The organism is Streptomyces sp. NPDC088794, assembly GCF_044750545.1.
Taxonomy (GTDB): domain Bacteria; phylum Actinomycetota; class Actinomycetes; order Streptomycetales; family Streptomycetaceae; genus Streptomyces.
In genome coordinates this window covers 314371-369190 of the sequence record NZ_JBIVKB010000002.1, presented here as the reverse complement: position 1 = coordinate 369190, position 54820 = coordinate 314371, and the positions used below count along the sequence as shown (strand labels likewise).

Annotated in this window: 52 protein-coding genes (1 of these 52 cut by a window edge); 28 read left to right on the top strand and 24 right to left on the bottom strand. The window is 70.7% G+C overall.

Translation table 11 applies throughout. From position 1 onward, the window contains the following. Positions 1 to 66 precede the first annotated feature (66 nt). The gene (locus tag ACIP6U_RS06255) at positions 67 to 927 is read left to right on the top strand and encodes a biotin--[acetyl-CoA-carboxylase] ligase (protein ID WP_401713659.1); all 861 of its coding nucleotides are present in this window, start codon (positions 67 to 69) and stop codon (positions 925 to 927) included. A 118-nt stretch (positions 928 to 1045) separates the two neighbouring features. Continuing rightward, positions 1046 to 2188: an adenylate/guanylate cyclase domain-containing protein gene (locus ACIP6U_RS06250; RefSeq protein ID WP_401713658.1), complete on the top strand. Its 1143-nt coding sequence runs from the start codon at positions 1046 to 1048 to the stop codon at positions 2186 to 2188. A gap of 40 nt (positions 2189 to 2228) precedes the next feature. Here ACIP6U_RS06250 and ACIP6U_RS06245 read toward each other — a convergent pair whose 3' ends face one another. After that, entirely contained in the window at positions 2229 to 2927 is a 699-nt protein-coding gene (locus ACIP6U_RS06245; RefSeq protein ID WP_401713657.1) for a hypothetical protein, read from the bottom strand. Positions 2928 to 3176: 249 nt separating this feature from the next. Between ACIP6U_RS06245 and ACIP6U_RS06240 the strand changes: the two genes are divergently transcribed. The 3 genes from ACIP6U_RS06240 to hutH all read left to right on the top strand — a co-directional run bounded on the left by ACIP6U_RS06240 (position 3177) and on the right by hutH (position 6859). Then, complete coding sequence (locus ACIP6U_RS06240; protein WP_401713655.1) at positions 3177 to 3977, top strand: enoyl-CoA hydratase/isomerase family protein; 801 nt, start codon at positions 3177 to 3179, stop codon at positions 3975 to 3977. A gap of 76 nt (positions 3978 to 4053) precedes the next feature. After that, on the top strand, positions 4054 to 5202 hold the full coding sequence (locus ACIP6U_RS06235; protein WP_401713653.1) for a diguanylate cyclase domain-containing protein: 1149 nt from the start codon (positions 4054 to 4056) through the stop codon (positions 5200 to 5202). A gap of 118 nt (positions 5203 to 5320) precedes the next feature. After that, on the top strand, positions 5321 to 6859 hold the full coding sequence (gene hutH / locus ACIP6U_RS06230) for a histidine ammonia-lyase (protein WP_401714407.1): 1539 nt from the start codon (positions 5321 to 5323) through the stop codon (positions 6857 to 6859). Between the two features lie 58 nt (positions 6860 to 6917). On the opposite strand, the gene ACIP6U_RS06225 is transcribed toward hutH, so the two are convergent. Together ACIP6U_RS06225 and ACIP6U_RS06220 are read right to left on the bottom strand one after the other, a co-directional pair. Then, on the bottom strand, positions 6918 to 7730 hold the full coding sequence (locus ACIP6U_RS06225; RefSeq protein ID WP_401713651.1) for a hypothetical protein: 813 nt from the start codon (positions 7728 to 7730) through the stop codon (positions 6918 to 6920). A 41-nt stretch (positions 7731 to 7771) separates the two neighbouring features. Continuing rightward, on the bottom strand, positions 7772 to 8122 hold the full coding sequence (locus tag ACIP6U_RS06220) for a hypothetical protein (protein ID WP_401713650.1): 351 nt from the start codon (positions 8120 to 8122) through the stop codon (positions 7772 to 7774). A 109-nt stretch (positions 8123 to 8231) separates the two neighbouring features. Between ACIP6U_RS06220 and ACIP6U_RS06215 the strand changes: the two genes are divergently transcribed. The 5 genes from ACIP6U_RS06215 to ACIP6U_RS06195 all read left to right on the top strand — a co-directional run bounded on the left by ACIP6U_RS06215 (position 8232) and on the right by ACIP6U_RS06195 (position 16110). Next, positions 8232 to 8609 (top strand): hypothetical protein, encoded by a 378-nt coding sequence (locus ACIP6U_RS06215; RefSeq protein ID WP_401713648.1) that lies wholly within the window; start codon positions 8232 to 8234, stop codon positions 8607 to 8609. Between the two features lie 259 nt (positions 8610 to 8868). Then, positions 8869 to 10134, top strand: coding sequence for an Ig-like domain-containing protein (locus ACIP6U_RS06210; protein WP_401713646.1), 1266 nt, complete (start codon positions 8869 to 8871; stop codon positions 10132 to 10134). Between the two features lie 135 nt (positions 10135 to 10269). Next, the gene (locus tag ACIP6U_RS06205) at positions 10270 to 11739 is read left to right on the top strand and encodes an ABC transporter permease (protein WP_401713645.1); all 1470 of its coding nucleotides are present in this window, start codon (positions 10270 to 10272) and stop codon (positions 11737 to 11739) included. A gap of 149 nt (positions 11740 to 11888) precedes the next feature. Further along, positions 11889 to 12572 carry an ABC transporter ATP-binding protein gene (locus ACIP6U_RS06200; protein WP_401713643.1) on the top strand — a complete coding sequence of 228 codons (684 nt, stop codon included), beginning with the start codon at positions 11889 to 11891 and terminating at the stop codon, positions 12570 to 12572. 217 nt (positions 12573 to 12789) lie between these two features. Next, positions 12790 to 16110 carry a S8 family peptidase gene (locus ACIP6U_RS06195; RefSeq protein WP_401713641.1) on the top strand — a complete coding sequence of 1107 codons (3321 nt, stop codon included), beginning with the start codon at positions 12790 to 12792 and terminating at the stop codon, positions 16108 to 16110. A 77-nt stretch (positions 16111 to 16187) separates the two neighbouring features. Here ACIP6U_RS06195 and sigJ read toward each other — a convergent pair whose 3' ends face one another. Beyond that, entirely contained in the window at positions 16188 to 17072 is an 885-nt protein-coding gene (gene sigJ / locus ACIP6U_RS06190; protein ID WP_401714406.1) for an RNA polymerase sigma factor SigJ, read from the bottom strand. Positions 17073 to 17286: 214 nt separating this feature from the next. Here sigJ and ACIP6U_RS06185 point away from each other — a divergent pair, with 214 nt between their 5' ends. Both ACIP6U_RS06185 and ACIP6U_RS06180 read left to right on the top strand, forming a co-directional pair. Next, on the top strand, positions 17287 to 17838 hold the full coding sequence (locus tag ACIP6U_RS06185) for a YceI family protein (RefSeq protein WP_401713640.1): 552 nt from the start codon (positions 17287 to 17289) through the stop codon (positions 17836 to 17838). Positions 17839 to 17900: 62 nt separating this feature from the next. After that, positions 17901 to 18704: a group II truncated hemoglobin gene (locus ACIP6U_RS06180; RefSeq protein ID WP_401713638.1), complete on the top strand. Its 804-nt coding sequence runs from the start codon at positions 17901 to 17903 to the stop codon at positions 18702 to 18704. A 3-nt stretch (positions 18705 to 18707) separates the two neighbouring features. On the opposite strand, the gene ACIP6U_RS06175 is transcribed toward ACIP6U_RS06180, so the two are convergent. Next, entirely contained in the window at positions 18708 to 19625 is a 918-nt protein-coding gene (locus ACIP6U_RS06175) for a helix-turn-helix domain-containing protein (RefSeq protein WP_401713636.1), read from the bottom strand. A gap of 179 nt (positions 19626 to 19804) precedes the next feature. Between ACIP6U_RS06175 and ACIP6U_RS06170 the strand changes: the two genes are divergently transcribed. Then, positions 19805 to 20845 carry an NAD(P)-dependent alcohol dehydrogenase gene (locus tag ACIP6U_RS06170; RefSeq protein WP_401713634.1) on the top strand — a complete coding sequence of 347 codons (1041 nt, stop codon included), beginning with the start codon at positions 19805 to 19807 and terminating at the stop codon, positions 20843 to 20845. 65 nt (positions 20846 to 20910) lie between these two features. Here ACIP6U_RS06170 and ACIP6U_RS06165 read toward each other — a convergent pair whose 3' ends face one another. From ACIP6U_RS06165 to ACIP6U_RS06155, 3 genes are read right to left on the bottom strand one after another with little or no spacing between them, the layout of a single operon-like run. After that, on the bottom strand, positions 20911 to 21957 hold the full coding sequence (locus tag ACIP6U_RS06165) for a FecCD family ABC transporter permease (RefSeq protein WP_401713632.1): 1047 nt from the start codon (positions 21955 to 21957) through the stop codon (positions 20911 to 20913). 2 nt (positions 21958 to 21959) lie between these two features. After that, on the bottom strand, positions 21960 to 22949 hold the full coding sequence (locus ACIP6U_RS06160) for a FecCD family ABC transporter permease (RefSeq protein ID WP_401713630.1): 990 nt from the start codon (positions 22947 to 22949) through the stop codon (positions 21960 to 21962). Then, a complete protein-coding gene (locus tag ACIP6U_RS06155; protein ID WP_401713628.1) occupies positions 22946 to 23995 on the bottom strand; it encodes an ABC transporter substrate-binding protein in 1050 nt (349 codons plus the stop codon). Before ACIP6U_RS06155 ends, ACIP6U_RS06160 begins: the two co-directional genes overlap by 4 nt. A gap of 127 nt (positions 23996 to 24122) precedes the next feature. Here ACIP6U_RS06155 and ACIP6U_RS06150 point away from each other — a divergent pair, with 127 nt between their 5' ends. Together ACIP6U_RS06150 and ACIP6U_RS06145 are read left to right on the top strand one after the other, a co-directional pair. After that, positions 24123 to 24506, top strand: coding sequence for a VOC family protein (locus ACIP6U_RS06150; RefSeq protein ID WP_401713626.1), 384 nt, complete (start codon positions 24123 to 24125; stop codon positions 24504 to 24506). Between the two features lie 135 nt (positions 24507 to 24641). After that, positions 24642 to 25409 (top strand): SDR family oxidoreductase, encoded by a 768-nt coding sequence (locus tag ACIP6U_RS06145; RefSeq protein ID WP_401713625.1) that lies wholly within the window; start codon positions 24642 to 24644, stop codon positions 25407 to 25409. Positions 25410 to 25439: 30 nt separating this feature from the next. Here ACIP6U_RS06145 and ACIP6U_RS06140 read toward each other — a convergent pair whose 3' ends face one another. The 4 genes from ACIP6U_RS06140 to ACIP6U_RS06125 form a co-directional block, all read right to left on the bottom strand. Continuing rightward, positions 25440 to 26117, bottom strand: coding sequence for a hypothetical protein (locus ACIP6U_RS06140; RefSeq protein WP_401713623.1), 678 nt, complete (start codon positions 26115 to 26117; stop codon positions 25440 to 25442). After that, positions 26114 to 27241, bottom strand: coding sequence for a serine hydrolase domain-containing protein (locus ACIP6U_RS06135; protein WP_401713621.1), 1128 nt, complete (start codon positions 27239 to 27241; stop codon positions 26114 to 26116). The genes ACIP6U_RS06140 and ACIP6U_RS06135 overlap by 4 nt, the downstream gene beginning before the upstream one ends. Before the next feature lie 110 nt (positions 27242 to 27351). Further along, positions 27352 to 28086 (bottom strand): hypothetical protein, encoded by a 735-nt coding sequence (locus tag ACIP6U_RS06130; protein ID WP_401713619.1) that lies wholly within the window; start codon positions 28084 to 28086, stop codon positions 27352 to 27354. A gap of 185 nt (positions 28087 to 28271) precedes the next feature. Beyond that, a complete protein-coding gene (locus tag ACIP6U_RS06125; RefSeq protein WP_401714405.1) occupies positions 28272 to 29201 on the bottom strand; it encodes a DUF5829 family protein in 930 nt (309 codons plus the stop codon). 153 nt (positions 29202 to 29354) lie between these two features. On the opposite strand from ACIP6U_RS06125, the gene ACIP6U_RS06120 reads away from it, so the two are divergent. The 5 genes from ACIP6U_RS06120 to ACIP6U_RS06100 all read left to right on the top strand — a co-directional run bounded on the left by ACIP6U_RS06120 (position 29355) and on the right by ACIP6U_RS06100 (position 35280). Then, positions 29355 to 29930: a TetR/AcrR family transcriptional regulator gene (locus ACIP6U_RS06120; RefSeq protein ID WP_401713617.1), complete on the top strand. Its 576-nt coding sequence runs from the start codon at positions 29355 to 29357 to the stop codon at positions 29928 to 29930. Positions 29931 to 30149: 219 nt separating this feature from the next. Beyond that, positions 30150 to 30761 carry a (2Fe-2S)-binding protein gene (locus tag ACIP6U_RS06115; RefSeq protein WP_401713615.1) on the top strand — a complete coding sequence of 204 codons (612 nt, stop codon included), beginning with the start codon at positions 30150 to 30152 and terminating at the stop codon, positions 30759 to 30761. A 4-nt stretch (positions 30762 to 30765) separates the two neighbouring features. Beyond that, a complete protein-coding gene (locus ACIP6U_RS06110) occupies positions 30766 to 31740 on the top strand; it encodes an FAD binding domain-containing protein (protein ID WP_401713613.1) in 975 nt (324 codons plus the stop codon). Then, complete coding sequence (locus ACIP6U_RS06105) at positions 31740 to 33884, top strand: xanthine dehydrogenase family protein molybdopterin-binding subunit (RefSeq protein ID WP_401713612.1); 2145 nt, start codon at positions 31740 to 31742, stop codon at positions 33882 to 33884. The genes ACIP6U_RS06110 and ACIP6U_RS06105 overlap by 1 nt, the downstream gene beginning before the upstream one ends. A gap of 145 nt (positions 33885 to 34029) precedes the next feature. Next, positions 34030 to 35280, top strand: a complete 1251-nt coding sequence (locus ACIP6U_RS06100) for a hypothetical protein (protein WP_401713611.1) — start codon at positions 34030 to 34032, stop codon at positions 35278 to 35280. A gap of 71 nt (positions 35281 to 35351) precedes the next feature. Here the strand turns inward: ACIP6U_RS06100 and ACIP6U_RS06095 are convergent, their stop codons facing one another. Then, complete coding sequence (locus ACIP6U_RS06095) at positions 35352 to 36617, bottom strand: transcriptional regulator (RefSeq protein WP_401713610.1); 1266 nt, start codon at positions 36615 to 36617, stop codon at positions 35352 to 35354. A gap of 86 nt (positions 36618 to 36703) precedes the next feature. Beyond that, entirely contained in the window at positions 36704 to 37321 is a 618-nt protein-coding gene (locus ACIP6U_RS06090; RefSeq protein WP_401714404.1) for a hypothetical protein, read from the bottom strand. A 137-nt stretch (positions 37322 to 37458) separates the two neighbouring features. Between ACIP6U_RS06090 and ACIP6U_RS06085 the strand changes: the two genes are divergently transcribed. Beyond that, positions 37459 to 38085, top strand: coding sequence for a hypothetical protein (locus ACIP6U_RS06085; protein ID WP_401713608.1), 627 nt, complete (start codon positions 37459 to 37461; stop codon positions 38083 to 38085). A gap of 52 nt (positions 38086 to 38137) precedes the next feature. Here ACIP6U_RS06085 and ACIP6U_RS06080 read toward each other — a convergent pair whose 3' ends face one another. The 4 genes from ACIP6U_RS06080 to ACIP6U_RS06065 form a co-directional block, all read right to left on the bottom strand. After that, complete coding sequence (locus ACIP6U_RS06080) at positions 38138 to 38731, bottom strand: DUF4291 domain-containing protein (RefSeq protein ID WP_401713606.1); 594 nt, start codon at positions 38729 to 38731, stop codon at positions 38138 to 38140. Positions 38732 to 38951: 220 nt separating this feature from the next. Beyond that, positions 38952 to 39719: a hypothetical protein gene (locus ACIP6U_RS06075; RefSeq protein WP_401713605.1), complete on the bottom strand. Its 768-nt coding sequence runs from the start codon at positions 39717 to 39719 to the stop codon at positions 38952 to 38954. Between the two features lie 3 nt (positions 39720 to 39722). Continuing rightward, positions 39723 to 40397 (bottom strand): peptide-methionine (S)-S-oxide reductase MsrA, encoded by a 675-nt coding sequence (msrA, locus tag ACIP6U_RS06070; protein ID WP_401713603.1) that lies wholly within the window; start codon positions 40395 to 40397, stop codon positions 39723 to 39725. A gap of 93 nt (positions 40398 to 40490) precedes the next feature. Continuing rightward, positions 40491 to 41609, bottom strand: a complete 1119-nt coding sequence (locus ACIP6U_RS06065) for a hypothetical protein (RefSeq protein ID WP_401713602.1) — start codon at positions 41607 to 41609, stop codon at positions 40491 to 40493. Between the two features lie 229 nt (positions 41610 to 41838). On the opposite strand from ACIP6U_RS06065, the gene ACIP6U_RS06060 reads away from it, so the two are divergent. Then, positions 41839 to 42993 carry a cystathionine gamma-synthase gene (locus ACIP6U_RS06060; RefSeq protein WP_401713600.1) on the top strand — a complete coding sequence of 385 codons (1155 nt, stop codon included), beginning with the start codon at positions 41839 to 41841 and terminating at the stop codon, positions 42991 to 42993. A 54-nt stretch (positions 42994 to 43047) separates the two neighbouring features. On the opposite strand, the gene ACIP6U_RS06055 is transcribed toward ACIP6U_RS06060, so the two are convergent. From ACIP6U_RS06055 to ACIP6U_RS06045, 3 genes are all read right to left on the bottom strand, one after another. Next, positions 43048 to 43296: a hypothetical protein gene (locus tag ACIP6U_RS06055; protein WP_401713598.1), complete on the bottom strand. Its 249-nt coding sequence runs from the start codon at positions 43294 to 43296 to the stop codon at positions 43048 to 43050. 70 nt (positions 43297 to 43366) lie between these two features. Then, positions 43367 to 43870 carry a sigma factor-like helix-turn-helix DNA-binding protein gene (locus tag ACIP6U_RS06050; protein WP_401713596.1) on the bottom strand — a complete coding sequence of 168 codons (504 nt, stop codon included), beginning with the start codon at positions 43868 to 43870 and terminating at the stop codon, positions 43367 to 43369. Between the two features lie 173 nt (positions 43871 to 44043). Further along, complete coding sequence (locus tag ACIP6U_RS06045; RefSeq protein ID WP_401714403.1) at positions 44044 to 44550, bottom strand: MarR family winged helix-turn-helix transcriptional regulator; 507 nt, start codon at positions 44548 to 44550, stop codon at positions 44044 to 44046. A 163-nt stretch (positions 44551 to 44713) separates the two neighbouring features. Here ACIP6U_RS06045 and ilvA point away from each other — a divergent pair, with 163 nt between their 5' ends. The 3 genes from ilvA (at position 44714) to ACIP6U_RS06030 (ending at position 48015) form a co-directional block, all read left to right on the top strand. Beyond that, entirely contained in the window at positions 44714 to 45943 is a 1230-nt protein-coding gene (ilvA, locus tag ACIP6U_RS06040) for a threonine ammonia-lyase (protein WP_401713594.1), read from the top strand. A 171-nt stretch (positions 45944 to 46114) separates the two neighbouring features. Next, complete coding sequence (locus ACIP6U_RS06035; RefSeq protein ID WP_401713592.1) at positions 46115 to 47161, top strand: ATP-binding cassette domain-containing protein; 1047 nt, start codon at positions 46115 to 46117, stop codon at positions 47159 to 47161. Next, positions 47158 to 48015: an ABC transporter permease gene (locus ACIP6U_RS06030; RefSeq protein ID WP_401713590.1), complete on the top strand. Its 858-nt coding sequence runs from the start codon at positions 47158 to 47160 to the stop codon at positions 48013 to 48015. The genes ACIP6U_RS06035 and ACIP6U_RS06030 overlap by 4 nt, the downstream gene beginning before the upstream one ends. 66 nt (positions 48016 to 48081) lie before the next feature. Here ACIP6U_RS06030 and greA read toward each other — a convergent pair whose 3' ends face one another. Beyond that, positions 48082 to 48582 carry a transcription elongation factor GreA gene (gene greA / locus ACIP6U_RS06025; RefSeq protein ID WP_123998068.1) on the bottom strand — a complete coding sequence of 167 codons (501 nt, stop codon included), beginning with the start codon at positions 48580 to 48582 and terminating at the stop codon, positions 48082 to 48084. Between the two features lie 178 nt (positions 48583 to 48760). After that, positions 48761 to 49159 carry a DUF4307 domain-containing protein gene (locus ACIP6U_RS06020; RefSeq protein ID WP_401713587.1) on the bottom strand — a complete coding sequence of 133 codons (399 nt, stop codon included), beginning with the start codon at positions 49157 to 49159 and terminating at the stop codon, positions 48761 to 48763. Positions 49160 to 49287: 128 nt separating this feature from the next. Between ACIP6U_RS06020 and mca the strand changes: the two genes are divergently transcribed. After that, on the top strand, positions 49288 to 50148 hold the full coding sequence (gene mca / locus ACIP6U_RS06015; RefSeq protein ID WP_401714402.1) for a mycothiol conjugate amidase Mca: 861 nt from the start codon (positions 49288 to 49290) through the stop codon (positions 50146 to 50148). Continuing rightward, the gene (locus ACIP6U_RS06010) at positions 50141 to 50407 is read left to right on the top strand and encodes a hypothetical protein (protein ID WP_401713586.1); all 267 of its coding nucleotides are present in this window, start codon (positions 50141 to 50143) and stop codon (positions 50405 to 50407) included. The genes mca and ACIP6U_RS06010 overlap by 8 nt, the downstream gene beginning before the upstream one ends. Positions 50408 to 51356: 949 nt before the next feature. Here the strand turns inward: ACIP6U_RS06010 and ACIP6U_RS06005 are convergent. Further along, positions 51357 to 54557 (bottom strand): tetratricopeptide repeat protein, encoded by a 3201-nt coding sequence (locus tag ACIP6U_RS06005; protein WP_401713585.1) that lies wholly within the window; start codon positions 54555 to 54557, stop codon positions 51357 to 51359. A 191-nt stretch (positions 54558 to 54748) separates the two neighbouring features. Here ACIP6U_RS06005 and ACIP6U_RS06000 point away from each other — a divergent pair, with 191 nt between their 5' ends. Continuing rightward, positions 54749 to 54820: the beginning of a hypothetical protein gene (locus ACIP6U_RS06000; protein ID WP_401713583.1), read on the top strand. Its footprint extends 663 nt past the window's final position; the window shows 72 of its 735 coding nt (coding positions 1-72); it begins with the start codon at positions 54749 to 54751; the stop codon falls past the right edge of the window.

Below are 54820 nucleotides of genomic sequence, written 5' to 3'. Positions count from 1 at the left end.
ATCCGTAGCGTAGTGGTGTGCCTACCAATCGGCAGTGCGGCGTTTGCCACACCTAGGGTGGCTTGCATGACGCCGCGTGATGCCTCAGACGACAGCCGCTGGTCCGACCTCGAACGGCCGCCTCTCAACGCCGTCGCGCTGCGGCGCGGGCTGGTGCGGGAGGGCGGGCTGTGGCGCGATGTGACGGTGGTGCGCAGCACCGGCTCGACCAACTCCGACCTGGTCGCCCTGGCCGGGTCGGGCAAGGCGGACGAGGGCTCGGTCCTGGTCGCCGAGGAGCAGACCGCGGGCCGCGGCCGCCTCGACCGGCAGTGGACGGCACCGGCCCGCTCCGGCCTCTTCTTCTCCGTCCTGCTCCGGCCCGCCGAGGTCCCCGTGACCCGCTGGGGCTGGCTGCCCCTGCTCACCGGCGTCGCCGTGGCCACGGGCCTGTCCCGCTCCGCCGGCGTCGACACCGCCCTCAAGTGGCCCAACGACCTCCTGGTGACGATCGCCGGCGAGGAACGCAAGGCCGGCGGCATCCTCGCGGAGCGCGCGGGCGACGACGCGGTGGTCGTCGGCGTGGGCATCAACGTCACCCTGCGGGAGAACGAGCTGCCGGTCCCGCAGGCCGGTTCCCTGGCGCTGGCCGGAGCGGTGACCACGGACCGCGACCCGTTGCTGCGGGCCGTCCTGCGCTCCCTGGAGGAGTGGTACGGCCGCTGGCGCGCGGCCGGCGGCGACCCGACGGCGAGCGGTCTTCAGGAGACGTACGCGGCGGGCTGCGCCACGCTCGGCCGGGTCGTACGGGCCGAACTCCCCGGCGACCGGTCCGTCACCGGCGAGGCGGTCGCCATCGACGGCGACGGACGCCTGGTCCTCGCGACGGGGGAGGGAGTGCAGGAGCCGGTGGGGGCGGGGGACATCGTGCACCTGCGCCCGGCGTGAGGGTTTTGTCCTTCAGTGGTCGCACAACCCTCCGTTCCGCGGAGTGAGCTACGGCACAGCTGTCGTAGAGTTATGGCCGGTCGATACCTGACCGCGGCAGATCGGAAGGGCAGCAGGCGTGACCGTCGACGACACGGGCTCCGGCGCGGGCGCGGACGGCCGGGTTGACCCGCCCGACAACCCCGGCGACCCCACAGAGAATCCCGGTGAGGACCCGCTCGCACTGCGTCTCGAAGGGCTCATCCTCGGCGCGGAGCGGCGCTACACCCCCTTCCAGGCGGCGCGCAGCGCGGGCGTCTCCATGGAGCTGGCCTCGCGTTTCTGGCGGGCGATGGGCTTCGCGGACATCGGTCAGGCCAAGGCGCTCACCGAGGCGGACGTGCTGGCCCTGCGCCGGCTCGCCGGTCTGGTGGAGGCGGGCCTGCTCAGCGAGGCGATGGCGGTGCAGGTGGCCCGGTCCACCGGGCAGACCACCGCCCGGCTGGCCGAGTGGCAGATCGACAGTTTCCTGGAGGGCCTGACCGAGCCGCCCGAGCCGGGCATGACGCGCACCGAGGTGACGTACCCCCTCATCGAGCTGCTGCTGCCCGAGCTGGAGGAGTTCCTCGTCTACGTCTGGCGGCGCCAGCTCGCCGCCGCGACCGGCCGGGTCGTACAGGCGGCCGACGACGAGGAGATGGTGGACCGGCGGCTCGCGGTCGGGTTCGCCGACCTGGTCGGCTTCACGCGGCTGACCCGGCGGATGGAGGAGGAGGAGCTCGGCGAACTCGTCGAGGCCTTCGAGACGACCGCCGCCGACCTGGTGGCCGCGCACGGCGGACGGCTCATCAAGACGCTCGGCGACGAGGTGCTGTACTCGGCGGACGACGCCGGGATCGCCGCGGAGATCGCGCTGCGGCTGATCGAGACGATGGCGAACGACGAGACGATGCCCGAGCTGCGGGTCGGCATCGCCTTCGGCACGGTGACCACCCGTATGGGCGATGTGTTCGGTACGACGGTGAACCTGGCCTCGCGGCTGACGTCGATAGCTCCTCGGGACGCGGTGCTGGTCGACAGCGCCTTCGCGGAGGAGCTGATCCGCAGCGGCGAGTCGCCCGCCTCGGAGGCGGAGGCCGCCGAGGCCGCGGCCACCGCCGAGAAGGAGGGCGAGGAGCCGCCGACCTACCGGTTCGCGCTCCAGCCGATGTGGCAGCGCCCGGTGCGCGGCCTGGGCGTGGTCGAACCGTGGCTGCTGACACGGCGGGCCGGGACGGCGTAACCCCGTTTTTCGGTACCGGCCCTTTCCGTGGGCCGGCTGGTCAGTGATGCAGCAGGCCCACGCACACGCCGACGATCGGCACGCACAGGCCGGGGTCGCGCGTCGGCTGCGGGGCCGGCTGGGGCGCGGTCGTGTGGGACGGGGCCGGTGCCGGAGCCTGGGTCGCGGTCGGCGTCGGTTGCGGTGCGGGAGCGGTCGTCGCGGGCGCCGGGGCCCTGGGCGCGGTCGTCGACGCGTTGGGCGCCTCCGGGATCGTCGTGGGGCCCGGGGTGAGGCCTGCTCCCGGCAGGGCGGTCGGTGAGGTCGTGGCCGTCGGCACCGGGACGCCCGTGGGCGTGGCGCTCTCCTCGCCCATCACGGAGGTCGCCGACGGGACGGGGCTCGCCGCGAGCGTCGCGGCGGCGTTCGTCGCCCGGTCGGTCCCGATGTCGGGGAGCTGCTGTCCCGGCTCCGCCTCGGCCGCGCCGATCCCGCCGACGCCCGACTCGGGCGCGAGCCGGACCAGGCTCAGCACGCCGGCCGCGAGCGCGATGCCGCCCGCCGCGAAGAGCACCTTGCGGGGGCGTGGCCTGCGGTGCCGCCCGGTGGAGCCGAAGAGACGCGGACCGAGGGCGAGGCTGCCGCTCACCGTGTCCCCGCTGCCCGTCTCCCTGCCGCCGGTGACCCCGCTGCCCGTCTCCCTGCCGCCGGTGACCCCGCTGCCCGTCTCCCTGCCCGCCCTGACCTCGGTGTCCGTCATCGCGATCCCTCCCCGCTGCCCTCGCGCCCCCGGTGCGCCGTGGCGGACGCACGTTATGCGCTGCCGTGGGCGGTGCGACGGGAGTTGGGCGGCTTGTCACTCGAACGGGGAGTCGGCCCCGGAGCGCCCCGGAGCACGCCCGGGAGCCGGACGCGAACCGGCACGGGACGCTCGGCCTTCCCCCGCCCCCGCGCGCCTGCGATGATCGGGACCGGAGCTGTTGTTAACCCGCGTTAACCGGAGGGTGTCATGAGCGAGGAGCGGTTCGGGGAGTTCGTACTGGTACGGCGGCACGAGGACGGACATGTCGCCGAACTCGTCCTGGACCGGCCCAAGGCCATGAACGCCGTGTCGAGGGAGATGGCCCGCTCGATCGCCGCGGGCTGTGCCGCGCTCAGCGCCGACCGGGACGTACGCGCGGTCGTGGTGACCTCGACGCACGAGCGGGCGTTCTGCGTCGGCGCGGACCTCAAGGAGCGGAACTCCTTCACGGACGCCGACATGCTGCGTCAGCGCCCCGGCTCGCGGGCCGCCTACACGGGCGTACTGGACCTGCCCGTCCCGGCCGTCGCCGCCGTGCACGGCTTCGCGCTGGGCGGCGGGTTCGAGCTGGCCCTGTCGTGCGACCTGATCGTGGCCGACCGGACGGCGGTGGTGGGGCTGCCGGAGGTGTCGGTCGGGGTGATTCCGGGCGGGGGCGGTACGCAGTTGCTGCCCCGGCGGGTCGGGGCCGCGCGGGCGGCCGAGCTGATCTTCACGGCGCGGCGGCTGGAGGCCGCGGAGGCACGGGAGTTGGGGCTCGTCGACGAGCTGGTGGAGGCGGGGCAGGACCGCGAGGCGGCGCTGGGGCTGGCCTCCCGTATCGCCGCCAACTCGCCCGTCGGCCTGCGCGCAGCCAAGCGTGCGCTGCGCCTGGGCCACGGGCTCGATCTGCGGGCGGGCCTCGAGGTCGAGGACGCGGCCTGGCGGGCGGTGGCGTTCTCGGGGGACCGGGCGGAGGGGGTCGCGGCCTTCAACGAGAAGCGGAAGCCGCAGTGGCCGGGTGAGTAGTGCGGTGACCGACGGCCACTCACCCCACCGCCGCACCAGAGTCACATAACCACTCAAACCTCCCTAGCCTGGGGTAATGGGTGAGGACAACCGGCTCACGGCCGTCGTCGCGTTGGCGCAGGGCATGGCCGCGGCCCACGGCTCGCGTGAGGCGTGGCGGGCGGCGGCGGCCGGGGCGTGCCGGGCGCTCGGCGGGAGCTTCGCCGCGCTGTCGGTGTGGGAGCGCGAGCGCAGCCGGCTGCGGGTCCTGGTCAACGTGGGGGAGCGGGCCGAGGACGAGGACGAGTTCCCGGACGAGGAGTCGTACCCGGTCCACCAGTTCCCCGAGATCACCGAGTTCCTGCACGAGCGGTGGGCGGGCGGCGGCGAGCCCAACGCCTGGGTGGAGACGGCCGAGGGCCCGGCCGCCGGGGGGCGTCCCGGTTACGTCCATCAGCGCGTCGCCGCCCTGCGCCGCCGGGGCCGCGGCTCCTGTGTCGTCGCGCCGATCGTGCTGCACGGGCGGGCCTGGGGCGAGCTGTACGTGGCCCGGCCGGCCGGCGCCCCCGTCTTCGCGCGGGCCGACGCCGACTTCGCGACCGTCCTGGCCTCCGTCGTGGCCGCCGGGATCGCGCAGACCGAGCGCCTTGAGGAGGCGCGCAGGCTCGCCTTCACCGACGCCCTCACCGGGCTCGCCAACCGCCGTGCCGTCGATCTGCGGCTGGACGAGGCCGTCGAGCGGCACCGCGCCGACGGGACCGTCGTCAGCCTCGTCGTCTGCGACCTGAACGGACTCAAGCGCGTCAACGACACCCAGGGGCACGCGGTGGGCGACCGGCTCCTGGAGCGCTTCGGGTCCGTCCTCTCCCTGTGCGGGGCGATGCTGCCCGGCGCGCTCGCGGCCCGGCTCGGCGGGGACGAGTTCTGTCTGCTCGCGGTCGGCCCGGCCGCCGACGACGTGGTCGAGGCGGCCCGCGAACTCTGCCGCCGCGCCGCCGAGTTGGAGCTGGGCGACGGGGTGGCGTGCGGGGTCGCGTCCACCGCGGACCCGATCGGGCCGGTCCGCTCCGCCCGCCGGCTCTTCCGGCTCGCGGACGCCGCCCAGTACCGGGCGAAGGCGCTGCACGCGGACCGGCCGGTGGTGGCGGGGCGGGAGGGTGTCGACGACCCGGTCGTGCGGCTGGCCGACACCCCCGCGCCGTCGGCTCCGGCGGAGCGGCGCCGGTTCCGGGGCAGGCACACCTGATGGGCACGGGTCTTCCTGATGGACGCCGGTCCCCGCAAGCCCCGAACCGTGTAAGGGTCGTAACCCCGACCCAGTAGTGACATCTCCGTCTTCACTGCGTACGCTCCTGAATATGGATATGCACACTGTGGTGGTGGGGACGTCGGGGGTCACCGCGTCCGACGTTCTCGCCGTGGCGCGCGACGGCGCCCGGGTCGAACTCTCCGCGGAGGCGGTGACGGCCCTCGCCGCGGCCCGCGCGATCGTGGACACGCTGGCGGCCAAGCCCGAGCCCGTCTACGGCGTCAGCACCGGCTTCGGCGCCCTGGCGACCCGGCACATCAGCCCCGAGCTCCGCGCCCAGCTGCAACGCAACATCGTCCGCTCGCACGCGGCCGGCATGGGCCCGCGGGTCGAGCGCGAAGTCGTACGGGCGCTGATGTTCCTGCGGCTCAAGACCGTCTGTTCCGGACACACCGGCGTCCGCCCCGAGGTCGCGCAGACCATGGCCGACGTGCTGAACGCCGGAATCACCCCGGTCGTCCACGAGTTCGGCTCCCTCGGCTGCTCCGGCGACCTCGCCCCGCTCTCGCACTGCGCGCTGACGCTGATGGGCGAGGGCGACGCGGAGGGCCCCGACGGGGTCGTGCGGCCGGCCGGCGAGCTGCTCGCCGAGCACGGCATCGCCCCCGTCGAACTGCGCGAGAAGGAGGGCCTCGCCCTTCTCAACGGCACCGACGGCATGCTCGGCATGCTGGTCATGGCCCTCGCCGACCTCGACATGCTCTACAAGTCCGCCGATGTCACGGCCGCGTTGAGCCTGGAGGCCCTGCTCGGCACCGACAAGGTGCTCGCCCCCGAACTGCACGCCATCCGCCCGCATCCGGGCCAGGGCGCCAGCGCCGCCAACATGCTGGCCGTGCTGAAGGGTTCGGAGCTCACCGGCCACCACCAGGACGACGCCCCGCGCGTCCAGGACGCCTACTCGGTGCGCTGCGCCCCGCAGGTCGCGGGCGCCGGCCGGGACACCATGACGCACGCCCGCCTGGTCGCGGAACGGGAGTTGGCGTCGGCGGTCGACAACCCCGTTGTGCTGCCCGACGGTAGGGTCGAGTCCAACGGCAACTTCCATGGCGCGCCGGTCGCTTACGTCCTCGACTTCCTCGCCATCGCCGTCGCCGACCTCGCCTCCATCGCCGAGCGCCGTACCGACCGGCTGCTCGACAAGAACCGCAGCCACGGGCTGCCGCCGTTCCTCGCCGACGACGCCGGCGTCGACTCGGGCCTGATGATCGCCCAGTACACGCAGGCCGCGCTGGTCAGCGAGTTGAAGCGGCTGGCCGTACCGGCGTCCGCGGACTCGATCCCGTCCTCCGCGATGCAGGAGGACCACGTCTCCATGGGCTGGTCTGCGGCCCGCAAGCTGCGCACCGCCGTCGACAACCTCGCGCGCGTGCTCGCCGTCGAGCTCTACGCCGCCTCCCGCGCGGTCGAGCTGCGCGAGGGTCTGACCCCCGCGCCCGCCTCGCGTGCCGTCATCGACGCCGCGCGGGCCGCCGGTGTCCAGGGGCCGGGCCCCGACCGGTTCCTGTCCCCGGACCTGGCCGCCGCGGACGTGTTCGTGCGCGAGGGAGCACTGGTGGCCGCGGCGGAGACGGTCACCGGACCGCTGCAGTAGCGGATTTCGCCTGTGGAACCCGGGGCCCGTTCGTCGTCGAACGGGCCCCGGAACACTGTTACTTGAGCTTGGCCGCCTGGGCCTTGATCAGCTCCGCCGGGATGTCGTACGTGACCTTCTCGCCGGCCATCGCCGCCAGGCTGAGCGAGTAGTACGCGGCGACCGTGGAGCCGTGCCGCACGACCTCGCCGTGCACCGTGGTCATGTCGCCCTCGACCGGTCCCGACACCGCGAAGGCGATCGACTCGTCACCGGTGCCGGAGGCCTTCTCGGCGACGACCTTCGTGAACTTCTGGGTGTCCTCGCCCGGCGCCGAGACCGAGAACCCGCTCGCGCAGCCGGAGACCGCGTCCGACACGGACTTCAGCGTCTCCTGGGCGCCCTCGCCGTCGTACGAGGAGAGCGAGACGATCGACATCGTCGAGTCGAGGATGTCCTGGAGGTTGTCCATGGTGGCGTCCAGGTCCTCGTCGGAGGTGCCCGTCGGCGTCGGCTCGGTGCTCTTCTCGGTGGCCATCCGGTTCACGTACGCGCTCTCGTCCGCGCCCGGCGCGAAGCCCGTGAGGACGTAGGCGAGCGGCGCGCACTTGGCGTCGACGACCTTCACCTTGTCCTTGGACTCGGCGAACTTGCCCCCGGTGTCCGCGGATTGGACGTCGAACCCGTCCAGATCGCCCTTGGCGATGATCAGCTTCCCCAACTCGGCCGCGCTGAGCGCCTTGGCGGCCGTCGTCGACGAGGAGTCCTTGTCCCCCGAGGAGCTGTCGCTCCCGTTGTCCTTGGATTCCCCGCCGCACCCCGTGATGAGGGCGAGCGACAGCGCTGCCGCCGTCGCGGTGGCGCCTATGCGCACCCTCGATGATCTCTTCATGAGCGGACTATGAAGTCCTGGTCAAGGAAACGTCAAGCGGGTTAGAACCCGAGCCGTTCGCGACGCACCGAGTAGACGACGAACCCGGCACCCAGCGTGAGGAACAGGGTCCCGCCGACGACGTACGGAGTCGTGTCGAAGCTGCCCGTGTCGGCCAGCCGGGTCTCGCTCCCGACCGCCTCGTCGGACGCCGGGTCGGTGTCCGCGGAGGTCTGGTCCGCGGTCTGCTCCGAGGTCTGCGAAGTGGCCCTGGCCTGCGTCGTCGCGGTCGCCGATGGCTGGTCTCTGACCGGGGTGTCCTGAGTCGCGTTGGCGGACGGGACGAACCACAGGGCACCCAGCAGGGTCCCCGCGGCGGTGGCGGTCAGCAACGGACGGCGAACGGATGACACGGAATATCGATCCCCTTGTGGCGCTGGCGAATTGGCCGTGTGGGCCGATGTTAGTGAAAGGAGCGGGTCACGGGAAAGTCACGGGAGCTGTGGGCCTTACGCTCCCGGCATGAGCCTTGAAGAGACCTCACGATTTGTACGGCTTCGCGTGGAACTCGTCCTCGAAGTCGACGACGCGGACGCCGTGACGAAGGCCGCACTGCGCCGGATCGCCGCGGAGGACGATATGCCGGCCGATGAGCGGGTACACGCCGAGGACGCTGTGACGGAAGACACCGCCGAGGCGCTCGCGTATCTGGTCGATCCGTTCGACCTGGTCAGCGAGGTGCCCGGGGTCGAACTCGCGCAGGCCTCCTGGTCGAGCGAGCCGATCGACTACGACCCCGATTCGCCGGATTGGGATCTGGACGAGGATGATGACGAAGGAGATGTGGAGGACGACGTCGAGGACGACGGGGTCGGCGAGGCGCCGCGCGGCGCCTCCTGACGCGACTTGGGGAAAACGTGACCCCGGGTGGCAACCGCCGGCCGGGGTTTCGTCGTCTCAGGTGGCGCACGGACCGACATCCGCACCACCCGCCCCGGCGGACGTGGCGTGCCCCACATGTAGCGGGATTTTGCAACGGGAGATCCGGTCGTAGCGTTGAAGTTCGTTGACGGGGGTTGCGTGTCGGCGAGGACCTTCATGGTCGACGGGGACCTTCGTGCTCACGGGGACTCTCGGGGTTTTGGGGATATCGGCAGCGATGGAGAAGCGTGTGATGACGGACAGTAAGCGGCGCAGGGGCCTCTCGGTCGCGGCCGCACTGCTCGGCGGTGTGCTGGTGCTCTCGGCGTGTTCCAGCGGCGGTGACGACGACGCCTCCAGCGGGAGCAGCGAGTCCTCGCAGGCCAAGGCGGACGAGGCGGCGGCCAAGAAGACGTCCGTGGCCGACATCAAGATCACGCCCAAGGACGGCTCGGACAACGCGTCGATCAACAACTCGGCCGCGGTGACCGTCAGCAAGGGCACGCTCACGACCGTGTCGATGACGACGGCCGACGGCGCGAAGGTCGCCGGCGAGCTGTCGGCTGACAAGACCAGCTGGAAGCCGACCACCCAGCTGGAGCGCTCGACCACCTACAAGCTGGCCGCCGCCGCGAAGGACTCGGACGGCCGCGTCGCCCACGAGAACGCCTCGTTCACCACGGTCTCCCCGGCCAACAGCTTCATAGGGAACTTCACGCCGGAGGACGGCTCGACCGTCGGTGTGGGCATGCCGGTGTCGATCAACTTCGACAAGGCGATCACCGAGAAGGCCGCGGTCCAGAAGGCCATCACGGTCTCCTCCAGCAGCGGCCAGGAGGTCGTGGGGCACTGGTTCAACGCCAACCGCATCGACTTCCGCCCCGACAAGTACTGGACCGAGAACTCCACCGTCACGCTGAAGCTCGCGCTCGACGGCGTCGAGGGCGCGTCCGGTGTCTACGGTGTGCAGCAGAAGACGGTGACCTTCAAGATCGGCCGTAACCAGGTGAGTTACGTCGACGCGAAGACCAAGCAGATGAAGATCACGCACAACGGCGCGACGATCAAGACCATCCCGATCTCGGCCGGTTCGCCGGAGAACAAGACCTACGAAGGCATCATGGTGATGTCGGAGAAGTTCAAGGAGACGCGCATGAACGGCGCGACCGTGGGCTTCACCGATGACGACGGCAAGGGCGAGTACGACATCAAGGACGTGCCCCACGCCATCCGGCTCACCAACTCCGGCACCTTCGTGCACGGCAACTACTGGGGCGCCAAGTCCGTCTTCGGCAGCGTGAACACCAGCCACGGCTGCGTGGGCCTGTCCGACACCAAGGGCGCCAACGACACGGGCACTGCGGGCTACTGGTTCTACACCCACTCCATCGTCGGCGACGTGGTGGTGGTCCAGAACACCGGCGACAAGACGGTCTCCCCGGACAACGGCCTCAACGGCTGGAACCTGAGCTGGGCGGACTGGAAGGCCGGATCGGCGGTCTGATCTGCCAGGAGTACACAGCTTTCCGATGCCGCCCCCAGGGGCGGCATCGGTGTTTCCGGGACTCCGCACAGCCTTCTCATCGTTCTTTTATGTCGGCCTTATCCAGTCATCACGCGCTGTACCTAGCTTGCGGCCATGTTCTTCACCTACCTGAGGCGCGAACTGCGCCGCCGCAGAAAGGCGGCCCTCGTCGTCGCCTCCGGGCTCGCGCTGGGTATCGCGCTCGTCATCGTGGTCAACTCCGTGTCCTCCGGCATGGGGAAGGCGCAGGACAAGGTCCTCCAGTCGCTGTACGGCCTCGGTACGGACATGACGGTCACCAAGGCCGCCGCCGCCTCCACGAGCACCACGGACCGGCCGCGCTTCAACTTCGACGCGCAGGCCGACGGTTCCGACTCCGAGCAGAGCAGTGACCGCGTGATGGTGCAGGGCTTCCAGACCCTGGCGAACACGACGGTCTCCAAGGTCGGTTCGCAGAGCGGTGTCTCCGACGCCGTCGGCGGGCTGAGCCTCCAAGTCATCAAGGTCAACGGGCAGTTCACCCGCGGCCAGTTCCAGCAGCAGGGCGGCGGCGGCCAGAACGGCGGCGGTCAGAACGGTGGCGGCGGCGGTCAGCCGCAGGGCGAGGTCCAGGGCGGCGGCGCCAACTTCGACGTCAACAGCTACTCCGTCTACGGCGCCGACGTCACCAAGCCCGCCCTCGGCCCGCTGACCTCCTCGAAGATCACCAGCGGCCGTACCTTCAAGACGACGGAGACCAACTCCAAGGTCGTCGTCGTCGACTCGGCCTACGCCAAGGAGAAGAAGTACAAGGTCGGCTCCACGATCACCATCAAGAAGGTCAAGTTCAAGGTGATCGGCATCGCCACCGCCGACAGCGGCGACTCGGCGGCCAACCTGTACATCCCGCTCACGCAGGCGCAGACGCTCAGCGACTCGAAGAACAAGGTCACCACGATCTACGTCAAGGCGACCGACTCCCAGCAGATCAGCTCGGTCAAGTCGACGATCCAGAAGAACGTCTCGGGTACGACGGTCACCACCTCCGCCGACCTCGCGGACACCGTCTCCGGCTCCCTCTCCACCGCCTCCTCCCTCGCCACCAGCGTCGGCAAGTGGCTGTCGATCGCGGTCCTGATCGCCGCGTTCCTGGTCGCCGGACTCCTCACCTCCTCCGCCGTCTCCCGTCGCGTCCGCGAGTTCGGCACCCTCAAGGCCCTCGGCTGGAAGTCCGGCCGCGTGACCCGCCAGGTCGTCGGCGAAGCGGTCGTCAACGGTCTGCTCGGCGGCGCCCTCGGCATCGCCGTCGGCCTGGCGGGCGCGTATGTGGTCACGGCCATCAGCCCCACCCTGTCCGCCCAGATGGGCAGCACCGGTGGCGGTGGCGGTGCGGGTGGTCCCGGCGGCGGCGGTGGCGGCGGCTTCGGCGGCCCGGCCCGCGCGACCGCCAAGACCCTCGATGTCGCCCTCACCGCCCCGGTGAGCGTCACGACGGTCGTCCTCGCGGTGGGCCTCGCGGTGGCGGGTGGCCTGATCGCCGGCGCGTTCGGCGGCTGGCGAGCATCGAGGCTCCGCCCGGCGGATGCTCTGCGTCGCGTGGAGTAGCGGCTACTTCGCGGGCAAGGCCGAGTGAGCCAACCAGGGGCGCGGGGCTGCATCAATGTGCGGCTCCGCCGCGTGAGCGCGACCAGCCCCCACCGGCCCGCAGCCGAGAGACGACACGCACCACCCCGAATCTTCCCAGGAGTTGGACCATGTACGAACTAAGAGGCGTCACCAAGCGCTACACCCGCGGCAAGGAAGCGGTCGTCGCCCTGGACAACGTCGACCTCAACATCGCGGACGGTGACCGCCTGGTCATCCAGGGCCCCACCGGCGGCGGCAAGTCCACCCTGCTGCAGATGCTCGGCGCCCTCGACCGGCCCACCGCAGGTGAAGTCACCCTCGACGGCACCGACTTGGCCAAGCTCTCCGAGGCCCGCCTGACAAAGGTCCGCAGCGAGAACATCGGCTTCGTCTTCCAGTCCTTCAACCTCATCCCCACCCTCACCGCCCAGGAGAACGTGGAGACCGCCCTCGTCCCCCTCGGCATCAAGGGCAAGGACCGCCGCGAACGGGCGGCCGAGGCGCTGAAGTCGGTCGGGCTCGGCGAACGCCTCGGGCATCTGCCGTCCGAGATGTCCGGCGGCCAGCAGCAGCGCGTCGCGATCGCCCGCGCGCTCGTCAAGGAACCGAAGGTGCTGCTCGCCGACGAGCCCACCGGCAACCTCGACGAGTCGATGCGCGACGAGATCATGGACGTACTGGAGCGCATGTGGAAGGAGTTGGGGCTGACCTTCATCATGGTCACCCACGACTCCTCGATCGCGAAGAAGGCCCCTCGGGTCGCGACGATTCGCAAGGGACGCATCACTGTCAAGGAGAACGCGGGGGCATGACGGGGCGTGAACCGCGCGAAAACGTAACGGCTTTCCCGCGGTCGCGTAACAGTCTTCCAACCCAGTTCTTACCGCCCTCTCATCTCTTGAGGCGCCTGATCGCCCCCCGGCATACTGCGTATTCCGGGGGGCGCACGCATGTGCGGGACCACCCCCGGCCGGGTGAACGGGGAGTATTCGCCCGGTACTTCTGCTAGGGGGAGTTTTGCGCAGACAAGTGAAAAAGGCGTGCGCGGGCACGATCGCCGCGGCCGCCGCCGTGGCCCTCGCGGCGGGCATGACCAGCCCGGCGCAGGCCAAGGTGGAGCAGACCGGCACCACTTCGGCCCAGGCGGCCAAGTCGTCGCTCACGAAGCACCGCATCACCCTGATCACCGGTGACCGCGTCTCCGTCGACGCCAAGGGCCGGGTCGTCGGCCTGGAGCCGGCGAAGGGGCGCGAGCACATACCCGTCCAGATCCGCAAGACCGACGGCCACACCCTGGTCGTACCGGCCGACGTCGCCCGTCTGATCGCGACCGGCAAGGTCGACCAACGGCTGTTCGACGTAACCGAGTTGAACAAGGCCACGACCCGCGCGTCCCAGAAGCAGGGACTGAAGGTCATCGTCGGCTACAAGGGCGCGGCAGCCGCGGCCAAGGCCGACGTCCGGGACGCGGGCAAGCTCCGGCACAGCCTCACCACGCTCAACGCGGACGCGGTACAGACGCCGAAGCAGGACGCGCCCGAGCTGTGGGACGCGGTGACCAACGGTTCCAAGACGGCCTCCGGCATCGCGCACGTCTGGCTCGACGGCGTCCGCAAGGCCAGCCTCGACAAGTCCGTGCCGCAGATCGGCGCCCCCACCGCGTGGGCCGCCGGCTACGACGGCAAGGGCGTCAAGATCGCCGTCCTCGACACCGGCGTCGACGCGACCCACCCGGACCTCAAGGACCAGGTGATCGCGGCCAAGAACTTCTCCACCTCGCCCGACGCCACCGACAAGTTCGGCCACGGCACGCATGTCGCGTCCATCGCGGCCGGCACGGGCGCGAAGTCGAACGGCAAGTACAAGGGTGTCGCCCCGGGTGCCAAGCTGCTCAACGGCAAGGTGCTCAGCGACGACGGCTACGGCGACGACTCGCAGATCATCGCGGGCATGGAGTGGGCGGCCGAGCAGGGCGCCAACGTCGTCAACCTGAGCCTGGGCGGCGGTGACACCCCGGAGATCGACCCGCTCGAAGCCGAGGTGAACAAGCTGTCCGAGGAGAAAGGCATCCTGTTCGCCATCGCCGCCGGCAACTCCGGTGACTTCGGCGACGAGACCATCGGCTCGCCGGGCACCGCCGCCGACGCGCTGACCGTCGGCGCGGTCGACGACAAGGACAAGCTGGCGTCCTTCTCCAGCCGCGGCCCCGGCCTCGACGGGCAGATCAAGCCCGACGTGACCGCCCCCGGCGTGGACATCACCGCGGCCGCGGCCCCGGGCAGCGTCATCGACAAGGAGGTCGGTGAGAAGCCCCCGGGCTACCTGACCATCTCCGGTACGTCGATGGCGACCCCGCACGTGGCGGGCGCGGCGGCGATCCTGAAGCAGCAGCACCCCGACTGGGGCTTCGCCGAGCTGAAGGGCGCGCTGACCGGATCCACCAAGGGCGGCAAGTACACGCCGTTCCAGCAGGGTTCGGGCCGCATCCAGGTCGACAAGGCCATCAAGCAGACGGTGATCGCCGACCCGGTGTCGGTGAGCTTCGGCGTCCAGCAGTGGCCGCACACCGACGACACCCCGGTCACCAAGCAGGTGACGTACCGCAACCTCGGTACGAAGGACGTCACGCTGAAGCTGGCGGCGACCGCCACCAACCCGAAGGGGCAGGCCGCTCCGGCCGGCTTCTTCAAGCTCGGTGCCACCACGGTCACGGTCCCGGCCGGCGGCAAGGCCTCCGTGGACCTGACCGTCAACACCAAGCTGGGCGGCACGCTCGACGGCGCGTACTCCGCGTACGTGACCGCGACGGGCGACGGCCAGACCGTGCGGACGGCCGCGGCCGTGCAGCGCGAGGTGGAGTCGTACTCCGTCACGCTGAAGTTCGTCGGCCGTGACGGCCGGCCGGCGCCGTACTACAACGCGAGCCTGTCCGGGGTCAGCGGCCTCGGCCAGGACAAGTGGTTCACGCCGTACGACGCCTCCGGCACCGTGACCACCCGGGTGCCCAAGGGCGGTTACGTCCTGGACACCGGCATCTTCGTCGACCCGGAGGACGCCACCAAGGGCATCGACTGGCTGGCCCAGCCGAAGCTGAGCGTCACCAAGAACATGACGATCACGCTGGACGCACGGACCGCGAAGCCGGTGGACATCACCATCCCGGACACCGGCGCCACGTCGGTGTTCGCGTCCGCGGACTACGCGATCCAGGTCGGCAACTCCGGCTACGGCTTCGGCTGGTGGCTGGACACCTTCGAGAACTTCCGCTCGAAGGGTCTCGGCGCCCAGATCACCGACGGTTCGCTGACCCAGCAGTGGGACGGTCACTGGACCAAGGGAGCGACCGAGGAGTACAACACCACGGTCGGCGGCGTCGTCAAGCAGCTCGCCAACGGTTACACCAAGCACTACAAGGCGAGTGAACTGGCCAAGGTGAAGGTGGGCCTGGGCTCCGGCGCGAGCGGCAAGAAGGGCGCCGTGAGCGCGATCGGCTGGCTGCCGCAGAGCAGCGGCGCCTCCGGTATCGGCATCACGCAGAACCTGCCCGGCACCCGCACCCTGCACGTGTCCACCGGCGGTGGCGTGAAGTGGGACGTGGGCTTCGAGCAGTACGGCGGTGTCGACCCGGACGGCTTCCCGACCTCGGAGGCCTACTACACGATCGGCTCGCTGCAGTCCTACAAGGGCGGCAAGACGTACTCGACGACCTTCAACACGGCCGTCTTCGGACCGCGTCTCACCTCCGAGTTCGGCCTGTACCGCGACGGCAACAGCATCTTCGGCGTCGTGCCGCTGTTCGCCGACGGCAAGGGCCACGCGGGTTCGTCGACCTTCACCTCGGCCGACACGACCCTGTACCGCAACGGCCGCAAGGTCTCCTCCAACCACGACCCGCTGTTCGGCGACGGCCTGTTCACGGTCCCGTCGGCCGCGGCCGACTACAAGCTGACCACCTCGGTCAAGCGCAGCGTCAAGGTCGCGGCGGCCTCCACCCGCATCGACGCGAGCTTCACGTTCCGCTCGAAGAAGAGCACCAACCTCACCAAGCTCCCGGCCTCCACGGTCCGCTTCAACGCGACCACGGGTCTGGACAACCGGGTCGAGGCCGGCAAGACGGTCTCCATCCCGGTCTCCGTCGAGGGCTCGGCCAAGGGCAGCAACCTCAAGTCGCTGTCGGTGTACGTCTCCTACGACTACGGCCAGACCTGGAAGAAGGTCAGCGTCGTGGGCGGCAAGATCAAGGTCAAGAACCCGGAGAAGGGGAAGGCCATCTCCTTCCACGCGAAGATCACCGACAAGAAGAACAACAAGTCGACGATCTCGATCTACAACGCGTACTACGGCAAGTGAGCCGCTAGCCCGCGAGTGAACGAACGCCCGCCGGAGGTAGTACCTCCGGCGGGCCTTTCGCATCCCGGGACCCGGACTCAGCTCCAGGAACGGAGCTTCTCCGGGTTCCGCACGCCCCACACGTGCCGGATCCGGTCGCCCGCGACGTCGAAGGCCAGCACCACCTCCGTGACGCCGGCGACCTGCGCCACCAGCCCCGCCTGGCCGTTGACCGTACGCTCCAGGACGATCACCTTCACCGGAGCCCTGGCCATCAGGTCGGCGAAGTAGCGCGCGACCGCCTCGCCGCCGCGGACCGGGCGGGGCGCGGCGCTGGCGAGGCCGCCGCCGTCGCCGGTCGCGGTGGCGTCGGGATCGAGGAGGCGGACGAGGGCGTCGATGTCCTGCGCCTCCCACGCCTCCTTGAAGTGCCGGACGACATCGGCGCGTTGGGCTCCCGAGGTCGCCGGGGCGGCCGACGACTGTGCCGCGCGGATACGACGCCGGGCGGACGAGGCCAGCTGACGGCACGCCCCCGGCGTACGTCCGACGATCTCCGCCACGTCGGCGAAGGAGTACCGGAAGACGTCGTGCAGGACGAACGCGACGCGCTCGGCCGGGGTCATCGACTCCAGCACGACGAGGAAGGCCATGTTGACCGACTCGTCGAGGGTGACCCGGTCGGCCGGATCCGCCGCCGCGCCGCCGGCCCATCCGCCGGTCCACTCCGTACGGTCGGGCACCGGCTCCGGGATCCACTCACCGACGTACCGCTCCCGCCGGGCCCGTGCCGAGCGCAGCAGGTCGAAGCAGATACGGCTGGCGACCGTCGTCAGCCACCCGCCGGGCGCGGCGACTGCATCCCGCTGCGCCACCGGCATCGCGTACCAGCGGGCGTACGTCTCCTGCACGACGTCCTCGGCGTCGGCCAGCGAACCGAGCAACCGGTAGCCGAGATTGATGAGTTGACGCCGCTCGCTCATGATCGCGTCGAGCCCCGCCTCGGCCGACTCCTCGCTCACGCCGGTCCCTCCCTCACGGATCGCAGGTCATCACCTTCATGGATACGACTTCATGGATACGACGAGACGCCGGCCCGGAATGTGAGGCGGGCCCCTGACATTCTCCGGGCCGCTCTCGTCGTACTGCTGTGACACCTCAGACAGCCAGGGAAACAGGGAAACAGGGAGGAAGACCATGAACGACCTGTCGGAGCAGGCCGCACTCACCGGGGACTACGTTCTCGACGCCACCCGCACCCGGATCGGGTTCGTCTCGCGGGCCATGCTGATCAGCACGGTGCGCGGGCGGTTCGAGGAGTTCGAGGGCGGGGCGCACCTGGACGGGGAGGACCCGTCGAAGTCGGAGGTCCGGCTGACCCTCCGCACGCGGGGCCTGCGGACCGGCAACGCCCGCCGGGACGAGCACCTGCGCGGCGCCGACTTCCTGGACGGCGACCACCACCCGGACATCACCTTCACGTCGACGCGTGTACGCCGGACCGGCGCGACCCGCTTCACGCTCACCGGCGACCTGACGATCCGCGGCACGACCGGCCCGGTCACGGTGGACCTGGAACTGACCGGCACCGGCAACGGCACTGGTATCGGCACCGGCGACCACATCGCCTTCACCGGCCGGGGAATCCTCAACCGCAGGGACTGGAACGTGAGGTGGGGCGGGCGTCTGCTGGCCGACAAGGTGACCCTGGAACTGGAGGTCGCGCTGATCCATTACGCCCAGCGCTGACACGCGCGAAGGCCCCGCCGGAAGATCCGCGTCCGGTGGGCCGCGCGTGTTTCGGTGAGCGCATGACCACACAGACCGTCGAGTACATCCGCTACCGCATTCCTCAGACCCGCTCGGCCGAGTTCGTGGCCGCGTACACGCGCGCGGCGGCTCAGCTGGCGGCGGCGCCCCAGTGCGTCGACTACGAACTGACGCGCCGCGAGGGCGACACCGGGGACGACACCGGCGAGGACACCGGGAACGACGCGCACTTCATCCTGCGCATCACCTGGACCTCGACCGAGGACCACCTGAAGGGCTTCCGCACCTCGGAGCTGTTCCCCGGCTTCCTCGCGGAGATCCGCCCGTACATCGAGAACATCGAGGAGATGCGCCACTACGCCCCGACCCCGGTACGCGGCACGGGCTCCGCGCTGCCGACGCTCCACGACTGGGCGGGCGGCGCCGAGGCCTTCTCCCGCCTGACCTCGGCCTTCTACGACAAGGTCCTCAAGGACGACCTCCTGTCCCCGCTCTTCGCCGACCTGGCCCCCGAACACGCGGAGCACGTCGCCGTCTGGCTCGGCGAGGTCTTCGGCGGCCCGGCCACGTACACGCACACCCAGGGCGGCCACAACCACATGGTCGCGATGCACGCGGGCAAACACATCACCGAGCCGCAGCGCCGCCGCTGGGTCAACCTCATCCAGGACGCGGCGGACGAGGCGGCCCTCCCCACGGACGCGGAGTTCCGCTCGGCGTTCCTGGCGTACGTGGAATGGGGCACGAGGCTGGCGGTGTACTTCTCAGGCCCGAACGCCCAGCCACCGGCGGAGCAGCCGGTACCGAAGTGGAACTGGGGCGCGATGCCGCCGTATCAGGGGTGAGCTTCAGGCCGAAGGCCTCACACTGCTGGCCGCCCGCGACGCATCGGCTCCCCAGCTCGCCAGCAGGCGTAGTGACTCCTCGCTCTGGGTGCCCGGTTCCGCGTGGTAGGCGACCAGGCCCTGTTCCGTGTCGTCGGCCAGGCGGAAGGACTCGAACTGGAGGGCGAGGTCGCCCACCAGGGGGTGGTGGAGGCGTTTGACGCCGAAGCTCTTCTCCTTGACGTCGTGGGTGGCCCACAGACGCCGGAAGTCCTCGCTCTTGACGGAGAGTTCGCCGACGAGGGTGGCGAGGCGGGGGTCGTCGGAGCAGCGGCCCGCGTCCATCCGGAGCACGCAGACGATGTCGATCGCCTTCTGCTCCCAGTCGACGAAGAGGTCCCGGTAGTCGGGCCGCAGGAACACCAGCCGCGCCCAGTTCCGCTCCTGCGGCGGCAGCTCGCCCCAGTCGCCGAAGACCGCCGCCGCCATCCGGTTCCAGGCGAGGATCTCCGTCCGCCGCCCCGAGATGTAGGCGGGCACGCTGTCCATCGTCTCCAGCAGCCCGCGCAGCGAGGACCGCACCTGCTGCTGGGTGCACGCCGCCGCCTGCTTCTTCTTGAGCTTCGGCTTCGCGAGATGCGTCAGATGCGCGTGCTCGGCGTCGGTCAGCCGCAGCGCCCGCGCGATCGAGTCCAGCACCTCCGACGACACGTTCCGCCCATTGCCCTGCTCAAGGCGCGTGTAGTACGCCACCGAGACGCCCGCCAGCTGCGACAGCTCCTCGCGCCGCAGCCCGGGTACCCGCCGGTGCCGCCCGAAGTCCGGCAGCCCCACGTCCTCCGGCTTCAGCCGGGCCCGCCGGGTGCGCAGGAACTCGCTGAGCTCGGCACGCGGGTCGAGGGAGCCGGCGGGCTCCCGTACGGGATCTGGCTGTCCATCCATACGTCCAGTATTCCCGGTCGTACGCACACCAGCCTGTCCCCGCCAGTGGTAGGCACGCTGGACGTAGGCAGAACGGTGGTCTGGGTGAATCCTCGTGCGAGGGCCAGTGTGGACGTCGTGCCCGGTCAGAAAGACATCTGAAGGCGACCGGGCGCATACCCCCGCTAGGAGATCCCGGCATGACCACCGTTGCTGCGTACGCCGCCCCCGCCGCCAAGGCGCCGCTGGAGCGCACCACCATCGAACGCCGCCCGGTCGGCGAGTTCGACGTCCTGATCGACATCAAGTTCGCCGGTATCTGCCACTCGGACATCCACCAGGTCCACGAGGGCTGGGGCGAGGCGATCTTCCCGATGGTCCCGGGCCACGAGATCGCGGGCATCGTCTCCGAGGTCGGCCCCGGCGTCACCAGGCACAAGGTCGGCGACCGCGTCGGCGTCGGCTGCATGGTCGACTCGTGCCGCGAGTGCGAGAACTGCAAGGCCGGCCTGGAGCAGTACTGCACCAACGGCAACGTCGGCACGTACAACGCCGTCGGCAAGGACGGCGAGCCCACCTACGGCGGCTACTCGGAGAAGGTCGTCGTCGACGAGAACTTCGTCGTCCGGATCCCCGACGGCCTCTCCCTCGACGTCGCCGCCCCGCTCCTGTGCGCCGGCATCACCACGTACTCCCCGCTCAAGCACTGGAACGCGGGCCCCGGCAAGAAGGTCGCCGTGGTCGGATTCGGCGGCCTGGGCCACATGGCCGTCAAGATCGCGCACGCGCTCGGCGCGGAGGTCACCGTCCTCTCCCAGTCGCTGCGCAAGCAGGACGACGGCCTGAAGCTGGGCGCCGACCACTACTACGCCACCAGCGACCCGAAGACCTTCGAGGAGCTGCACGGCACCTTCGACCTGATCATCTCCACGGTGTCGGCGCCGCTGGACTTCGGCGCCTTCCTCTCGCTGCTGCGCACCGACGGCGCCCTGGTGAACGTCGGCGCCCCCGAGGAGCCCATCTCCCTCAACCTCTTCTCGGTGATCGGCGGCCGCAAGACCCTCGCGGGCTCCGGCATCGGCGGCATCCGGGAGACCCAGGAGATGCTGGACTTCTGCGCCGAGCACGCCCTGGGCGCGGAGATCGAGCTGATCAGCGCGTCCGAGATCAACGAGGCGTACGAGCGGGTGCAGAACAGCGACGTCCGGTACCGCTTCGTGATCGACACGGCGACGATCTGATCCCGTCGCGGCAACCGTCGCGAGCGCAGACCTGACGGCCCCGGAGGCGCACTCCTCCGGGGCCGTCAGTACGTCGTCGTACGCCGCCCCAGCAGCCACAGCAGGTACGGCCCGCCGACGAGCGAGGTCAGCGCGCCGACCGGCACCTCCAGCGGGGGCAGCACGGTACGGGCCGCGAGATCGGCGCCGACCAGGATCACGGCACCCGTCAACGCGGCGTTGAGCAGCGGCAGTTGAGGTGTCCGGGTGAGCCGGCGGGCCAGTTGCGGCGCGGTCAGCGCGACGAACCCGATCGGTCCCGCCGCCCCGGTCGCGGTCGCGGCGAGCACGACACCGAGCACGGTCAGCCCGAGCCGGACCCGGTCCACCCGCACCCCGAGCGCGGCGGCCGTCTCCGGGTCGAGGCCGAGCGGCCGCGTCCTCCGGCTCGCCCACACCAGCGCGGGCAGCGACAGCAGCAGTACGACACCCAGCGGCCCGGCCTGCTCCCAGCCGCGCCCGTTCAGGCTCCCCGTCAGCCACAGCTTGACCTGCTCGGCGGCCTCCAGCTCGCTGTCGGTGAGATACAGCTGCACGACGGCGGAGAGCGCGACCCCGATCCCCACACCCGTCAGCACGAACCGGCTCGGCTGCATCCCCTGCCGCCACGCCAGTACGTACACGAGCGCGGCGGCGGCAAGCCCGCCCGCCACGGACACGATCGGCAACGCGCCGGGCGAGGCGACGACCCCGGTCGACAGCGCCAGCACGGTCGCGGCGGCGGCCCCGTGCCCGACCCCGATCACATCGGGACTGGCCAGCGGATTGCGGGTGACGGTCTGCACGAGGGCCCCGGACAGCCCGAGCGCCGCGCCGACGAGGGCGCCCAGCACGATTCGGGGGACCCGCAGCTCCGAGACGACGAGTTCGTAGGGCCCGCTTCCGGTACGCAGGGTGTGCCACACCTCGGCAGGCGAGATGTACGTCTGCCCAAGACAGGCGGAGGCGAGCATGACGGTGGCGAGGAGGAAGAGGAGGAGAACGGCGACGACCGCCGAACGGCGGTGCAGGAGAAGGGAGATACGGGGGTGGGGGCGCAGTACCACTGAGGCACGGGCTGTCGTACCGCTCATGCTCAAGCCGCCGTACCTTTCCTGCGGACGAGCACCACCAGCACAGGTACGCCCACCAACGCCGTCATGACCCCCGCCGGTACCTCCGCCGGAGCCCTCACCACCCGCCCCAAGACGTCCGCCCCCACCAACAACCCCGCCCCCAGCAACGCGGACAACGGCAGCACCGCCCGGTACCCCCCGCTCACCAACCGCCGAGCGAGATGCGGCACCGCCAGCCCCACGAACGCGATCGGCCCCGCGGCAGCCACGGCCGCGGCGGTCAGCAGCGTCGCGCCGAGCGCCGCACACCCCCGTACCGGACCCACCCGATGGCCCAGCGCCCGAGCCGTCTCGTCGCCGAGGGCCAGCGCGTCCAGGCCGCGCGCGCAGCCGATCACCAGCAGCGCCCCGACCAGGAGGAACGGCAACATGCGGACGACCGTGTCGGTGTCCCGGCCGCTGAGCGAGCCCACCTGCCAGAACCGGAACCGGTCGAGCGTGGCGGAGCTGGAGGTGAGGACGACGGTCGTCGCGCCGGCGGTCATCGCGGACAACGCGGTGCCGGCGAGCGCGAGTTTGACCGGCGACGCGCCTCCCCGCCCGCGCGAGGCGATCCCGTACACGAGGAACGCGGCCACGACCGCGCCGGCGAAGGCGTACCAGACGTAGCCGCCGAAGCCGTACCCGCCGGCCCCGAACGCGATGGCGAACACCACGCCCGCCGCCGCCCCCTGGCTCAGCCCGAGGATGCCGGGGTCGGCGAGCGGGTTGCGGGTGACGGCCTGGAGGGCCGCGCCGGCCAGGCCGAGCGCCGCGCCCGCGGTGAGACCGACCTCGGTACGCGGCAGCCGCAGCGACCGTACGACCAGCGCGTCCGGTGAACTCCCGCCGTGCACAAGGGCGTCGAGCACCGCGGACGGCGGAATCGCCCGGGTGCCGACGGCGAGGCTGAGCAGCGCGGCGACCGCCACCACGAGGGCGGCGGCCGGCCAGGCGAGGCGTCGGATCACGTGCCGAGGTGCTCGGCGAGCTGCGTCACGACCAGACGGGCGGCGGTGGGACCGGCGTTGAGGTACCAGGGGTCGTCGTCGACCTTGACCGCGTGCCCGGCCTTGACCCCGGCCATCGACTTCCACAGCGGCCCGGCGAGCACGGACGCGGCGTCGGTCTTGCCGGCGTCGCCCTGGACCGAGTAGAAGATCCAGTCGCCGTCCGCGGTGTCGATGCTCTCCGCACCGAGGTCCTCCGAAATCGCCGTGAACTGCTGGGACTTGGGCCGCTTGAGACCCATGTCGACGGCGATGGAACCGGTGAAGGAGGAGACACCGAACATGCGCGTGCGGTCGGGCGTGAAGCGGACCATGGAGACGGTCGGGTCGCCCGTGACCGTCCTCCCCTTCGCGGCCGCGTCGCCGACGATGCCGTCGAGCAGCGTCTGCGCCTGCTGCCCCTTGCCGATGGCGGCGCCGACCAGCAGCAGGTCGCGCTTCCAGTTGATGCCGTTGCCGGCGGTGATCACGGTGGGCGCGATCTTCGACAGCTTCGGATAGAGGTCGCCGAGCGAGTCGTTGGCGAGGATCAGGTCCGGCTCGGCGGCGGCGAGCGTCTCCAGGTTGGGCGCCTGCCGCGTGCCCGCGTCGGTCATGTCGGCCAGCTGCGCCTTGTACTTGGGGAAGGCGTCCGCCAGATAGTCGGGCACCAGACCGGCGTTGTCGGCGCGCGTGGTGGCCACCGGTACGGTCCCCAGCGAGAGCAGGTCGTCGAGCTGGCCGGTGCTGAGCACGGCGATCTTCTTGGGCGCCGCCTTGATGGTCGTCCTGCCCTCGAAGTGCGTGACGGTACGCGGGAACGTCCCGTCCGTGTCCGGGTCGGCGCCCATGCCTTCGGCGAGCGCGCTGGGGGCGGCGGACGGTCCCTCGGAGGCGCCGATGACCTTGTTCTGCGCGCCGGCCTTCTTCTCGGTGCCGCTGTCACCGCTGTCCGAGGAGGAACACCCGGCGAGCAGTCCTCCGACGACGGTCGCGGCCACGACGGCCTTCAATCCCACTGCACGCACGAGCGCTACTCCGATACACGTCGATCACATCGATCACCTCGGTCACGAGGATCGCCGTTGATCCTGTTAAGGCAAGCCTTACCTTAACTGCCCTGCGGAGTATGTTGGGCGTGAGGAGGCCCACACGATGACCGTGCAGCTGAACCACACCATCGTCGCCGCACATGACAAGCAGACGTCGGCCCGGTTCCTCGCCGACATTCTGGGACTGCAAGTGAGCCCGCAGTACGGCCCGTTCATCCCCGTCGAGATCCCCAACGGCGTGACGCTCGACTACATGGACACGGACGGCCACATCACACCGCAGCACTACGCGTTCCTGGTCTCGGAGGACGACTTCGACACCATCTTCGCCCGCGTCCGGGCGACGGGTCTGACCTACTGGGCGGACCCCTTCCACCGCCGCCCCGGCGAGATCAACCGCAACGACGGCGGCCGCGGCGCCTACTTCGACGACCCGAACGGCCACAACCTGGAGATCCTCACCAGGCCGTACGGCAGCGGAGGTTGATCCCCCACCGATTCCCACCGATCGCCGCCGATCCCCGCCGAAAACTTCTCCCTGTCGGCTGTCACATTCGTCGGCGCTCCCGGGTCATGTCGGTGAGGCACAGAGCCTCACCGCGACGAACAGGGAGCAGAGACCATGCCGACATCACCCATCCTGGTCACCGGCGGAACCGGCACGCTCGGCCGCCATGTCGTCCCCCTCCTCCGGTCGGCCGGCCACGAGGTCCGCGTCCTGACCCGCCACGGCCGCCCTCCGGCCGACGGCGTCGAGTACGTCACGGGAGACCTGCTCAAGGGGGAGGGAGTGGCGGCGGCCCTCGACGGCACGGAGACCGTCCTCCACCTGTCCGGCGGCCCGAAGGGCGACGACGAGGCGACCCGAACCCTGGTCCGGGCGGCCCGCGTGTCCGGCGTCCGCCACCTGATCTACATCTCGGTGGTCGGCGCCGACCGTGTCCCGCTGGCCTGGCTGCGTACGAAGCTCGCGTCGGAGCAGGCGATCGCCGACTCGGGCATCCCGTTCACGACGCTGCGCGCGGCCCAGTTCCACGACCTGGCCCTGACCATGGTCGAGAAGATGGCGAGGCTCCCCGTCCTCCCGGCCCCCGGCGGCCTCCGTCTCCAACCGGTCGACACCCGCGAAGTCGCCGCGCGGCTGGCGGAGTTGACCCTGGCCGCCCCCGCCGGCCCGGTCCCCGACCTGACCGGCCCCGAGCTCTACGACCTCCCCGCCCTGGTCCGCCCGTACCGTCGGATCCTCGGCCGCCGCAACCGCCCGACCCTGCCGGTTCGGGTGCCGGGGAAGGTGGGGCGGGCGTACCGGGCGGGGGCGAACCTGACGGTGGAGGGCGCGGAGCGCGGGAAGCGGACGTGGGAGGAGTTCTTGGGGGAGCGGTTGGGATAGGCGGGGTGTCGGTGGGTGACGCGCGCGGGTCTAGAGACCGGCCGCGTTGCGGGGCAGCCAGTCGGCGTGCCGCTCGCGGAGCGCGTCCCGCTCGGCGGGGGTGGTGAGGACGACGTCCGCGCCACCGTCGTACGGGCAGTGGATACGGCGGAGTTCCGAGTCGGTCACGAAGACATCGGCGAGCGTGTAGTCGGCGACCGCGCGCAACAGGGCGTCGGCGCAGCCGTGTTGCCATGGGCGGAGGTCGGCGTAGAGGCGGAAGTGGGTGGGGAACTCGGGGTCGGGATCGTCCGCTTCGGAGTCGATCCACCAGCGGACACCGGCGGGGTGGAGTCGCCGCCGGTGCGGATACCCGGCGGGGCCGGTCGGTGTGAGCGACCAGTCCATGGTCACGACGTACACCTCGCGGCCCGTGAACAGCTCGTCGAGGACCGTGTTGTAGCGGTGCAGCAGGATCGCGTACTCGTCCTCGGACTCCGGGTAGCGCTTCGAGCCGGGGAGGCTGTGGAAGCGGACCCAGACGTCCGGGTACGTGCTGCGGAAGGTGTGGGCGAGGGGCGGGGCCGACGGGTGGCGGTCGCGCCACAGGGCGGCCAACTCCGGGAGGTCTGTCGGCGTTTGTGCCGAGTGCGGTGCGGGCGTCGAGGGTGTTGAGGGCGTCGCGGGCGTGAGCCCGTCGGTCGACGTCGACGACGCCCCCTCGCTCACCTGCCCGCCTTCGCCCGCAGTCCCTGGAGGCCGTCGTACGCGGCCATCACCATCTCCAACCCCCGGCTGTCGTCGCCGGGTTCGCGCATCTGGTTGGTGACGTACGCGATCGCCGTACGGGCCTCGGGTTCGACCATGACGAGGGAGCCGCCCCAGCCGCCCCAGCCGTAGGTGTTGCCGAACAGGCCGTAGCCCAGGCCGTATCGGACGGGCATGCCCAGGAGGCGGTCCTGGCCCTGGAACTGTTCCACCCATGCCCGGTCGCACCCCGCCCGCGACAACAGCCGTACGCCGCCCACCTCGCCGCCGCACGCCATCACCGACTGCACGAGGGCGACCGAACGGGCGTTGCCGAAGCCGCTCGCGGCGGGGATCTGGGCGCGGCGCCAGGCCACGCTGTTCCCGTCGCGGACGCGGATTCCCGTACCGGGAGCCGGAGTCGGGGCGCTGATGCCGGGTGCGCTGGAGAGGTAGTCCTCGTCGTGGGACGGGGGCGGGACCGTGAGCGCCACCCGGTCGTCGTGCTCGGCGGCCAGGCCCATGTGGAAGTCCGCGCCCAGCGGCCCGGCGATCTCGTCGGCGAAGAACTCACCCGGGGTGCGCCCGGTGATCCGGCGCACGACCTCGCCGACCAGGAACCCCTGGGTGAGCGAGTGGTATCCGGCCGCCGTGCCCGGTTCCCACTCCGGGGCCTGCGCGGCGAGCCGGGCGGTGGCGGACGACCAGTCGTAGGCGACCTCGGCCGACCACTGTCCCTCGAAGTCGGGCAGGCCGGCGGTGTGCGAGAGCAGGTGCCGTACCAGCACGCCGTCCTTGCCGGCCGCCGCGAACTCCGGCCAGTAGCGGGCGACGGGCGCGTCCACGTCCAGGTCACCGCGGTCGGCGAGGACCAGCGCGATGAGCGCGGTCATGGTCTTGGTGACGGAGTAGACGTTGACGATCGTGTCCCGCTGCCACGGCACGGTGCGGGCCGCGTCCGCGAACCCGCCCCACACGTCCACCACGGGCTCCCCGTCCACGAAGACGGCCACCGCTCCACCGGCGTCCCCCTCGTCGAGCAGAGCGGCCAGTGCGCTGGGCACGGCGGTGAAGAGGTCGTCGTAGGAGCCCTGGATGTCGGCCATGGGTCGTATTCAGCCCGCCGGGATGGGGTGAGGGCAACCGATTTTCGGGGGAGTGATGGGGGAGTGGGGTGGGCGGGACGAGGGTGGCGGCGGAGGCCGGCTCCGGGTTCCTAGGCCCACAGGCTCTCCCAGCGCGCGTCGACGCTCCATGCCTCCGCCCCCGACGCGAACTCGGTGAAGATCGCCGTCACTTGATCCCGGTCGTTCAGCACGCACCGGTAGTGCCGCTCCATCGAACCGTCCCGGTGCTCGACCGCGAACTCGCCCACGGCCACACCCGCGTCGGGGCCTTGGCCGACCTGGACGAAGCGGCCGTTGGGCTTCTCGAGGATCAGGAACCAGTTCTCCGGGGACAGCCGGCGTACGGCGCGCTCGATCACGTCGAGGTCGGGGTCCTCGATCTTCAGCCCGACGCACGGCTGAAGGCTCAACGCATCAGCGCCGTCCGGGCCCTCCACGCCGCCATCCGTTCCGCGCAACGCCGGCGGAAGGTGGAGCACCTCCGCCTGCGGGTCGAAACAGACCAGCCCATGGCGGCCGGCGAGGTCCAGTACCGCGGTCGCGGTCGCATCGGCCCGACCCCACGAGATCGGCATGATCACGTGCGCGTCGGACACATCGAGACCCGCCGTCCACGGGGACGCCTCGGCCTGCGAGAAGTCCGCCGCCGACTCCGGGAGTTCGGGGAAATCGACGACCAGCGCCCGATGGAACGCGGTCACCGCGTCGTTCGCGACCACTCCCGCCGCCGAAGGGCCGCCGTCGCACAGCGACTTGTACGTCTCGGCCGCCGCCGACGCCGAGACCCGCCCGGGTTCGAACCACACCGCCAGATCGAAACTCATGCCGTCCCCTCCACCGAAACCCGCTACCGGAGCCTGCCACCGGAGCCTGTCACCGGTGCCTGCCCTCGAAGGAGACCGAGCGTAGGCGGAGCCTCTGACAACGCACGGATCGGCAATCGGCCGGCGGGACGCGAAGGTGCGCCCCCTGTGGAGAGGGCGCACCCACTGCCTGCGTCTCAATGCCCTTACTGCGCGCCGTTCGCGGCGAACGTCCACACCGCGTGGCTGCCGGGGCCGACCGTGAGGGTCGAGTTGCCGATCTGCTCCACGTGCCGGTCCTTCACGGGCCGGTTGAGGGACATCTCGACCCGCTGGTAACCCGCTTGGGCACGCGGGACGACGTTGAGCCGGATCGTGGTGCCGCCGCCCTCCGCGACGACGCCACCGCCCGCCACGCTCCGGACGGAGAACCCGCCGGCCCGCAGCAGCGGCACGGTGTCGGCGAGGTCGCCCGCGGTGATCGCGATGCGTACGGACGTCACGTCACGCATCAGATGGGTGCTGTAGTCGTCCGGAAGGACGCGCTCGCGGCCGACGTCACCGGGGAAGCTCGCCGGCTCGGTCTTGCTGCGAGGATCGGCGAAGTACTCCGACCGGTACTCCATCCCCCAGGCCCCGAAGGCGTCGTACTGCGTGTCGGTGAAGACGGCGTCGAACCACGGCACGGGCACGCCGTCACCGAAGTCCCGGGTCTGGAGGAAGTCGATGGGCTCGGCGACCCCTTCGTCCTTCAGCCGCTCGGTGACCGTCGCCAGGTCCCCCGCCCGCTCGGTCGACAGACCCAGCCCGGCGGACCCGAGGGTGCCGTCCTGGCCGGGGACGTCACCGACTCCGAACAGCTCCACGTAGGTCTCACGGCCCAGCAGATAGCGCCCGGTCCAGGTCTGTCCGCCGCTGCCGGTCGTGGTGCGCACCTGGAAGTTGGCGAACTCCCGCAGGTAGTCGGAGTGTTCGATGGCGTCGGCCGTCTCCCGGTCGAAAACCCCGTAGGAGTGGTTGTAGAGCAGCAACTGCCGCCCGTACGAGTCGCCCGAGGCCCGGCTCCCCTCGGCCTGCGCCGTCCCCACCCCACCCCCGATCGCTCCGGCGAGAGCCACAGCGAGCACGATGATCATCCGCAATGTCCGACGAATCAGCATGCGGGGGAGCGTAGAGCGGGGAGGGCGGGGCCGCCGTACCTTGTGAGCGAGGCTGAAATGCTTGACACCGGCCCAGGCGTCATCGACGTATATCCGATGACATTGAGTGTCATCACTAGGATGAGCGACATGGGTCGATGGATGCCGGACGCAGCGGGCCGCTTGTCGCGGGCCGCGCTCGAGCTGTACGAAGAGCGCGGCTTCGAGGACACCACGGTCGCCGAGATCGCCGAGCGGGCGGGTCTGACCAAGCGGACGTTCTTCCGCCACTTCCCCGACAAACGCGAGGTGCTGTTCCCGCTCTCGGCCCGGATCCATCAGACGATCGTCGACGCCATGGCCGCCGCGCCGGCCGACCTCTCGCCGCTCGCCGTCGTCCTGGAGGGGTACGGCGCCGCCGTGAACATGGTGAATACGGCGCACGCGCACGCCAGGCGGCGCCGAGCCGTCATCGTCGCCAACCCGGAGCTTCAGGAACGGCAGCTGACCAAGTTCGCCCAGACCAGTTCGGCCGTGACCGAGGCCTTGTGCGAGCGCGGTGTCGCGCCGCGGGCCGCCTTCCTGACCGCCCTGGCGGGTGCCGCCGCGTGGAGAGCCGCGCGCGAATGCTGGCTCGAGGGTCCGGAGACACAGGACCTGCACGCCCTGCTGCGGGAATGCGCGGAGGAGCTCAGGGCCGAGGTCGCGGCCCCGCTCAAGCCGTAGGCCACGGCCGCAGGTAAGCCATAGGCCACGGCTCCAGGTAAGCCATAGGCCACTGCCGCAGGTAAGTCATAGGTCACTGCCGCAGGTAAGAGGCACACCCACCGCCACCGCCCTGCCTCCCCCGTCGCTCTCGTCACCCATGACACCTGGTGTCATCACTGTTACGATGACACCAGGTGTCATCACCTGCCACGTGTCGACCGAGAGGGTGCATCGCGCATGTCGGAAACGTTCGACGAGGCCACCACGCTCAAACGACGAACCTTCGTCGCGGCGTCGACAGCGGTGGCCGGCCTCCCCCTGCTGAGCTCGGACCGCCTGCCCGCATCGGCGTCCGCGGCCGCACCCACGCCGGCCGACCAGCTCTCCACCGTCCGTCTGACGGTCAACGGCGAGCAGCGCACCGCGCAGGTCGACAACCGCACCTCACTCCTCGACCTGCTCCGCGAGCACCTGGACCTCCCCGGCACGAAGAAGGGCTGCGACCAGGGCGCCTGCGGAGCCTGCACGGTGCTCGTGGACGACCGGCGGGTGAACTCCTGCCTCGTCCTCGCCGTGATGGCCCAGGACACGCACGTCACCACGATCGAGGGGCTGGCCCGAGAACGGGGCGGTCAACTGCACCCACTCCAACAGGCGTTCATCGACCACGACGGCCTCCAGTGCGGCTACTGCACGCCGGGGCAGGTCCTGTCGGGCGTCGCCTGCATCGCCGAGGGCCACACCGGCTCCCGGACGGAGATCCGCGAGTGGATGAGCGGCAACCTCTGCCGGTGCGGGGCGTACACGAACATCGTCTCCGCCATCGAGCAGACCGCCAAGGAGGCGTGACCGCATGCACCCCTTCGCCTTCAGCCGCGTCTCCACCGTCTCCGCCGCGCTCAACGCCGGTGCCGGCAACGGCCGTTACATCGCCGGCGGGACCACACTGGTCGACCTCATGCGGGAGACCGTCGAGCGCCCCGCGCACGTGGTCGACATCAACGCGCTGCCGTACAAGGACATCACCGTCACCCGGCAAGGGGTGCACGCCGGTTCCCTGGTCCGGATGAGCGAGCTCGCCGCGCATCCGGAGGTGCGCGCCACGTACCCGCTCCTCTCGCAGGCCCTCGAACTCGGCGCCTCGGCCCAGCTGCGCAACATGGCCTCCATCGGGGGCAACATCATGCAGCGGCCCCGCTGTCCGTACTTCCGGGACGTCCACTCCGCGTGCAACCGCCGTGACCCGGGCTCGGGTTGCGACGCCCGGGACGGTGACAACCGTATGCAGGCGATCCTGGGGACGAGCTCCCACTGCGTGGCAACTCACCCCTCCGACCTGGCAGTTGCCCTCGTGGCGCTGGACGCCGTGGTCGAGGTGCGAGGCCTCGACGGCCCACGCTCCATCCCGATCCAGGACTTCTTCCTCCGCCCCGGGGACACACCGCAGAAGGAACACGCGCTCAGGTCCGGCGAACTCATCACCTCCCTCACCGTCCCCGCGGGAGCGCACACGCGCCGCTCGGGCTATCTGAAGGTCCGCGACCGGCAGTCGTACGAGTTCGCCCTCGCGTCCGCGGCGGTGGCGCTGGACATCAGGGGCGGCCTGGTGCGCGGCGCCAGGGTGGCCGTCGGCGGGGTGGCGACCGTGCCGTGGCGGCTGCCCAGGGTGGAGGAGGCGCTCGTCGGCAAGCGGCCGGGGCGCCGGACGTGGACGGCCGCCGCGGCCCTCGCGGCCGAGGGCGCCGAACCGCTCTCCGAGAACGCCTTCAAGGTGCAACTGGTCGAACGGACCGTGCGCCGCCAGCTCATGACGATCGGGGGACAGTGATGGCGACGACCGTCGTCGGGCAGCGGCTCTCCCGCGTCGACGCCCACCGCAAGGTGACCGGCACGGCCACCTATTCGGCCGAGCACCGCCTCGAAGGCCTGTTGTACGGCGTGATCGTCAACGGCACGGTGGCGCGCGGCACGGTGAGCCGGATCTCGGTGGACGCGGCGCTCGGCCACCCGGGCGTCCTGCACGTCCTGACCGACTTCGGCAGCCTGCGCCTCGCCCACCCCGTCGACCGGATCGCCTTCTACGGCCAGCCCATCGCGGTCGTCGTCGCGGAGACCCTGGAGGCGGCGACCCACGGCGCCTCGCTGGTCGAGGCGACCTACGAACGGCAGGACGCGGTAACGGACTTCGACGCCCCGGACCTCCCCTCGCAGACACCCGCCGACGAGCCCGACTACAGCCGCGGCGACCCGACGGGCGCGCTGGCCTCCGCGCAGGTGAAGGTGGACCTGGAACTCACCACCGCCCGCGAGAACCACAACCCCATCGAACTGCCCTCGACCATCGCCCAGTGGCAGGACGGCCGGCTGACGCTCTGGGACAAGTCCCAGTGGGCCCAGGGCGCCGCGCGCACGGTGTCCGGCGCCCTCGGCATCGCGGTCGGCGACGTACGCGTGCACAACGAGTTCCTGGGCGGCGGATTCGGCAGCGGAATCCAGACCTACGACCATGTCATCCTGGCCGCGTTCGCCGCGCGCGAGGTCGGCAAGCCCGTCAAGGTCGTCCTGACCAGGCGCCAGTTCTACTACGGCACCGGGTTCCGTCCCGCCGGCCGGCACCGGATGGCCCTCGGCAGCAGTGTGGCCGGACGGGTCAGCGCGCTCGTCTACGAGGTCCGGATCGAGAACGCGCGGTACGCGACCTACACGGACGGCCTGACCGACCTGCCGCGGTTCCTCTACGGCGTCCCCAACACCCGTACCGCCTACCGGGTCACGCCCGTCGACGTCCAGTCCCCGTGCTCCATGCGAGGCCCGGGCGTGGTGCTCGGCAACTACGCCCTGGAGACGGCGATGGACCAACTGGCGCACGAACTGGCCGTGGATCCGGTCGAGTTGCGGCTGCGCAATGAACCGACCCAGGACGAGGTCAACCAACTCCCCTTCTCCACACGGAAACTGCGCGAGTGCTACGCCATCGGCGCACGCCGCTTCGGCTGGTCCCGGCGGAACGCCAAGCCCGGCTCGCACACGGACGGCGACCTCCTCATCGGCATGGGGATGGCCACCGCCAGCTACCACAACAACCGACGCGACTCCAGCGCCCGGGCCCGGATCCACGCCGACGGCACCGCCGAAGTCTTCGCGGCCACCGCGGACATGGGCCCCGGCACCACCACCTCGGTGATGCAGGTCGCCGCCGACGCCCTGGGGCTGCCGGCTTCGGCGGTCACCTTCAGACTGGGCGACTCCAGCTACCCCACCGCGCCCCTGCACGCGGCGGCCTGCACCATGGCGAGCGTGGGCTCGGCCGCGCACACCACGTGCGACGCGCTGAGGGCGGAGTTCATCGGCAGGGCGGTGGCGGACCCCGACTCCCCTCTCCACGGCGCGAATCCGGCGGACGTGCGCGTGAGCGACGGCTACCTGTCGGCGACCGGTGGAGGCCGGGACAGCTACCGGGACATCCTGCGCCGCGCCGGTCTGCCCAGCCTCGACATCACGGGCAACTGGGGCCCGGGCGACGCCGATTCGAAGATCTCCACGTACGGCTACGGGGCCGTCTTCGCCGAGGTCTCCGTCGACCCCCTGCTGGGCCTGGTCCGGATCCGGCGGATCTTCGCGGCGTACGACGTAGGACGGGTGATCAGCCCCAAGCTCGCCCACAGCCAGGCCGTCGGCGGCATGGTCGGCGGCATCGGAATGGCCCTCCTGGAGGGCACCGTCACCGACCACCGAGACGGCCGCATCATCAACGCGAGCCTCGCCGACTACCTCGTGCCGGTGAACGCGGACGTCCCCGACCTCGACGCCGCCTTCATCAACACCGAGGACCCACAGGCCGACCCGATCGGCGTGAAGGGCCTCGGCGAGATCACCATCGTCGGGGTGGCCCCCGCGATCGGCAACGCGGTGTTCAACGCGACGGGCAAACGCCTGACGGACCTGCCTATCCGCCCTGAGGCGCTGCTTTGACCGTCGGTGACTTCGGCCTGCGTGTCACGGCGCGCAGAAAGCACCGGGCGCGCAACCGTTCGGGACCGGCAGGAGTCTAGCGAGCGCAGGGACGTCCCCCGGGGGACACCGTCCGTTCGCCCGTAATCCAACAGGGGTTCTCTCCATGCCGATGCCTCCGTACAACCGCCGCGCCTCCCGTGCCGTTGTCGCCGCCCTCGGCGCTGTCGGCCTGGTCGCGCTCGCCGCGGCTCCCGCCGCCTTCGCCGACGAACCCGCACCCGAGCTGGTCGTCGGAGGCATCGCGCCGGTCGACGGGGCGAAACCGGGAAGCACCTTCGACGTACCGGTCACCGTGGCGAACAAGGGCACCGTGGCGGCCGAGAAGGCGTGGATCTACTACGGCGTCACGCGGGGACTCGACTTCACGGAGATTCCCTCCAACTGCCTTTCACAGCACGTCCGTCCCTACGACGAGATGCCCGAGAGATGGACCGTGGTGTGCGAGTTCGACCAGGCGGTCGAGCCGGGCGCCGTCTACACGCCCGAGACGCCTCTCCGTGCCGAGGTGCTGGACCGCGCGCTCTACGACGAACTGCGCGTGCGCGCGGGGGAAGGCGATCCGGTTGCGGACGACAACGGCAGTACGCCGGTGGCGGGAACCGCCCCGGCGGTGAGACTCGTCGCGAGCCAGGCCGGCAGCGAGGGCTCCGCACGCGTGGTCGACGTCCCCGTCACCTCCGTCAACACGGCCGACTTCCAGGTGACGGGTGCCGAGTTGACGGGGAGCGTCGGTGAAACGGTGCCGATGAAGGTGGAGTTCACCAACGCCGGACCCGCCTGGGTCATGGCCCCGTACTGGGATCGGTCCGTAAGCGTCTTGATCACACCGCCCGCTGGAACATCGGTCGTCAAGACCGCCGCGTTCTGCCGGCTCGAGCGTCACGTGTACCACTGCGGCATGAGGCAGCCGGCACTCAACGAGGGCGGCGGAGAGACCTACACCTTCCAGCTGAAGATCGACAAGCGGGTGGCGCACGCCAAGGGCTCGGTGGCGCTGAGCACCGAGGCACGGCCGTTCGACCCCGACAAGGCCAACGACAAGGCCGACATCACGCTGGACGTCACGGGTGACGGACAGACGGGCTCGACGGGCGGCGGCTCGGGGAACTCGGGCGGGTCGAGCGGGTCGAGCAGCTCGGGCGGATCGACCGGATCGGGCGGCGGGTCGTCGTCGACCGGCGGTGACGGGACGACGACAACGACTGGCGGCGCCGGGACGACGTCGACCGGCGGCAGCCTGGCGGAGAGCGGGTCCTCGACACTGCCGATCACGGGCATGGCCGCCGCGGCGGTGATCACGGGTGCGGGCGTGCTCGTCGCCGTGCGTCGCCGCCGGGCGGAGAGCCTGAGCTGACGACGGTCGGGACGCGAGCGCCGGCCCCGTCGCGGCTTGACAACCCACGTGAAGCCGCGATCACAGCCCCTCTACGCCTGGATCTGATCGGGGTCCGAGAGCAGAACATCCCTATGCTGCAAGGCCAGTTGGAGCAAGCCGGCGGCGGGGGGCGACATACGGTCGGAGGGAAGGTCGTTGACGCTGGCGTCGTCGAGCGGCAGGCCGGTAACGGTCCCGTTCGAACGTGGTCCACCGACCACAATGCCTTCTTCGTTCCGCTCCACCGCCTCGGCGAAGACCGTGTCGAACGTGGCCGCTTCGAATACCGCCACGGTCAGGACACATACCGCGAGATTCAGCGGCTCCAACGCCATGCCCAAGCACCACACCCGCAACGAGCCGTCCGCCAAGGCGGCGTTGAGCAGGCTGTACGGAGGCCGGCCGTAGTCCACTTCGGAGCCCAAGTCCCCTTTGGCCTCTGGCGCTCCGAGCAACTCCTCGTTGTATTCGCGCATGACGATGCGCCACAGATCCAGGTCCTGCCGGTACGCGAGAGGCGAGAGCGACGCCGGCTGAACCATGCCGGCGGGGATCGGCCCGTAGATGCCCTCTCCCGTGGCGACCTGCCCGGCTTCCCGGTAGAGGAGGAAGAACGTGCCCTGCCCATCGGGCGTACGGCGCAGAGTCAGAGTGGCGACGGAAGGGAGTACGACACGTTCCTCGAGCGACAGCGGATCGTCGGCCAGGAGTCTGCGCATGGGTACGGCTCGCCAGGGCGGTCTCTCCTCGGGCACCCGTCGCGTGGCCACGGCCAGTTCGTGAGCCACAGCCTCGTTCTGGTCGATGAGGTCGAAGTACTGGCCGATGCCGAAAACCAGACGGGGCTCTCCCGGCTGAGACCAGTCGGCCCGCACAAGGCGAAAGGACGGTCGATCCTCGAAGAGGGTAGGGCGCGCCAAGGCCCCCATGGCGGCGGAATAGCGTTCGTATCTCCCCTTGGATTCCCTCGGCAGACAACGCCGCGCCGCGTGCAGCAACGGCAGGTTGACGGGTGGCGCCATGCCCTGCCATTCCACCGTCACCGCCGACAGCGGAACAGGGGCCGGCGGGCGCATGGCAGCCTCCCACAGCAAGGAGGTACCACCGATCCGCTCCAGGGAAGGGCGGGCCAGAACGTGCATGTCAGCGGCCGTCTCGCACAGGTGCACAAACCGCTGACGGAGGTCTGTCCGTTCCTTGACGAAAGACGCCCGGGACTCTTCGACGACACCCTGGTCCAGTGCCCGCCACGCGTAGTACAGCCCGCCGATGGCTATCAGCGCACCCAACAGGCCGAGCGACAGTTCCGCGTCCACGTACACCCCCCGGCCAACGGCATGTCCGGGCGGAAAACTACCCTCGTGGCCGGCCTGACACTCCAAGAACCGCCTGGCCCGGACGGTCAGTGCCGGATGTCGCTGCTGTTGCCGTGTCCGGGGTGGCGGGTCCACAGAGAAACATCACTGCTCGTCGCGACGGCGATGGTCCGGCCGGAGAGCGAGAAGCCGAAGGCTCGCAGCTCCGAGTAGGTGGAGTGGAAAATGTGCCACCACTGCTCCCCGTACGGACCGGAGTGGGGGAGTCCGCCGTCGGCCGAGAGCAGCACACGATGGTGGGGCCAGTCCGGCGCGACGGACTCCAGCGTCCAGCCGTCGTCGGTCGTGGTGTGCAACCCACCGCCGAACAGCCCCGCGATGCGCACGCGGCTGCCGGCGATCGGCCCCAGCCCGGGGCAGGTCAGGTCGGCGACGGCGTCGGGGGTGCCGTCCTCGGGGGCAGGGTCCCGGTCTCTGGCGATCTTCTCCCCGGTGACGGCGTCGAAGAGACCATGACCGTCGTTGGAGACGACCATCACCAGGTCACGGCCGCTCTCGGGGTGGGACGCGAAGCCGATCCCGAGGAGCCCGCCGACAGGGACGCCGTACGTGGACTCGAAGACGGGCCGCCAGGGTGCGTGCGCAGGCACCACAGGCGCGGCGAGAAGCCGATCCCGCAGGGCCTGTTGATACGCGGAGAGCACCGGCTCACGAACGAGTCGCTCTTCCGGATCCACCCCCTTGAGCCGCTTCGTCACCCCTCCCTCACCCTTCCATCACCCCTCTGTGCTCTCGCGTCGGTGACTACCCTGCGCGGCCGGGGAGTTGAGAAGATCACGGCATGGCGGCTTCGGACGAAAATCCCCCCGACGGCTGGTCCTTTCTCGGAATCGGCGCCCCACTCCTGGTCGTCCAGGACGAGCGCCGCGACCTACTGGCCGTGGCAGGCGGGGACAAGGCCGGCCCGACCACTCCGGTCGCGGTCTACAGAACCCGCTCCTTCGACCGCAGGGCGTCCTTCGCCTCACGCTTCCCGGTCCACGCGATGGCCTTCCATCCCAGCCGTCCGCTGCTCGCGACAGGCACCGGAAGGTACGACGGCGGCTACTTCTTCGAGGGCGAGCTACTGCTTCTGCACCTCAAAACGGGCGTGGTCGTCTCTCTCATCGAGCACGAACCCGGTCGGCAGGTGCTGGGTCTGGAATGGCTGGATGAACAGTCCCTTCGCGTCCTCATGGCGCCACCGGACGACTGGCGGGACGAAGCGGCCCACGGAGACGGGTACGTCGCCGTGGTGCACCGGAGGGACTGGACCGCCGTACCCGCGCGGTCGCTCACCGGCCGGGACCTGGCCGGCCAAAGGACCCCCGCCCCACGCCCCGACCCCCGAGAGGCAGCGCACCGAGCGGCCGCCGAACTACGCTCCATCTGGCAGGCCCAACGAGCCGTCCCTCCGGCGGATCTCTGAGCAGGCATCTGCGTACGTACCAACGGGACGGCCCGAAGAAGCAACCAACCCGTCATCCCCGCAGGTGGGCAAGAAGCTCCTCTCCTACGAGATAGGGGCGCTCCCGGGGCAACAGCCGGGCGGCGGAGTCCTGGTCACCGTCGCTGACGAGGGCGTGGATCTCATGAACGAGCGGCGTCACGTCGCGGATGCCGACCGTCCACTCATCGGCGTAGCGCCGAACCGCCTCACCGGAGAGGCCGAGTTGCAGGGAGCGGTACGGCAGGGGTTGAAGACGCAGGTCCCGTTCGGGATCCCACTGGACGCGTGCCGGTGCACGCTTCAACTCACGCTGCCAGGTGGCTTGGTCGGGATGAACCCCGCGCACGTAACTCGACAGGCAGGCGTGGCGCAACGCCCACTCGAAGCCGTCGCGGGCGATCTCGACGGCCAGCACGGTCTCCTGGCCTGCCTTCGTGCCCCAGCCACAGCGGTACATCATCCACATGAATGACGGCTTGATCCATGTCATCCGCTCCCGCTTCCACGCGGCAGGGAAACGGCCGTCGCGGACGGCAGGCAGGCCGATCTCGGGGGAGTACGCCTGGTAGACGGTGATCGTGGATTCCGAGTAGGCCGCGCGGATCCGGTGTTGCGGTTCTTCCATGGCGTACAGCGTGAGGTCGGTCGGGTTGGGTGGCCACTGATTTTCGACTGATGTCCGCGCCTGTTGGGCGGCAGGACTGTCATGCCTCGAAGCGGTTCGAGTAGTCGCGACAGATCCTGCGCAGTCCGTCTCGCTCGCCGTCACGGGCGCGGAGGAATTCGCCGAGAAGTCGGAAGAGCGCCTCGACAACGGCACTGTTCTGCTTCTCGTCCAGGTCCCTTCAGTCAGGTGCGATCCTGTAGCGCGCCATGATGCCTAGGAGCAGTTCGATTCGGATTCGGAAACGGCTGGTCGCGGGGCCTTCGACGTGTACGGACACCTCGGAGCCGCCCACGGATCGGGCTATGCGGAGATCGATGCGGCTGCGCCCGACGAGCGGGTACGTGAACCAGGTCGCGCGTGGTTGGTCGTCGTCGGTGTCGGGGAGCGCGCCGGCGATTGCCTGCCAGTCGCTGTCGTCGAAGTCGTAGCCCACCTCTGCCGCGAGGGATTCGCAGAATGGACGCGTATTGGCGTCCCAGATCCAGCCTGCTGCGACAGTTCTGCTCTGAATCGCTTCCGTTTCGGGTCCCACGGCGTCGAAGTCCTCGTACAAAGCATCCAGCGCGCGGTGCGTCGGCCGGCCGGCGGGTGAGGTCTCGGTGAGGCGCCAGCCAGGCAACTGTTCCCGGACGGTGGCGGGGAGTTCGTCGCCGTCCGGGTCGGCCAGTCGGTACAGGACGTCGAAGGTCGCTTGTCGGGCGACGAGGCGAGCGATGCGCCCGAGGTCCACGACCTGGTCCACGGAGGCCGTCTCCGCGTTCACTTCGTCATGAAGGGCGCCGATCGAAGCCCTGTCCCATGACTGGACGTCTTGCCACAGGGCTCGCAGGAGCCGGTACCGAGCCAGTTGAGGAAGGTTCTCCTCGACCTCTGACACCGCCCAGCCCTGTGGATCCTCGGCACCGAGAGCGGCAAACAGCCCTGCGATCTTCGCGGCGTCGGTCACCGGTCAGCCATCCGCCTTGGCGACACCGATCGGACAGGAGAGTCCGGTCCCTTCGATCCCGCAGTACCCCGCCGGATTCTTGTCCAAGTACTGCTGGTGATACCCCTCCGCCGGATAGAACGCCCGTCCCTCCGCCGGCAGGATCTCCGTCGTGATCGTGCGCCAACCCGAAGCCGTCAGGACCTTCTGGTAGGCCTCGCGGGAGGCGGTGGCCAGGGCTGCCTGGGTCGGGGTGTGGGTGTAGATCGCCGAGCGGTACTGCGTGCCCACGTCGTTGCCCTGGCGGAAGCCCTGCGTGGGGTTGTGGGACTCCCAGAAGGTCTTCAAGAGGCGGTCGTACGAGATCAGTTCGGGGTCGTAGACCACGCGGACCGCCTCCGTGTGACCGGTGAGGCCCGAGCAGACCTCCTCGTACGCGGGGTTCTCGGTGTAGCCGCCCTGGTAGCCGACCAACGTCGTCCACACGCCCACCGGGAGTTGCCAGAACTTGCGCTCGGCGCCCCAGAAGCAGCCCAGGGCGAAGTCCGCGATCTCCAGGTGCCCGGGGTAGGGGCCGAGGAGCGGGGTGCCGAGGACCGTGTGGCGGTCGGGCAGCGAGAACATCGGCTCGGTGCGGCCACGCAGAGCTTGTTCGGGTGTCGGCAACCGGGGTGTACGGCTGTCCGGGAACGGGAACATTCGGTCTCCATCCGGGAGGTCAGAGGGGCCCTACGCCTCAACGCGCTTGCGGGCTACCGGAATTCCGGTAGCCCAGCCGCCCGGTGGCCGCGCTCAGTGCGGCAACGTCGCCGGGCTCCCCCCGTTCGCCTCGTAACCCGCCACCGCCAGCGCCCGGTACACCGCGAACTCCGCCGCCGGGTCCGCCGACAGGGTCCACGGCAGTGCGCCCACGTGGCCGTCGATGTGGATGAGCTGGTTCATCGCCTCCGACCAGCGTTCCGCGCGGACCAGGAAGAAGACCAGCATGTGGCGTACGTGCGCCAGCATCGGGTCGTCGGGGCGGGCGGCGTGGACCGCGAAGAGCGCTCCGTGTATCGCCTTGGTCACCACTTCGCTCTGGTAGAAGCTGCTGACCATGTTCACCTCGGGCAGGTGCTCGAAGACCGCGAACAGGGGCATCGCCGCGAGGAGGGAGCCTTGGGGCGCCCGAGCGGCGGCCGCCTCCGCGAAGGAGTTCGCCAGGGTCCGCGAGCCGTGCCACTTCTCGCACCAGTAGTGCAGGGCCGCCAGGTGGGCCCCCATGTGCGCCGGCGCCCGGTCCAGGATCTTCAGCCAGAGCTGCTCGAACTCCGACTGGGAGTAGGCGAGGCCGCGGGCCACCGACAGTTCGACGATGTACGGGATCGGGTCGCCCGGCGCGAGCAGCGCCGCGTCGCCGCAGGCCGACCTCGCCTCCTCCATGATGATCCGGAACTCGTCCGTGCCCGGCGTCGACGTACGCCACGCCTGCTGCACCAGGAACTCGGCATGCACCGCCGCGCCGCCCGCGTCCTTGGGGTGCTCGGCCCGCCACACCCGCAGCCACTGCCCGCCCGGCGTCTCACTGACCCCGCCCGGCCGCTGCCGCAGCTCCAGCGAGGCCGCGCCCGCGAACGCCTGCACCCGCTGCCAGCGCAGCTCGCCCGCGGCCTCCGTGCCGGCCAGCAGCTGCTGGGCCGCGCGGTAGTCGTGCGTGCGCTGCACCAGGTCCAGGACGTTCAGCAGGTCCTGGTCGGGGCCGGGCATGCGGACGTCCAGCTCCTCCTCCCGCGCGAAGCCGTAGTTCGCGGGGTCGGCCGCGTCCGGGTGGCCGGCCGGGACCTGCTCGATCATGCCCCGCCTGCGCCGCAGGAAGGGCAGCAGCACGAAGCCGAGCAGGACCGCCGCCATCAGGACCCAGAGAATCTCCATGCCACAAGCGTTCCAGACACCGCCGACAAATGGCGAACCGGTCGCCGGACCTGTGGACAACTCCCCGCCGGTTGCCTCCGGCGGCCACGCTCGCCCCCACGCCGTGAACCCACCCCCGCCACGAAACCCCCCTCGCGAACCCACCCCCACCGAGGGAAAACCCCGCAGTACCCCACCTCACGCCCCGCCGTCCGTCATCCGTTCCGCGAGCGCACTACGCTCGGGACCCATGAGCGACAGGCACATCAGTCAGCACTTCGAGACTCTCGCGATTCACGCGGGCAACACCGCCGACCCCCTCACCGGTGCGGTCGTCCCGCCGATCTACCAGGTCTCGACCTACAAGCAGGACGGCGTCGGGGGCCTGCGCGGTGGCTATGAGTACAGCCGCAGCGCCAACCCCACCCGGACCGCCCTGGAAGAGAACCTCGCGGCCCTTGAGGGCGGCCGCCGCGGTCTCGCGTTCGCGTCCGGACTGGCGGCCGAGGACTGCCTGTTGCGTACGCTGCTCAGCCCCGGCGACCACGTGGTCATCCCCAATGACGCGTACGGCGGCACGTTCCGGCTGTTCGCGAAGGTCGTCGCGCGGTGGGGTGTGGAGTGGTCGGTCGCCGACACCAGCGATCCCTCCGCCGTACGGGCCGCTGTCACCCCGAAGACCAAGGCCGTGTGGGTGGAGACCCCCTCCAACCCGCTGCTCGGCATCACCGACATCGCCGCCGTCGCGCAGATCGCGCGGGACGCGGGCGCGAAGCTCGTCGTCGACAACACCTTCGCCACGCCCTACCTCCAGCAGCCGCTGGCCCTCGGCGCGGACGTCGTCGTGCACTCCCTGACCAAGTACATGGGCGGTCACTCGGACGTCGTCGGCGGCGCGCTGGTCACCGCCGACGAGACGCTCGGCGAGGAGTTGGCGTACCACCAGAACGCGATGGGCGCGGTCGCCGGGCCCTTCGACTCCTGGCTGGTGCTGCGCGGCGCCAAGACGCTGTCGGTGCGCATGGACCGGCACAGCGAGAACGCCACCAAGGTCGCCGACATGCTCGGCCGGCACGCGCGCGTGACGAACGTGCTGTACCCGGGCTTGCCCGAGCACCCCGGCCACGAGGTCGCCGTCAAGCAGATGCGGGCGTTCGGCGGCATGGTGTCGTTCCAGGTCGCGGGCGGCGAGGAGGCGGCCGTCGAGGTCTGCAACCGCGCCAAGGTGTTCACGCTGGGCGAGTCCCTGGGCGGCGTCGAGTCCCTGATCGAGCACCCCGGCCGCATGACGCACGCGTCCGTGGCCGGTTCGGCCCTCGAGGTCCCCGCCGATCTCGTACGCCTCTCCGTGGGCATCGAGAACATCGACGACCTGCTGGGGGATCTGCAGCAGGCGCTCGGATAGCAGGTCGGGCCGGCGGGCGGCCCGGTCGATCGGCCGCCCGTTCACCAGCCCTGTTCACCACCCCGTCAGCGGTGGAGTCGTCTCCGAAGGCGGCTCCACCCAGGGGCGGGCCACCATCGCCCATACGAAGAACGCGACCGCCGCCGAGCACAGCAACAGCCAGAACAGCCGTCGGGCGACGGTCCTGCGGCGCAGCATCCGCGCGCCGCGGCGCATCACCTCCGGGTACAGCTCCGGCGGCACCGGGGGCGGCGTCTCCTCCATGGCCTGCCGTGCGGCGGCCTCGCGTTGGGCCCGGTTCATGGGAGTCTCCCGTCGCCCATGTCCCTCATGACGACACCTCCCCTGCCGACATCTCTCACGCCGACGCCCCTCACGACGACACCACCTTCGCCGGCCCGACCGCCGGCGCCGGCCCCCGCGGCGGATGCAGCAACGTCGCCGTCGCCCGGTCGCAGATCGTGCGGACGCGTTCCGTCGGCAGGCCGAGCAGCGCAGCCGTCTGAGCCTCGGCGACCCCCTCGTACAGCCTGAGGACGAGGATCAGGCGTTCCTGCGGTGCGAGCGTGGCGAGGGCACTGGCGGGGTGCGGGCGGGCGCGGCCGAAGGCGCCGTACTGGTGCCAGGCCGCGCGGGCGAAGCGGGTGGCGAGGTACTGGCGGGTGTGGTCGTACGGGTCCTCGCCGCGCAGGCGGTGCCAGCGCGCGTACGTGTGCGCGAGGGCGAGCGTCAGCAGGCGCCGCGCGCGCGGGTTGTCGTCGGGGGCCTCCGCCGTGAGCAGCGTGGCGGCATGCAGGAGCCGCCCTGCCGCGCCCGCGACGAATGCCTCGAACTCCCGGGCCCGGCGGGCACCTTGGGACGCCTGCCGTTGTCGCACCGCGCCTCCCGCCCTGACGCGACCCTGAGGACAGGGGCCCGGTCGCCTACGGGATGCCGACCCGCCTGCGACGGGACCCGGTCTCATATGAGGCCAGCGGTGGCCCATCGGTCAAGGGCTCGGCGGACACCCGCGGGATCCGGAGGAAACCGTGGGGCACGCGCGCGGGGAGGTCATGCCTCCGAGGGACCGTCCGCGCCCGGGAGGCCCTGCGTCGCCATACGGGTGGAGAGCGCGGTGTTGAAGCGCGTGAGGAGCGTGCAGAACGCCTCGCGCTCCTCCGGCGCCCAGTCGTGTGTCAGCTCGGCCATCAACTGACGTCTGGAGGACCGTACTTCGTCCAGCCGCGCCAGTCCGCGAGGGGACAGCTGGAGCACCACGGCACGCCCGTCCTCGGGGTGCGAGGTCCGCTTGACCAGCCCGGTGTCGACGAGCGGAGCCACCTGCCGGGTGACCGTCGACGAGTCGATGCCCATGCTCGCGGCGAGTGCCTTGACGCCCATGGGCCCCTCCTTGTCGAGGCGGTTGAGCAGCAGATACGCGGCGCGGTCCATGGAGTTGCGCACCTGTCCGACCCCTCCGAGCCGGGTCTGTTCGGCACGGCGGGCGAAGACCGCCACCTCGTGCTGCAACGTGTCGAGGAGACCGATGTCACCGACGGTCGTCATGTCCATCGACATTTCAGGTGTTGTGGGCATGGCCGGAGGCTCGCTTCATGAAAGGGGCGCTGGATTGGGGGACAGAGTACGCGGCCGGGACGCGGGTCGTACCGGCGCTGCGCAAACCAGTCTCGGAGGTTGGTCACAGAGACGGCGTGAGGCTGTGAACTGCGATGCTTGAGTCATGAGCTACAGCACGGCTGACTCCTTTCGGCCCGTGACCCTCGACGATGTGCGCGGTGCACAGAAGATGCTCACGGGCGTGGCGCGGGTGACGGCGATGGAGGGAAGCAGGCACCTGTCCCAGTTGGTGGGCGCCCCGGTGCACCTCAAGTGCGAGAACCTCCAGCGGACCGGATCCTTCAAGCTGCGCGGCGCCTACGTCCGGATCGCCGGTTTGCTGCCCGAGGAGCGGGCCGCCGGAGTGGTCGCGGCGAGCGCCGGCAACCACGCGCAGGGCGTCGCCCTCGCGTCCGCACTGCTCGGCGTGCGCGCGACGGTGTTCATGCCGAAGGGCGCTCCGCTGCCCAAGATCAGTGCCACGCGTGAGTACGGCGCCGAGGTGCGCCTGCACGGGCACGTGGTCGACGAGACGCTGGCCGCGGCCGAGGCGTACGCGGCCGAGACGGGCGCGGTGTTCATCCACCCCTTCGACCACCCCGACGTCATCGCGGGGCAGGGCACGGTCGGCCTGGAGATCCTGGACCAGTGCCCGGAGGTGCGGACGATCGTCGTCGGGATCGGCGGCGGCGGTCTGGTGGCCGGGCTCGCGGTGGCGGTGAAGGCCCTGCGGCCCGATGTGCGGATCGTGGGCGTGCAGGCGGCGGGCGCGGCGGCGTACCCGCCCTCGCTCACGGCCGGCTGCCCGGTGTCGATCGATCAGCCCGCGACCATGGCCGACGGCATCAAGGTCGGCCGGCCAGGCGAGGTGCCGTTCGGTCTCGTCCGCGACCTGGTGGACGAGGTCCGCACCGTCACCGAGGACGAGCTGGCCACGGCCCTGCTGCTGTGCCTGGAACGGGCCAAGCTGGTCGTGGAACCGGCCGGGGCGAGCCCGGTCGCGGCGCTGCTGAGCGATCCGCGCGGCTTCGAGGGCCCGGTGGTGGCGCTGCTGTCCGGCGGCAACATCGATCCGCTGCTGATGCAGCGGGTGCTGCGGCACGGCATGGTCGCGCAGGGCCGCTACCTGGCCGTACGCCTGCGTCTGACGGACCGTCCCGGCGCCCTCGCCTCGCTTCTCGGGGCGTTGTCAGTGGTGGACGCTAACGTCCTCGATGTGAGTCACGTACGGACCGATCCCCGGCTCGGGCTCACGGAGGCGGAGGTCGAGCTGCACCTGGAGACGAAGGGTCCTGAGCACTGCGTCGAGGTCGGCCGCACCCTGCGCGAGGCGGGCTACACGGTCATCGACTGAGGCCGCCTCAAGCGGAACGCTCGGTTCGGTATCTCTTCGTCACTCGATCGGGAAAATGCCGTTGTGAGACGCGATACATCGCGTTATGGTGTGTCCCGTGTCGGCCATCAGGCGGAACGAAAAACCCAAAACTAGGCTTCTCGAAGAATCCCCGACGACGTGGAGACTGATATGCCAGGCGCCATCTATGCCGAAGGCCTGGTCAAGACCTTCGGAGACGTAAAGGCACTGGACGGCGTCGACCTCGATGTCCCCGAGGGCACGGTCCTCGGCCTGCTCGGGCCCAACGGCGCGGGCAAGACGACGACGGTCCGCTGCCTGACCACCCTGCTGCGCCCCGACAGCGGCAAGGCCGTCGTCGCCGGGCTCGACGTGCTCAAGCAACCCAACGAGGTACGGCGCTCCATCGGCCTGTCCGGCCAGTTCGCCGCGGTCGACGAGTACCTGACCGGCCGTGAGAACCTCCAGATGGTCGGTCAGCTCTACCAGATGAAGAGCAAGGCCGCGAAGGCCCGGGCCGACCAGCTGCTCGAACAGTTCGGCCTCACGGACGCGGCGGACCGCACCGCGAAGACCTACTCCGGCGGAATGCGCCGCCGGCTCGACCTCGCGGCGGCCCTGGTCCTCTCGCCGCCCGTGATGTTCATGGACGAGCCGACCACCGGCCTCGACCCGCGCAACCGGCAGATGCTGTGGGAGGTCATCAAGCAGCTCGTCTCCGGCGGTACGACCCTGCTGCTGACCACCCAGTACCTGGAAGAGGCCGACCACCTCGCGCACGACATCGCGGTCGTCGACCACGGCCGCGTGATCGCCCGCGGCACCTCCGACCAGCTCAAGGCCCGCACCGGCGGCGAGCGCGTCGAGGTCGTCGTGCACGAGCGCGACCACATCCCCACCGCGCGCGAGGTCCTGACCGGCTTCGGCAAGGGCGACGTCACCGTCGAGGACCACACCCGCAAGCTCACCGTGCCCGTCACCGGCGGCGCGAAGCTGCTCGCCGAGGTCATCCGCGAGCTGGACGTGCGGGGCATCGAGATCGACGACATCGGACTGCGCCGGCCCACCCTCGACGACGTCTTCCTCTCCCTGACGGGCCACGCGGCCGAGGTCGAGGACGAGGAGAACGGCGCGACGGCGGACGCCAAGGGCCGCAAGCAGGCCGACCCCAAGGACCCCAGCCGGCAGAGCAGCCCGCAGAAGGAGACCGACCAGTGAGCGCCGTCACCGAAGCCGCCCCGATCGCGGCTCCCAGCAACCCGCTCGGCCAGTCGGTCCGCGACTCGCTGGTCATGGCCAAGCGGAACCTGATCCGCATGTCCAGAATTCCCGAAATGGTAATTTTCGGGCTGATTCAGCCCATCATGTTCGTGGTGCTGTTCACCTACGTCTTCGGCGGTTCCATGCAGATCGGCGGCAGCACCAGCGCCACCGACTACAAGAACTTCCTGATGGCGGGCATCTTCGCGCAGACCGTCACCTTCGCCACCGCCAGCTCCGGCGCGGGCATCGCCGACGACATGCACAAGGGGCTCATCGACCGCTTCCGCTCGCTGCCCATGGCGCGCGGCGCGGTGCTCACCGGGCGCACGCTCGCCGACCTGGTGCAGACGGCGCTGACCCTGCTCGTCCTCGCCGTCGTCGCGCTCCTGGTCGGCTGGCGGGTGGGCTCGGACGGCGGCACGAACGCCGGCAAGGTGCTCGGCGCCTTCGGTCTGCTGCTCCTGCTCGGATACGCGTTCACCTGGATCGGCGCCCTGATCGGCCTGTCCGTGCGCACCCCCGAGGCCGCCACCTCCGGCGGACTGATCTGGCTCTTCCCGGTGACGTTCATCTCGAACGCGTTCGTGGACACCAGCAACATGACCCCGTGGTTGCGCCATGTCGCCGAGTGGAACCCTTTCAGCGCCACCGTCCAGGCCAGCCGGGTGCTGTTCGCGAACCCGGGCCAGTCCCCGTCGGACGCCTGGCCCATGGTGCACCCGGTCTGGGCCTCGCTGATCTACTCGGCCGTGATCATCGTGATCTTCCGGACCCTCGCGGTACGCAAGTACCGTTCGGCGACCGCATGACAGTGCCCCCGGCGTCGCGGGGACGCCGGGGGCTCGTCCGCTGATGGCAAGGGCGGGTCGGCCGGGTCAGCCGTTGTACGGCTCGGCCTTGAGGATGGTCACCGAGGCCATCTTGCCGTTGGGCAGCTCGTACTGCGCGACCTCGCCCACCTTGTGGCCGATCACGCCGGAGCCCAGCGGGGACTGCGGCGAGTAGGTCTCGACGTCCGAGCTCGCGTACTCGCGCGAGGCGAGCAGGAACGTCGTGGTGTCGTCCTCGTCACCGTCGAAGGCGATCGTCACGACCATGCCGGGCGCGACCGCGCCGTCCGCGGACGCCGGGGCCTCGCCGACCTTGGCCTTCTCCAGAAGCTGGGTCAGCTGGCGGATGCGGAGCTCCTGCTTGCCCTGCTCCTCCTTGGCCGCGTGGTACCCGCCGTTCTCGCGCAGGTCGCCCTCCTCGCGAGCGGCCGCGATCTTCACGGTGATCTCGGCGCGCGCGGGACCAGACAGGTACTCCAGCTCGTCCTTGAGCTTGGTGTACGCCTCCTGCGTGAGCCAGGTGACGTCTTCGCTGGTCTGGGTCACAGGTGCTCCTCGTAGGTACTGGGAATACAAAGCATCGCCCTACCCAGAAGAATGTTCCTTCATGGAAGGGCGAAACCACGAGCCTAACAATTCAGCGGCGCAAGGGGGAGGACATAAACCATCAGAATCACGTCAACGCAGGTCAGGCGGTACGTATTCAGAGTGATGCCGGGTGGCGTCAGCTCGGGTGACAGCCCAGCAGCTCGGCCGTGGTGCCCCGTGAGGTCGTGCGGAGCGTGACGACCTTGTCGATCCGGGTGGCGTGGCCGGTGAAGCGGAAATCGGCCCGGCCCACCTCGGCGCCGTTCGCCGCCTGCGAGCGGATCGTGCAGTAACCGGTGGCGTCGGCGTCCTTGCGGACCTCCAGGTGCACCTGCACCGAGTCGGCGCCCGCGTCGAAGGCGATCACCTCGCCGCTGATCTCGCTCTCGGCGACGTAGTGGTAGGCGAAGTAGCCGATCAGGGCGAGCAGCAGGGCGCCCAGCACGGCCCCTGCGATCTTGAGCTTGTGGTCGGCGCGCTCGTCCGAGGAGCGGCCGTAGCGGCCCTCGGGCAGTCGCGTACTCGCCGTACTCATGATCGTCCTCTCGGCACCGGAATTATTCGCCCTCCGATTCGGTCACTATAGAAGCCGCCGATCGCGCCCGAAGACACCGGGGGCGCCGACTGACCAAGGATTGAGTCTTGACTGACCAGCTGCGACTGATGGCCGTGCACGCCCACCCCGACGACGAGTCGAGCAAGGGCGCGGCCACCATGGCGAAGTACGTGTCCGAGGGGGTGGACGTGCTGGTCGTGACCTGCACCGGTGGGGAGCGCGGCTCCATCCTCAATCCGAAGCTGCAGGGCGACAAGTACATCGAGGAGCACATCCACGAGGTACGCAAGAAGGAGATGGACGAGGCCCGCGAGATCCTCGGCGTCAAGCAGGAGTGGCTCGGGTTCATCGACTCCGGCCTGCCCGAGGGCGACCCGCTGCCGCCGCTGCCCGAGGGCTGCTTCGCCCTGGAGGACGTCGACAAGGCGGCCGGGGAGCTGGTGCGGAAGATCCGCGCGTTCCGTCCGCAGGTGATCACCACGTACGACGAGAACGGCGGGTACCCGCACCCCGACCACATCATGACCCACAAGATCTCGATGGTGGCGTTCGAGGGCGCGGCGGACACCGAGACGTACCCGGAGTCGGAGTTCGGTCCGGCGTATCAGCCGCGGAAGCTGTACTACAACCAGGGCTTCAACCGTCCGCGCACCGAGGCGCTGCACAACGCGCTGCTGGCGCGCGGCCTGGAGTCGCCGTACGAGGACTGGCTCAAGCGCTGGAGCGAGTTCGAGCGGACGGAGCGCACGCTGACCACGCACGTTCCCTGCGCCGACTTCTTCGAGATCCGGGACAAGGCGCTGCTCGCGCACGCCACTCAGATCGACCCCGACGGCGGTTGGTTCCGGGTGCCGCTGGAGCTTCAGCGGGAGGTCTGGCCGACGGAGGAGTACGAGCTGGCGAAGTCGCTCGTGGACACCTCCCTCCCCGAGGACGACCTCTTCGCGGGCATCCGCGACAATGCCTGACATGAGCGCAAGCGTGAGCCTGGCAATGACACACCTCGTCCCCCTCGCCGAGGTGGACGAGAACAAGGTCACCCCCGGTGTCCTCGGCTTCGTCGTCTTCGCGGTGATGGCCCTGGCGGTGTGGGCCCTGATGAAGTCGATGAGCAAGCACATGGGCAAGGTCGACTTCAAGGAGACGTCAGCGTCCGCCTCCGGCGAGGAGGCGGACCCGACCACGGCCGAGGCCTCGCCGGCCGGGAAGACGTCGGACAAGGCGTAGCCGCCGCGGAGCGACGGCCCTGCCGGGCGGACGGCGGTGCGGGACAGGGGCGGGACCGGTGAAATCCCTGGCGCCCCGACTGTCCCTGCCTCGCCCACGACGGCGACGGCGGCACCGGGTTGGGCGGACCGGGCGAGCAGGGGCAGGCCCGCCGTCGCCCGGCACCATCCGTGGTGCCCCGCCGTCGCCCGGAACCGCCGGTTGCGCCCCGCAGTTGACCGCGGGGCATCACCCGCGCCGCCGTCCGGCGCCCGCCCGCCCCGGTCAGCCCCTGACTGCCGTCACCTCTCCTGCCCCCGGGCGGCTGTCGCCTCTCCGCCTCCGGCAGCCGTCACCTCTCCTGCCCCCGGGCGGCTGTCGCCTCTCCGCCTCCGGCAGCCGTCGCGTCTCCGCTCCGGGCGGCTGTCACCTCTCCGCCCCGGCGGTCGCCACGTCGGCGCTCCGGGCAGCCGTCGCATCTCCGCCCCGGGCGGCTCTCACCTTTCCGCCCCGGCGGTCGCCACGTCGGCGCTCCGGGCGGCCGTCACCTCGGCGCCCCGGGCGGCCGTCGCGTCTCCGCTCCGGGCGTCTGTCACCTCTCCGCCCGGCGGTCGCCATGTCGGCGCTCCTGGCGGCTGTCGCCTCGCCACCTCCGGCAGCCGTCGCGTCTCCGCTCCGGGCGTCTGTCACCTCTCCGCCCGGCGGCCGTCACGTCGGCGCTCCGGGCGGCCGTCACCTCGACGCCCCGGGCGGCCGTCACGTCGCCGCCCCAGCAGCCGTCACTTCTCTGCCCCGGGCGACTGTCACCTCTCCGCCTCCGGTAGCCATCGCGTCTCCGCCCCGGGCGGCTCTCACCTTTCTGCCCCGGCGGTCGCCACGTCGGTGCTCCGGGCGGCTGTCACCTCGGCGCCCCGGGCGGCCGTCACCTCTCCGCCCCGGGCGACTGTCACCGCGCCACCTCGGGTGACCGTCACGTCGTCGCCGTCACCGCCACGCCCATGGCCTCCCGTGCGTGCCGGCTCGGTACCATCCCCAACCGCCAGGCCTGCCAGCCCGTTTCCAGGCTGATGCCTCGCTCCAGGAGGAGTTGGTACGTGTCGACGTAGTCGTCCAGCTTTTCGTCGCGCAGGGGGTGGCCGGTGCGGGAGAGCTGGGCCAGGTCCTCCTGGGCGACCGCCGTGCCGACGTCGACGCCGCCGGGGGCCGCGTACGGGAGCAGGGTGCAGCGCAGGAAGCGGGCCCAGTCCTCGCCGCGGCGGTCGCCGTACGAGGTGAACAGGGCGATCGCCTCGTCGCACAGGGCCAGGGCCTGCTGGGTGCGGTTGTTGCCGGCGTCCACGACGACCAGTTCCAGGCAGGTCCAGGCCTCGCCGTGGGTGACGCCGATGCGCTGGAAGTCGGCGCGGGCGTCGACCAGGAGCTGCCGGGCGAAGCCGGAGTTGCGCAACGAACCGGTCTGGGCGGCCCGTTGGTCGCGGGTGACGCGGGCCGAGTGGTGGCGGGCGCAGGCCAGGCCGTAGACGTCACGCATCCGGGAGAACATCGTGCGCGAGCGCTCCAGTTCACGCACCGCCCGGTCCAGGTCGCCGGTCTCCTCCAGGGCCTGGCCCAGGTAGTAGACGGTCCAGGCCTCGCCGCGCGCGTCCTCGTTGTCGCGGTGCCGGGCGGCCGCCTGGCGCAGGCCCTCCACCGCGGGCGACGGGTCGCCGTCGACCAGCCGGGCCCGGGCCAGCTGGGTCAGCGCCCAGGCCTCGCCGCGGGCGTCGCGGGTGCGGCCGTACCGGTCCAGGGCCGCGTGCAGTTCGGTCTCCGCGCGCGGTACGTCGCCCATGCGCAGGGCGAGTTGGCCGAGCTGGAAGTGGGCCCAGGCCTCGCCGTGCACGGACTCGCCGGCGCGGTGCAGGACCAGGGACTCGGTCAGCAGCCGTACCGCCTCGGCGACCTGGCCGCGGTCGCGTTCCACCGCCGCCAGCGCGTGCATCGTCCAGGCCCGGTCCGTGGCCAGTTCGGGAGGTGCCTGGAGGGCGAGTGCCTCACGGAGTCTGGCGGCGGCCTCGGTGAGGTTGCCCTGGTGGTGCAGGGTGATGCCGAGCGAGCACAGGGCGCGGGCCGCGCCCGCGTCGTGGTGGGCCTCCCGGTAGAGGTCGACGACGGAGGCGAGGGTGGTGCGGGCCTTGTCCAGCTCGCCGAGCTGACGGGCCGCGATGCCCGTGCGCCACTGCACCGAGCGCACCAGCAGGCCCTGGTCCACGGCCTGCGCCAGGTCGCTGATCTCGCCCAGGCGGTAGAGGTCGCCGCGCAGCAGGCAGTAGTCGCACAGGGCGCCGAGCAGGTTCAGCACCGCCCCCTGGTCCACGCCCTCCGCGTGCCGCAGCGTCGAGGTGATGAAGCTCGACTCGTCGTCCAGCCAGCGCAGCGCCTCGTCCAGGGACGTGAAGCCGTGCGGGCTGAAGCGGTCCGAGCGGGTCGACATGTTGCCGTCGACCAGACGCAGCACCGAGTCCGCGAGTTCCGCGTAGCTCACGATCAACCGTTCCTGCGCGGCCGTACGCTCCGCCTGCTCCTCCTCGTCCAGGAGGCGGGCGTGGGCGAAGGCGCGGACGAGGTCGTGCAGGCGGTAGCGGTCGCCGCGCACATGGTCGATCAGGCCGGCGCGGGAGAGCGCGGTCAAGTGACGTTTCGCCTCCGCCTGGTCCGTCGCCAGGAGCGAGGCCGCGGCGGCGGCGCCGAGCGAGGCGCGGCCGGCCAGCGCGAGGCGGCGCAGCAGCCGGCGGGCGGGCTCGGACTGGTCGGTGTAGCGCAGCCACAGCACCCGCTCGACCGGTTCGACGGGGCCGTACGCCCCGAGATCCGTGGCGAGTTGGCGCGGTGAGCGCGGTCCGAGCGATGAGCCCGCGACGCTCAGCGCCAGCGGCAGCCCGCCGCACAACTCCCTGATCAGGTCGGCCGATTCGGCGTCGTAGGGACCCGAACTGTCCTGCGCCGCCGACTCCAGCAGCTCCTCCGCGCCGGCCGGGTCCAGTGCCTGGACCGGCAGTTGGTGCACGCGGGCCGGCAGGTCGGCGGGCAGCTCCATGGGGTGCTCGGTGGTGACCAGGACCAGACTGTCGGAGCGTTCGGGGACGAGGGTGCGGACCTGCTCCAGGTCCGAGGCGTCGTCCAGGACGATCGTCACCGCGGTGCCGGTCAGGTGCTGGTGGTACAGCTCGCTCAGCCGCTTGACCTGCTGGTCGGGGGAGGAGCGCTCGCGGAACAGCAGCTGTTCGCGCGGTGCGCCGAGCCGGTTCAGCAGGTGCAGCAGGGCGTCCCGGGTGGGCAGCGGCTGCTCCTGGCCGCCGCCGCGCAGGTCGACGACGCAGGCGCCGCGGAAGTAGTCCTTGAGGTCGTGGGTGGCGCGCACCGCGAGCGTTGTACGTCCGCTGCCGGGCGTCCCGTGCAGCACCACCACCGTCGGCAGGGTCTCGGTGCTCGCGCGCGAGGCCTGCACCCACTGCCGGATCCGCCCCATCTCCGTCCGGCGGCCTGCGAACACGCCTGAGGGATCGGGGAGTTGGGCGAAGGACTGGGCGAGCACACTGCGCCCGCGGGCCGCCGCGCTCTTGTCGGTGCCGCGCAGTTGCGGCCCTGGCTTCTTCTTCGGACCGGTGGACGCGGCGAGCACACGCTGCTGGTCGAGGAACGGGCGGATGCCGCGCACCTCCAGCGCGGTCAGCCACTGCAGCCGCAGCTGTTCGGGCCCGCCGGGCTGGCTCTCGGCGCCGGCGCGGTGGTGCGCGGCCGGCAGATGGGAACCGGCGACCTTCACCACGGTCGCGGCGGCGCCCACCACGCCGACGGTCACGCCCGCGCCCAGCGCGGTCCCCGTGCCCGTACCGAGCGCCAGGTCGGCGACGGCCGCCGCGACCGCGGCAACGGCCGCCACCAGCAAGGGAGTTCCGGCGCCTTCACGCGCGTACCGCTGGCCGAAGGTGAGCCTGCCGGCCGCCGCCTCCTCCAGCGCGCGGGTGTAGGCCCCGTACTCCTCGGCGGCGGTCTCCGCCATCGCGTCGAGCGCGCCACGCGAGCGCGACAGCAGCACGCTGCCGTCGGTACGGCCGCCGGAGCGCCGTACCTCTTCCTCGACGGCCCGGGCCAACAGCCGTTCGGCGTCGGCCCGATGGCTGTCCCGCATGTCAAGTCCCCCTCCGACGGCAACGGCTTTCTTGGTCAAGTGTGCTGCGGACGGGGCCCGGGGGCGAGAGGGCGGGCGGTCCGCGAATCGCCGTGGAGGGTTTGTGAATTCGTTCTGTGTACCCGCTGAGTGGTTATCGTGATCGCCGACATCGCACGGACGACACGCACGACACGGAAGACGGGGAGCACATGAGCGCGGACAACGGGGCGTCGCCGAACCCACCGGCGGGTCCACCGCCGAGCCCGTACCTGGGTCCACCG

What these genes read in the sequence shown, in the direction of transcription:
- ACIP6U_RS06255 (WP_401713659.1), top strand. Translation starts at nt 67, where the DNA reads ATGACGCCGCGTGATGCCTCAGACGACAGCCGCTGGTCCGACCTCGAA.
- ACIP6U_RS06245 (WP_401713657.1), bottom strand. Translation starts at nt 2,927, where the DNA reads ATGACGGACACCGAGGTCAGGGCGGGCAGGGAGACGGGCAGCGGGGTC.
- ACIP6U_RS06240 (WP_401713655.1), top strand. Translation starts at nt 3,177, where the DNA reads ATGAGCGAGGAGCGGTTCGGGGAGTTCGTACTGGTACGGCGGCACGAG.
- ACIP6U_RS06235 (WP_401713653.1), top strand. Translation starts at nt 4,054, where the DNA reads ATGGGTGAGGACAACCGGCTCACGGCCGTCGTCGCGTTGGCGCAGGGC.
- hutH (WP_401714407.1), top strand. Translation starts at nt 5,321, where the DNA reads ATGCACACTGTGGTGGTGGGGACGTCGGGGGTCACCGCGTCCGACGTT.
- ACIP6U_RS06225 (WP_401713651.1), bottom strand. Translation starts at nt 7,730, where the DNA reads ATGAAGAGATCATCGAGGGTGCGCATAGGCGCCACCGCGACGGCGGCA.
- ACIP6U_RS06215 (WP_401713648.1), top strand. Translation starts at nt 8,232, where the DNA reads ATGAGCCTTGAAGAGACCTCACGATTTGTACGGCTTCGCGTGGAACTC.
- ACIP6U_RS06210 (WP_401713646.1), top strand. Translation starts at nt 8,869, where the DNA reads ATGGAGAAGCGTGTGATGACGGACAGTAAGCGGCGCAGGGGCCTCTCG.
- ACIP6U_RS06205 (WP_401713645.1), top strand. Translation starts at nt 10,270, where the DNA reads ATGTTCTTCACCTACCTGAGGCGCGAACTGCGCCGCCGCAGAAAGGCG.
- ACIP6U_RS06200 (WP_401713643.1), top strand. Translation starts at nt 11,889, where the DNA reads ATGTACGAACTAAGAGGCGTCACCAAGCGCTACACCCGCGGCAAGGAA.
- sigJ (WP_401714406.1), bottom strand. Translation starts at nt 17,072, where the DNA reads ATGAGCGAGCGGCGTCAACTCATCAATCTCGGCTACCGGTTGCTCGGT.
- ACIP6U_RS06185 (WP_401713640.1), top strand. Translation starts at nt 17,287, where the DNA reads ATGAACGACCTGTCGGAGCAGGCCGCACTCACCGGGGACTACGTTCTC.
- ACIP6U_RS06180 (WP_401713638.1), top strand. Translation starts at nt 17,901, where the DNA reads ATGACCACACAGACCGTCGAGTACATCCGCTACCGCATTCCTCAGACC.
- ACIP6U_RS06175 (WP_401713636.1), bottom strand. Translation starts at nt 19,625, where the DNA reads ATGGATGGACAGCCAGATCCCGTACGGGAGCCCGCCGGCTCCCTCGAC.
- ACIP6U_RS06170 (WP_401713634.1), top strand. Translation starts at nt 19,805, where the DNA reads ATGACCACCGTTGCTGCGTACGCCGCCCCCGCCGCCAAGGCGCCGCTG.
- ACIP6U_RS06165 (WP_401713632.1), bottom strand. Translation starts at nt 21,957, where the DNA reads ATGAGCGGTACGACAGCCCGTGCCTCAGTGGTACTGCGCCCCCACCCC.
- ACIP6U_RS06150 (WP_401713626.1), top strand. Translation starts at nt 24,123, where the DNA reads ATGACCGTGCAGCTGAACCACACCATCGTCGCCGCACATGACAAGCAG.
- ACIP6U_RS06145 (WP_401713625.1), top strand. Translation starts at nt 24,642, where the DNA reads ATGCCGACATCACCCATCCTGGTCACCGGCGGAACCGGCACGCTCGGC.
- ACIP6U_RS06135 (WP_401713621.1), bottom strand. Translation starts at nt 27,241, where the DNA reads ATGGCCGACATCCAGGGCTCCTACGACGACCTCTTCACCGCCGTGCCC.
- ACIP6U_RS06130 (WP_401713619.1), bottom strand. Translation starts at nt 28,086, where the DNA reads ATGAGTTTCGATCTGGCGGTGTGGTTCGAACCCGGGCGGGTCTCGGCG.
- ACIP6U_RS06125 (WP_401714405.1), bottom strand. Translation starts at nt 29,201, where the DNA reads ATGATCATCGTGCTCGCTGTGGCTCTCGCCGGAGCGATCGGGGGTGGG.
- ACIP6U_RS06120 (WP_401713617.1), top strand. Translation starts at nt 29,355, where the DNA reads ATGGGTCGATGGATGCCGGACGCAGCGGGCCGCTTGTCGCGGGCCGCG.
- ACIP6U_RS06115 (WP_401713615.1), top strand. Translation starts at nt 30,150, where the DNA reads ATGTCGGAAACGTTCGACGAGGCCACCACGCTCAAACGACGAACCTTC.
- ACIP6U_RS06110 (WP_401713613.1), top strand. Translation starts at nt 30,766, where the DNA reads ATGCACCCCTTCGCCTTCAGCCGCGTCTCCACCGTCTCCGCCGCGCTC.
- ACIP6U_RS06105 (WP_401713612.1), top strand. Translation starts at nt 31,740, where the DNA reads ATGGCGACGACCGTCGTCGGGCAGCGGCTCTCCCGCGTCGACGCCCAC.
- ACIP6U_RS06100 (WP_401713611.1), top strand. Translation starts at nt 34,030, where the DNA reads ATGCCGATGCCTCCGTACAACCGCCGCGCCTCCCGTGCCGTTGTCGCC.
- ACIP6U_RS06085 (WP_401713608.1), top strand. Translation starts at nt 37,459, where the DNA reads ATGGCGGCTTCGGACGAAAATCCCCCCGACGGCTGGTCCTTTCTCGGA.
- ACIP6U_RS06080 (WP_401713606.1), bottom strand. Translation starts at nt 38,731, where the DNA reads ATGGAAGAACCGCAACACCGGATCCGCGCGGCCTACTCGGAATCCACG.
- msrA (WP_401713603.1), bottom strand. Translation starts at nt 40,397, where the DNA reads ATGTTCCCGTTCCCGGACAGCCGTACACCCCGGTTGCCGACACCCGAA.
- ACIP6U_RS06065 (WP_401713602.1), bottom strand. Translation starts at nt 41,609, where the DNA reads ATGGAGATTCTCTGGGTCCTGATGGCGGCGGTCCTGCTCGGCTTCGTG.
- ACIP6U_RS06060 (WP_401713600.1), top strand. Translation starts at nt 41,839, where the DNA reads ATGAGCGACAGGCACATCAGTCAGCACTTCGAGACTCTCGCGATTCAC.
- ACIP6U_RS06055 (WP_401713598.1), bottom strand. Translation starts at nt 43,296, where the DNA reads ATGAACCGGGCCCAACGCGAGGCCGCCGCACGGCAGGCCATGGAGGAG.
- ACIP6U_RS06045 (WP_401714403.1), bottom strand. Translation starts at nt 44,550, where the DNA reads ATGTCGATGGACATGACGACCGTCGGTGACATCGGTCTCCTCGACACG.
- ilvA (WP_401713594.1), top strand. Translation starts at nt 44,714, where the DNA reads ATGAGCTACAGCACGGCTGACTCCTTTCGGCCCGTGACCCTCGACGAT.
- ACIP6U_RS06035 (WP_401713592.1), top strand. Translation starts at nt 46,115, where the DNA reads ATGCCAGGCGCCATCTATGCCGAAGGCCTGGTCAAGACCTTCGGAGAC.
- ACIP6U_RS06020 (WP_401713587.1), bottom strand. Translation starts at nt 49,159, where the DNA reads ATGAGTACGGCGAGTACGCGACTGCCCGAGGGCCGCTACGGCCGCTCC.
- mca (WP_401714402.1), top strand. Translation starts at nt 49,288, where the DNA reads ATGGCCGTGCACGCCCACCCCGACGACGAGTCGAGCAAGGGCGCGGCC.
- ACIP6U_RS06010 (WP_401713586.1), top strand. Translation starts at nt 50,141, where the DNA reads ATGCCTGACATGAGCGCAAGCGTGAGCCTGGCAATGACACACCTCGTC.
- ACIP6U_RS06005 (WP_401713585.1), bottom strand. Translation starts at nt 54,557, where the DNA reads ATGCGGGACAGCCATCGGGCCGACGCCGAACGGCTGTTGGCCCGGGCC.